This is a genomic window from Dryocola baronae, assembly GCF_051297175.1.
Classification (GTDB): Bacteria; Pseudomonadota; Gammaproteobacteria; order Enterobacterales; family Enterobacteriaceae; genus Dryocola.
In genome coordinates, this window is the sequence record NZ_JBINNY010000002.1 from 57,672 (window position 1) to 106,934 (window position 49,263).

Annotated in this window: 46 protein-coding genes and 6 pseudogenes (1 of these 52 cut by a window edge); 25 read left to right on the forward strand and 27 right to left on the reverse strand. The window is 52.2% G+C overall.

Annotated features, from left to right (window positions below; translation table 11 throughout):
* The 7 genes from ACSPHG_RS24010 to ACSPHG_RS24040 form a co-directional block, all read left to right on the forward strand.
* Positions 1-1,132, forward strand: the 3' portion of a protein-coding gene (locus tag ACSPHG_RS24010; RefSeq protein ID WP_435956133.1) for a DotA/TraY family protein. 1,010 nt of this gene lie to the left of the window's left edge; the window shows 1,132 of its 2,142 coding nt (coding positions 1,011-2,142); its start codon lies beyond the left edge, outside the window; the stop codon is at positions 1,130-1,132.
* 65 nt (positions 1,133-1,197) lie between these two features.
* Positions 1,198-1,869, forward strand: coding sequence for a hypothetical protein (locus ACSPHG_RS24015; RefSeq protein ID WP_435956134.1), 672 nt, complete (start codon positions 1,198-1,200; stop codon positions 1,867-1,869).
* 95 nt (positions 1,870-1,964) lie between these two features.
* Positions 1,965-3,224: a secretion/conjugation apparatus DotM-related subunit gene (locus tag ACSPHG_RS24020; RefSeq protein ID WP_435956135.1), complete on the forward strand. Its 1,260-nt coding sequence runs from the start codon at positions 1,965-1,967 to the stop codon at positions 3,222-3,224.
* Between the two features lie 2 nt (positions 3,225-3,226).
* The gene (locus ACSPHG_RS24025; RefSeq protein ID WP_435956136.1) at positions 3,227-4,225 is read left to right on the forward strand and encodes a thioredoxin domain-containing protein; all 999 of its coding nucleotides are present in this window, start codon (positions 3,227-3,229) and stop codon (positions 4,223-4,225) included.
* A 12-nt stretch (positions 4,226-4,237) separates the two neighbouring features.
* Positions 4,238-6,574 (forward strand): F-type conjugative transfer protein TrbC, encoded by a 2,337-nt coding sequence (gene trbC, locus ACSPHG_RS24030; RefSeq protein WP_435956137.1) that lies wholly within the window; start codon positions 4,238-4,240, stop codon positions 6,572-6,574.
* Positions 6,507-7,034: a phospholipase D family nuclease gene (locus ACSPHG_RS24035; protein ID WP_435956138.1), complete on the forward strand. Its 528-nt coding sequence runs from the start codon at positions 6,507-6,509 to the stop codon at positions 7,032-7,034. Before trbC ends, ACSPHG_RS24035 begins: the two co-directional genes overlap by 68 nt.
* 193 nt (positions 7,035-7,227) lie before the next feature.
* Positions 7,228-7,422: a hypothetical protein gene (locus tag ACSPHG_RS24040; protein ID WP_435956139.1), complete on the forward strand. Its 195-nt coding sequence runs from the start codon at positions 7,228-7,230 to the stop codon at positions 7,420-7,422.
* A gap of 133 nt (positions 7,423-7,555) precedes the next feature.
* On the opposite strand, the gene traI is transcribed toward ACSPHG_RS24040, so the two are convergent.
* Both traI and mobA read right to left on the reverse strand, forming a co-directional pair.
* Positions 7,556-9,472 carry a TraI/MobA(P) family conjugative relaxase gene (gene traI / locus ACSPHG_RS24045; RefSeq protein ID WP_435956140.1) on the reverse strand — a complete coding sequence of 639 codons (1,917 nt, stop codon included), beginning with the start codon at positions 9,470-9,472 and terminating at the stop codon, positions 7,556-7,558.
* 1 nt (position 9,473) lies between these two features.
* Positions 9,474-9,818, reverse strand: coding sequence for a plasmid mobilization protein MobA (mobA, locus tag ACSPHG_RS24050; protein WP_435956141.1), 345 nt, complete (start codon positions 9,816-9,818; stop codon positions 9,474-9,476).
* Between the two features lie 280 nt (positions 9,819-10,098).
* Here mobA and ACSPHG_RS24055 point away from each other — a divergent pair, with 280 nt between their 5' ends.
* Positions 10,099-10,437 carry a molybdopterin-guanine dinucleotide biosynthesis protein MobC gene (locus tag ACSPHG_RS24055; protein WP_435956142.1) on the forward strand — a complete coding sequence of 113 codons (339 nt, stop codon included), beginning with the start codon at positions 10,099-10,101 and terminating at the stop codon, positions 10,435-10,437.
* A gap of 89 nt (positions 10,438-10,526) precedes the next feature.
* Here ACSPHG_RS24055 and ACSPHG_RS24060 read toward each other — a convergent pair whose 3' ends face one another.
* The 4 genes from ACSPHG_RS24060 to ACSPHG_RS24075 all read right to left on the reverse strand — a co-directional run bounded on the left by ACSPHG_RS24060 (position 10,527) and on the right by ACSPHG_RS24075 (position 13,236).
* The gene (locus ACSPHG_RS24060; protein ID WP_435956143.1) at positions 10,527-11,360 is read right to left on the reverse strand and encodes a DUF932 domain-containing protein; all 834 of its coding nucleotides are present in this window, start codon (positions 11,358-11,360) and stop codon (positions 10,527-10,529) included.
* 443 nt (positions 11,361-11,803) lie between these two features.
* Positions 11,804-12,367: a DUF5983 family protein gene (locus ACSPHG_RS24065; protein WP_435956144.1), complete on the reverse strand. Its 564-nt coding sequence runs from the start codon at positions 12,365-12,367 to the stop codon at positions 11,804-11,806.
* A 110-nt stretch (positions 12,368-12,477) separates the two neighbouring features.
* The gene (locus tag ACSPHG_RS24070; RefSeq protein WP_256451268.1) at positions 12,478-12,723 is read right to left on the reverse strand and encodes a hypothetical protein; all 246 of its coding nucleotides are present in this window, start codon (positions 12,721-12,723) and stop codon (positions 12,478-12,480) included.
* Positions 12,724-12,807: 84 nt separating this feature from the next.
* A complete protein-coding gene (locus ACSPHG_RS24075; protein ID WP_435956145.1) occupies positions 12,808-13,236 on the reverse strand; it encodes a hypothetical protein in 429 nt (142 codons plus the stop codon).
* A 733-nt stretch (positions 13,237-13,969) separates the two neighbouring features.
* Between ACSPHG_RS24075 and ACSPHG_RS24080 the strand changes: the two genes are divergently transcribed.
* Complete coding sequence (locus ACSPHG_RS24080) at positions 13,970-14,239, forward strand: helix-turn-helix domain-containing protein (protein WP_435956146.1); 270 nt, start codon at positions 13,970-13,972, stop codon at positions 14,237-14,239.
* Between the two features lie 44 nt (positions 14,240-14,283).
* Here the strand turns inward: ACSPHG_RS24080 and ACSPHG_RS24085 are convergent, their stop codons facing one another.
* The 14 genes and pseudogenes from ACSPHG_RS24085 to ACSPHG_RS24150 form a co-directional block, all read right to left on the reverse strand.
* A complete protein-coding gene (locus ACSPHG_RS24085) occupies positions 14,284-14,586 on the reverse strand; it encodes a hypothetical protein (RefSeq protein ID WP_435956147.1) in 303 nt (100 codons plus the stop codon).
* A gap of 82 nt (positions 14,587-14,668) precedes the next feature.
* Entirely contained in the window at positions 14,669-15,175 is a 507-nt protein-coding gene (locus ACSPHG_RS24090) for an antirestriction protein (protein WP_435956148.1), read from the reverse strand.
* A 495-nt stretch (positions 15,176-15,670) separates the two neighbouring features.
* Positions 15,671-15,790, reverse strand: a complete 120-nt coding sequence (locus tag ACSPHG_RS24095) for a type I toxin-antitoxin system Hok family toxin (RefSeq protein ID WP_435956178.1) — start codon at positions 15,788-15,790, stop codon at positions 15,671-15,673.
* Positions 15,738-15,959, reverse strand: a pseudogene (locus ACSPHG_RS24100) (DUF5431 family protein); the annotation flags it as partial. The pseudogene ACSPHG_RS24100 and the gene ACSPHG_RS24095, both read right to left, overlap by 53 nt.
* A gap of 101 nt (positions 15,960-16,060) precedes the next feature.
* On the reverse strand, positions 16,061-16,870 hold the full coding sequence (locus ACSPHG_RS24105) for a plasmid SOS inhibition protein A (protein ID WP_435956149.1): 810 nt from the start codon (positions 16,868-16,870) through the stop codon (positions 16,061-16,063).
* Positions 16,831-18,147, reverse strand: a pseudogene (locus ACSPHG_RS24110) (DGQHR domain-containing protein). The gene ACSPHG_RS24105 and the pseudogene ACSPHG_RS24110 overlap by 40 nt, the downstream one beginning before the upstream one ends.
* A 761-nt stretch (positions 18,148-18,908) precedes the next feature.
* Positions 18,909-19,415: an antirestriction protein ArdA gene (locus tag ACSPHG_RS24115; protein WP_435956150.1), complete on the reverse strand. Its 507-nt coding sequence runs from the start codon at positions 19,413-19,415 to the stop codon at positions 18,909-18,911.
* A gap of 441 nt (positions 19,416-19,856) precedes the next feature.
* Positions 19,857-20,771 carry a DUF1281 domain-containing protein gene (locus tag ACSPHG_RS24120; RefSeq protein WP_435956151.1) on the reverse strand — a complete coding sequence of 305 codons (915 nt, stop codon included), beginning with the start codon at positions 20,769-20,771 and terminating at the stop codon, positions 19,857-19,859.
* Positions 20,772-21,157: 386 nt separating this feature from the next.
* Entirely contained in the window at positions 21,158-21,931 is a 774-nt protein-coding gene (locus ACSPHG_RS24125; protein ID WP_435956152.1) for a hypothetical protein, read from the reverse strand.
* Between the two features lie 316 nt (positions 21,932-22,247).
* Positions 22,248-22,697, reverse strand: coding sequence for a YubG family protein (locus tag ACSPHG_RS24130; RefSeq protein WP_435956153.1), 450 nt, complete (start codon positions 22,695-22,697; stop codon positions 22,248-22,250).
* Between the two features lie 61 nt (positions 22,698-22,758).
* Positions 22,759-23,526, reverse strand: a complete 768-nt coding sequence (locus ACSPHG_RS24135) for an N-6 DNA methylase (protein ID WP_435956154.1) — start codon at positions 23,524-23,526, stop codon at positions 22,759-22,761.
* Positions 23,527-23,799: 273 nt separating this feature from the next.
* Entirely contained in the window at positions 23,800-24,141 is a 342-nt protein-coding gene (locus tag ACSPHG_RS24140; protein ID WP_435956155.1) for a hypothetical protein, read from the reverse strand.
* Entirely contained in the window at positions 24,134-24,529 is a 396-nt protein-coding gene (locus tag ACSPHG_RS24145) for a plasmid partitioning/stability family protein (RefSeq protein ID WP_435956156.1), read from the reverse strand. Before ACSPHG_RS24145 ends, ACSPHG_RS24140 begins: the two co-directional genes overlap by 8 nt.
* 5 nt (positions 24,530-24,534) lie before the next feature.
* Positions 24,535-25,491, reverse strand: coding sequence for a plasmid segregation protein ParM (locus tag ACSPHG_RS24150; RefSeq protein ID WP_435956157.1), 957 nt, complete (start codon positions 25,489-25,491; stop codon positions 24,535-24,537).
* A 297-nt stretch (positions 25,492-25,788) separates the two neighbouring features.
* Between ACSPHG_RS24150 and umuD the strand changes: the two are divergent.
* Both umuD and ACSPHG_RS24160 read left to right on the forward strand, forming a co-directional pair.
* Positions 25,789-26,222 (forward strand): annotated as a pseudogene (gene umuD / locus ACSPHG_RS24155) (translesion error-prone DNA polymerase V autoproteolytic subunit).
* On the forward strand, positions 26,222-27,496 hold the full coding sequence (locus ACSPHG_RS24160; protein ID WP_435956158.1) for a Y-family DNA polymerase: 1,275 nt from the start codon (positions 26,222-26,224) through the stop codon (positions 27,494-27,496). The pseudogene umuD and the gene ACSPHG_RS24160 overlap by 1 nt, the downstream one beginning before the upstream one ends.
* A gap of 292 nt (positions 27,497-27,788) precedes the next feature.
* Here ACSPHG_RS24160 and ACSPHG_RS24165 read toward each other — a convergent pair whose 3' ends face one another.
* Together ACSPHG_RS24165 and sopA are read right to left on the reverse strand one after the other, a co-directional pair.
* Positions 27,789-28,754 carry a ParB/RepB/Spo0J family plasmid partition protein gene (locus ACSPHG_RS24165; RefSeq protein WP_435956159.1) on the reverse strand — a complete coding sequence of 322 codons (966 nt, stop codon included), beginning with the start codon at positions 28,752-28,754 and terminating at the stop codon, positions 27,789-27,791.
* Complete coding sequence (sopA, locus tag ACSPHG_RS24170) at positions 28,754-29,920, reverse strand: plasmid-partitioning protein SopA (RefSeq protein WP_435956160.1); 1,167 nt, start codon at positions 29,918-29,920, stop codon at positions 28,754-28,756. The genes ACSPHG_RS24165 and sopA overlap by 1 nt, the downstream gene beginning before the upstream one ends.
* Positions 29,921-30,674: 754 nt before the next feature.
* On the opposite strand from sopA, the gene ACSPHG_RS24175 reads away from it, so the two are divergent.
* Both ACSPHG_RS24175 and ACSPHG_RS24180 read left to right on the forward strand, forming a co-directional pair.
* Positions 30,675-31,388: a replication initiation protein gene (locus ACSPHG_RS24175; protein ID WP_435956161.1), complete on the forward strand. Its 714-nt coding sequence runs from the start codon at positions 30,675-30,677 to the stop codon at positions 31,386-31,388.
* Between the two features lie 221 nt (positions 31,389-31,609).
* Complete coding sequence (locus tag ACSPHG_RS24180) at positions 31,610-31,765, forward strand: hypothetical protein (RefSeq protein WP_435956162.1); 156 nt, start codon at positions 31,610-31,612, stop codon at positions 31,763-31,765.
* Between the two features lie 337 nt (positions 31,766-32,102).
* Here ACSPHG_RS24180 and ACSPHG_RS24185 read toward each other — a convergent pair whose 3' ends face one another.
* From ACSPHG_RS24185 to ACSPHG_RS24195, 3 genes are all read right to left on the reverse strand, one after another.
* Positions 32,103-32,882, reverse strand: coding sequence for a site-specific integrase (locus ACSPHG_RS24185; RefSeq protein WP_435956163.1), 780 nt, complete (start codon positions 32,880-32,882; stop codon positions 32,103-32,105).
* 4 nt (positions 32,883-32,886) lie between these two features.
* Positions 32,887-33,441, reverse strand: coding sequence for a hypothetical protein (locus ACSPHG_RS24190; protein ID WP_435956164.1), 555 nt, complete (start codon positions 33,439-33,441; stop codon positions 32,887-32,889).
* A 64-nt stretch (positions 33,442-33,505) separates the two neighbouring features.
* Entirely contained in the window at positions 33,506-33,829 is a 324-nt protein-coding gene (locus tag ACSPHG_RS24195; RefSeq protein WP_435956165.1) for a hypothetical protein, read from the reverse strand.
* Between the two features lie 610 nt (positions 33,830-34,439).
* Here ACSPHG_RS24195 and vapB point away from each other — a divergent pair.
* From vapB to ACSPHG_RS24230, 7 genes are all read left to right on the forward strand, one after another.
* Positions 34,440-34,670, forward strand: a complete 231-nt coding sequence (gene vapB / locus ACSPHG_RS24200) for a type II toxin-antitoxin system VapB family antitoxin (RefSeq protein WP_435956166.1) — start codon at positions 34,440-34,442, stop codon at positions 34,668-34,670.
* On the forward strand, positions 34,667-35,083 hold the full coding sequence (locus ACSPHG_RS24205; protein ID WP_435956167.1) for a type II toxin-antitoxin system VapC family toxin: 417 nt from the start codon (positions 34,667-34,669) through the stop codon (positions 35,081-35,083). The genes vapB and ACSPHG_RS24205 overlap by 4 nt, the downstream gene beginning before the upstream one ends.
* 1,029 nt (positions 35,084-36,112) lie before the next feature.
* Positions 36,113-37,372, forward strand: coding sequence for a class-III pyridoxal-phosphate-dependent aminotransferase (locus tag ACSPHG_RS24210; protein WP_435956168.1), 1,260 nt, complete (start codon positions 36,113-36,115; stop codon positions 37,370-37,372).
* Complete coding sequence (locus ACSPHG_RS24215) at positions 37,372-38,445, forward strand: zinc-dependent alcohol dehydrogenase (protein ID WP_435956169.1); 1,074 nt, start codon at positions 37,372-37,374, stop codon at positions 38,443-38,445. The genes ACSPHG_RS24210 and ACSPHG_RS24215 overlap by 1 nt, the downstream gene beginning before the upstream one ends.
* Positions 38,442-39,080: an HAD family hydrolase gene (locus ACSPHG_RS24220; protein ID WP_279052192.1), complete on the forward strand. Its 639-nt coding sequence runs from the start codon at positions 38,442-38,444 to the stop codon at positions 39,078-39,080. Before ACSPHG_RS24215 ends, ACSPHG_RS24220 begins: the two co-directional genes overlap by 4 nt.
* A 62-nt stretch (positions 39,081-39,142) precedes the next feature.
* Entirely contained in the window at positions 39,143-40,288 is a 1,146-nt protein-coding gene (locus tag ACSPHG_RS24225; protein ID WP_435956170.1) for an MFS transporter, read from the forward strand.
* Positions 40,289-40,333: 45 nt separating this feature from the next.
* Positions 40,334-40,912: a DUF1349 domain-containing protein gene (locus ACSPHG_RS24230; protein WP_435956171.1), complete on the forward strand. Its 579-nt coding sequence runs from the start codon at positions 40,334-40,336 to the stop codon at positions 40,910-40,912.
* A gap of 106 nt (positions 40,913-41,018) precedes the next feature.
* On the opposite strand, the pseudogene ACSPHG_RS24235 reads toward ACSPHG_RS24230, so the two are convergent.
* Positions 41,019-41,182, reverse strand: a pseudogene (locus ACSPHG_RS24235) (DDE-type integrase/transposase/recombinase); the annotation flags it as partial.
* A 592-nt stretch (positions 41,183-41,774) separates the two neighbouring features.
* Here ACSPHG_RS24235 and ACSPHG_RS24245 point away from each other — a divergent pair.
* From ACSPHG_RS24245 to ACSPHG_RS24265, 5 genes and pseudogenes are all read left to right on the forward strand, one after another.
* Positions 41,775-42,734: a ChuX/HutX family heme-like substrate-binding protein gene (locus tag ACSPHG_RS24245; protein WP_435956172.1), complete on the forward strand. Its 960-nt coding sequence runs from the start codon at positions 41,775-41,777 to the stop codon at positions 42,732-42,734.
* A gap of 247 nt (positions 42,735-42,981) precedes the next feature.
* The gene (locus ACSPHG_RS24250; protein ID WP_025380205.1) at positions 42,982-43,542 is read left to right on the forward strand and encodes a recombinase family protein; all 561 of its coding nucleotides are present in this window, start codon (positions 42,982-42,984) and stop codon (positions 43,540-43,542) included.
* A pseudogene (locus ACSPHG_RS24255) lies at positions 43,526-44,953 on the forward strand (transposase family protein); the annotation flags it as partial. The gene ACSPHG_RS24250 and the pseudogene ACSPHG_RS24255, both read left to right, overlap by 17 nt.
* A 71-nt stretch (positions 44,954-45,024) precedes the next feature.
* Positions 45,025-46,192: pseudogene (locus ACSPHG_RS24260) on the forward strand (IS3 family transposase).
* A 201-nt stretch (positions 46,193-46,393) separates the two neighbouring features.
* Positions 46,394-46,888, forward strand: coding sequence for a 2-thiouracil desulfurase family protein (locus ACSPHG_RS24265; protein ID WP_435956173.1), 495 nt, complete (start codon positions 46,394-46,396; stop codon positions 46,886-46,888).
* 1,488 nt (positions 46,889-48,376) lie between these two features.
* Here ACSPHG_RS24265 and ACSPHG_RS24270 read toward each other — a convergent pair.
* Positions 48,377-49,165, reverse strand: a complete 789-nt coding sequence (locus ACSPHG_RS24270) for an arylamine N-acetyltransferase family protein (RefSeq protein WP_435956174.1) — start codon at positions 49,163-49,165, stop codon at positions 48,377-48,379.
* Positions 49,166-49,263: the final 98 nt, after the last annotated feature.

Below are 49,263 nucleotides of genomic sequence, written 5' to 3' on the forward strand. Positions count from 1 at the left end.
CCTGGGCGCCTGGTATCAGTCATTTGCCACAGCAAATAATAAAGTTAATGATGTAGCAAAGAAAAGCCCCCTTGTCTCCGGGATGTCTAATATCGGGGAAATTGGTGTGACGGGATTGAATAAAGAAATAAACATGGTTGTCGCGGCGCAGCGACAAAACTCAACCTATACCCCTCCTCTCGGTTCAGCTAACCACAGATTTAATGATTCGGCTGGAGAAACAAACTCAGCAAATTCCGCTTTAATAGAACTAATGCCATTTGGACAAAAAGCGACAAACTATGTCATACAATCCATTATGACTGACAGTGGTAATCCTTTTGGACAGCAAGTAAATCCGTTATTAAAAATGAAAGCTGTCGGTGATTACACATTAACTTCTGCCGAAGTGGTATTTGCAACATTTACGGCAGCCAAAGCGCTGGCAAGTGGAGCTACAGGTAAAAATGCTGCCGCCATTGTAATTAATTCTTTAACGGGTGCTGGCGATATAGCAAATGGCATTTTGTCTGCGATTGCACCGGTTGTGTATTTCATTCTTTTTTTACTAATAAGTATTGGGTTTTCACTGTCCATTTTCCTGCCATTTATTCCACTGATTTACTGGATTACAGCCTGCACCTCCTGGCTAGCAACGGTATTGATAGGAACGACCGCAGGAACGTTGTGGGCCTGGACACACATTGGAACGGAGTCGGACAAAGGTAGCAGAGCCACCTATGGATATATCTTCCTTATCGATGCCGCGATTCGTCCGGGCCTGATGGTGTTTGGTTTTTTCTTTGCCAGCCTCGTTGTTGTGGCTATTGGAACCTTACTGAATATCCTTATTGTTCCGGCGATGGCCAACGTACAGGTGGACTCACTAACAGGGTTAGCGAGCTTTATGGGGATCCTTATGATCTACGCACGAATTTGTACCACAGTGGTCACGTCTGCATTTAGTTTGCAAGTTTATATGCCGGATTATGTCATTGCCTGGTTGGGTGGAAGAGAAGCGGCGCAAATAATGAAAGGTGCGGTAGAATCCACGCGAAATATGTTTGTGGGCTTTGGTGGAAAAATGGGCTCTGCGCCTGGAATTAAGAAAATTGGAGATGGGTCATCAAACTCAGAAAATGGTTTTAAATAGCACGATGAAATGTTTATTTATTCCTCGCAAAGTTATATAATCGGGGTATATATAAGGAGATTTGCATGACTATAAAAAACATCAATCCCTACTCAGGTTCTTTTGCTTTCAGGCTATCAAGAGTATTAATTGGAATGCATATGGTTTTCGGTATTCCATATTTATTATTTTGCTCTTATTTTTTGTATATCTTTAGCAATGAAGGTCACAAGGATTCTGTGTTTTGGTTCCCCATATACTTCAGTGCGTTATTAGTCAGTGTATTAACTATATTGTTTGTAACCTTTAAGCAAAGGAAACATATAGCTCTTTTCCTGAATCACTTTAAAAAGGTTGAGGCGTTCTCACCTTTAAAGAGCTGCGAATGTAATACGCTGTTTGGAACAAACTATGCCGGTCTGGATATCGATAAAGGCGTTTTATTAATTATCGCGCATACAGAGTCTGGACTGAGAAACCTGCTGGCACCAAAAGATATCGTGGTCATGGGTTTTGATGTCAACAGTTTCAAGTCAGCCGAACTGTCTGGCCAGAAGCTGACAATTTATACCGGCAAGCCTGATATCCCGTTCCTGGTCATCAGTCACCGTAAGATGCCGGCTCTGTTTGAAAGCCTGTCAGCCATGCGTAACCGTTCATATGCCTACGACAACAGCTTCCCGGGCTATGTGAATCTCTGCGCTAAACGTATCGCAGAAGAAAATAACCTGAATCTGGTCATGTCACGCTTTAACTAACGCCTGACAACGCTTTCCCGACAATCTCCTGAATACAGGGCGCCTCTTCGCAGGTGCCCTTTCTTTTGCCTTCAATTCATTCACTGGAACCTCTTATGGCGCCCCCTAACCGTGACGTCCAGTCCTCTAACGACTGGTCGCTGGCCGCTGTCGGCCTGATTGTTGTACTGATTGTTCTCGCCATCTTCTTCCGGGAAACCGTGGTCGAGTACACCTCCTTGTTTCTTTACTTTCTCTGGAGTCTGGCTGACATCCCGCAGACTCACCACCTTGCCGCCTGGCGTATCAACCTTCTGGTCAATACGCACAATAATGCGCAGAACGTATCCTGGTCTGAGTTCTTCTCAGTCATGGACCTGACCGCCAGTATTCTTTTGTTGTTCCTGGTGCCGGTAGTCGTGTTCGGTGTACTCGCCGTGCGTGGCCATCAGGCCAGCAGAACGCGGCGCGATATTTCCATCCGGACACTCCCGCGCATTATGTCTGTCTTTTCACCCGCCATTATTCCTGCACTGAACTACGGCGACAAAAAGACTCAGTTACTCAATGTGGATCCGGAGGAGCACCGCAGCGCGGCCTCACCGGAGGAGTTTGCAAAAGAAAACAGACTGGTTGTGAACCGCCAGCTGCGCCACGACCTGGCAGAAGCCTGTTTTTTTGCCCAGCTGGGGAAGGCCTTTACATCAGGTAGCACGCCGGCACAAAGGTTTGAACAGTTCTCCGATCAGGAACGAGCCATGTTCGCCATCTTTGGCCTGCAGCATTTCCTGGACAAGCGCAAAGAGGCAGAAGACCTCCTCGATACACTCAACCGATCCACCCTGAAAAGGGACCGCAAGTACCGTAACAAGATCGGCTACCCCAACCTGTCTCTGGCAAATGCCGCCTTCCGGCGCGTCACCTCCATGCCAGACGCTATCGAGTGGATCCGGCGCTATCGCTATGCCCGGACCGCAATACAGGCGCTGCACGACAACGACCTGCACCTGCCCATCCGGCGTTATCGCTGGCTGAAGGGCCTCGACCGGACACTCTGGTACGCCTTGGCGTCTACGGGTCGCCCGTGGCCCTTTATTGAAGGAACGGCGGTGGTCAGTCAGGCCCACTGGGAAACCGTGGCCGCACAGTACGGCATCCACCTGGACCGCCCCATCATGCGATTGGCCATTGAAGGACTGGAAGCCGATCTGCGCAATCTCGGTGCCGTCGCAGAAGAAATGAATACATCGCCGGTCACCCCACAAGACAGCGGTGAAGAAGATGAGGACGACGACGAGGAAGACACCTCCGCAGCCGCTGAGCAGGAGCCTCACGTTCACCGCCACGTACACACTTTCAAACCAAAAATGAGATAACCATGACCGATTTAATTGAAACCTGGACCACCCACACATCTGGCCGCCAGGTGCGTGTACTGAAAAACAATACCGAACTGTTCACTGTCTCCCGCCGCCGTAAAGCGCCTTACCATCTGGTCATTGAAGAGCAAGAAGGCAAATACGGGCTGTGGTTGATGGAAGAATATGCCCACACCCGTCTCTTTTTGGCCACCAGTGAAAGTGAAGCCCGCCAGGCGCTGACCAGCACGGCTGATGCCTTTGGCAAGATGGATACTTCCAGCCAGTTGCGCCGCAAATTGGTGCCCGCAGCGGTACTGACCCTCACCCTGCTGGCCGGCTTTATTGCCGGGCACTTAAACAGTGGTACCCCGACTGAGAGGCTGATGCCGACTGACATTTCGACCGGGCGACTTATGCAACAAACGCCGACACCACCGGTTATTGCACAGGCGCCAGCAGCACCGTCCGCACCTGAGTCTTCCATAAACGAGCCTGGTCGCCTGTCTGAGGAGGAAATGGCCGAAGCCCGTCAGTTACTGGCACAGCGCCTGAGTACCGCAGCCGCGAACGGCAGCTACACCGTTTCACTGTCTACCGGCCATGCCCGGACGTTGTATCTGTTCTCCGATCCGGAGTGTGGAAACTGCCGTATTTTCGAACCGACGGTCCAGACCATTGCACAGCAGTACAACGTGGTCATATTCCCGGTAACGATGGTGGGTAAAGCCACGACGGCTGAACGTGTGGTGCCCGTCTTGTGCGCGCCAGCAGACAAACGCGCCGGCTTGTGGCATGACCTGTTTGATATCGGTGCTGGAATGCTCAACCCGGGACAGAACGTGGCCCCGGCGAGCTGCGACGCCGGCTTTGATGCACTGGCCCGCAATGACATGGCACTGGATATGTTCCAGCTTCCCGGGACACCGACGGTTATCAGTGACGATGGCCGGATGATCCCGTTACAGGCCATGACCAGTGATGATGCCATTAAGGCGTTTCTCGACAGCCACCCGTAAGGATGACACCAGATGGAAACTCGTAAACGTAAAACGCAGGTAAAAGACAGCCTGATCAGCCGGCAGGTGAGAACAGAAATGGTTGAACAGCTTATGCTGGCCCCGTTCACCGTCCAGTTCTTCCTCGTTATTGCCTTAACGTTGGGTGTGCTGTGGCCCGCCACGCTGCTGGTATCCCTGCCGGTGTGTATTGTGCTCCTGGTCGGCTTCAGCGATCAGCTCTTCCGCCTCCCCCTGCGCATACCGATGGATGTCGGCGGTCTGGATTTATCCACTGAGCGCGAACTGAGCCGCAATATTCCATGGCTGAACCTGAACCTGCCAAAGCTGATACGCCGGAAAGCATCCGGGGTGTTATGCCTCGGCACCGGGCGCGGGCGCGACCGTGGCCGTGAACTGTGGCTGGAGTCAGATGATGCGCTGCGTCATATGCAAATAATGGCCACGACCGGCGGCGGTAAAACGGAAACCCTGTACTCGCTGTACCTGAACTCCCTGTGCTGGGCACGGGGTTGCTGCATATCGGACGGTAAGGCGCAGATTGACCTGGCGGTTGCCACCTGGTCAATGGCCCGACGGTTTGGACAGGAAGATGACTGGCATGTGCTCAACTTCATCACCGGCAACGATGACAAATTCAGGAAACTGCTGGCCGGAGACAAATCCCGCCCGCAGACCAACTCCACCAACCCGTTTGCCCACGGCAGTCCGACGTTCATCACGCAGCTGATGGAATCCCTGATGCCGAGCAGCAATGGCAGTGACGAGGGCTGGAAGGATAAAGCCCGCGCCATGCGAAACGCCCTTATCTATGCCCTGTGTTACAAACGTGCCCGCGACAATATCGCGCTGACTCAGGACGTCATCCAGTCCTACTTCCCCCTGGTGAAGTTCGTGGGCCTGTACCGGGAAGCGCTCGAGCAGAACTGGCATGAAGAAGGCTACAAGCCGATGGAAAACTACCTGTCGAACCTGGCAGGTTTTGACATGCGACTGGTCAACCGCCCGGCAGAATGGTCACAGGGTGCGCTGGACCAGCACGGATTTCTTATCCAGCAGTTCACCCGAATGCTCGGCATGTTTAACGACACCTATGGCCATATCTTCCCAAAAACCGGTGGCGACATCGATATGCAGGATATTCTGCATAACGACCGTACCCTGGTGGTGCTGATCCCCGCACTGGAGTTGTCCGATAACGAGGCGTCCACGCTCGGTAAGCTTTTTATCTCAGACATCCAGATGAACATCGCCAAAGACCTGGGGAACCATATCGAGGGCTCGCCGGAACACACGCTGACGGTGAAGAAGTTCGCCAGCAAGTTCCCGTTCATGGTGCTCTGTGATGAAGTTGGTTACTACTTTGCCCCCGGACTTGCCAAACTTGCCGCCCAGATGCGCAGCCTGAAATACATGCTGGTTATTCTCGCCCAGGATATTCAGGCGATGCTGCGACACGGCAAGGAAGTCTATTCCGTCAACGCCAACCTCGGCACCAAACAGTTCATGAAGACGGAAGATACGGAAGACACCCTGAAGATGATCCGTGCGGTAGGTGGCACCGGTCACTATGCCGAACAGGTCCGTATGGATAAGAATAATATGGGGGGTTATGAGGATGCCAGTACCGTCGAGTTTCGCGAGCGGGACAACATCCAGCTGTCCGAGTTAAAGGCACTGGCCGCAGGGGAAGGCATTATCGTTTTTGAAGACCGGCAGGTGCGCAGCAACTCCATCCACATCCCGGATGAGGACAAAATATCAAAGCTGAAGGTCCGGATTAACCGCTATGTACCGCTCCGCCGCCCTGACTTTAACGATTTGTGCAAGGAAGTCCCGGCAGCGGAACGACGTCGACCGGTATCCCAGCAAAATATTCGCGCCATCCTCGATGTCTGCCTGATGACGTCACCGGAAGCATGGAACAGCAGACCAGGCGCACGGATCAAAGATAAAACCCTCAGTGCGCTGGCCACACTGGCCACCGATCTGGATAACCGTGATGACTTTACCTGCACCCCGGAAGAAAGAGCGGCCCTGCTCTTTGAAACAGCCACTCAGGTGCTGGAAAAAACACAGGGTCGTTACGGGTGTGTCAGCGAAGTGTCGCGCGTGCGCATCTCGAAAAAACGCGTAGAACAGGCACACCAGAACAACAACAGCATCAAGACCACAACAGGCCATGCGGAAACCTTACCCCCTCCCGCCGAACCCACGCCTGCCTCATCTCATCCTTTCACACCGGCACAGGCTGGCGATGACAATATTCAGGACAGCTATTATGAAAATCTGGCGCAACACGCTTTTACTGACGATTTTAATCACTCCCCTGACTTCAACCGCTACTGAAACGCGCATTACCGTCGGATTTTCCCCCGGAAACAGCGCGACACTGAACGTCCTTAACGTGGCCAGTAGTGCGCGTAGTTCGCTCGATGTCGCAGCCTATGGGTTTACCAGCCGACAGGTTGCAGAAGCTCTGCTGCCGGCACAACAGCGGGGCGTAAAAGTCAGGGTGCTGGCAGATGCGAAAGACAACGGCGGGAAGTATTCCGCCGTGACCTGGCTTCAAAGGCAGGGAGTCCCCGTCCGACTTAACGGGAAATATGCTATTCAGCATAATAAATTCATGGTGGCAGATGGTATGACAACGCAAACCGGCTCGTTTAATTACACCTCCAGTGCCAGCCGGAGGAATGCAGAAAACACCCTGGTTGTCTGGGATCATCGTGCCACCGCCGCAGCCTATCAGCAGGAATTTAATCGCCTCTGGGGAGAATCATCTGAGCCAGAAAATTCCATGAAATAGCCAGAAGTTTCCGGTAATGATCACCATGTGTGACAATAATTGGGACGGAGCTTTCTTGTGGAAAGTATTAGGAATTTTCCCGTTTTTCTTGATGTGACACGAAATTTGTAACAGAACTGTTTGCAGCGAATTTTAACTCGCATATGCTTGATGCAATATCCCGCTAATCCGCCCCCTGAAAGCATAAAATCTTATGAAAGATCCTGATGAACTCATCCCGATGGAAAGTCCGATGTTTAATATGACGGACTATCTGGCCGCTATCCTCGACCGTTATAAAGCCGATGCCATCACTCGCCCACAGGCGGTCACGCTGCTTCTGGATTTTATGGCCGATATGGCGGCTGCTGAAGAAGGCAGGTTTAGCGGAGATGATGACATCCACTAAGGTGGAAAATTCATTATGTAGCGAGTCCTGCTGTGTAACAGGGAAATGCCAGGGTCAGTATCAAGCCACACTGCCCTGGCATCCGGAAGGTATGCAAGCCCCCGTACTCCCTGATTCGGTTATTACCACCCCGTTATTGCGGTTTCGGTGGTGTGTAGCGCGGCGCAGCATTTTGCGGCGCGACCTGTTTCTCTTCAGCCGGTTTCGGCACATCATAGCCCGCCCACTGACGTTGTACTGGATGGGTCAACGGCACAGTCTTACCTGAGGATGCATTAAAGTGCGGTATGCGCCCAATGGCATCCCGGACAAAGGCTGTTTCCCCACGAATTTCCGACCTCTCACCACTCTTCTGCGCAGTAATATGCATCGCCATGGCCAGATTTTTTCCACTCTCTTCGGGAGCATCAGCCACTTCAATCAGCACACCTCTGTCCATCAGTACAGGTTTACCCCCGGACGAATAGACCACTGCACCGTCACGTTTAACCGTTGTTTCGTAGCCACGAATAGTGGCAGGTTTCACATCATCCGCGACAGCATTAAGAATCACATTTCCTGAAATCGGCGCGGTTCTGTTCTTACGTTGTTGTCTGTAAGCCCAGCCACGCAACTGGGACACTGCTGCGGCATCCAGCTGGCACGCCTGCACTTCAACCCATGCCCGGTACGATAACGGTCGGGCATCAGGCGAGGCCTTCATGGCATCGCGTTCTGTCCGGATTTGGATCTTCAGCGCAGCCATAGCCTTCATCTTATCGACTTCAAGCGCACGATACATCAGCTTGCGAAGCAACGGATCACGTTGTACCAGGCGAACGTGATTTTTCCTGATACGGTACTCTGCTGCAACCTCACGGAAACGCGTGCGCATGTCATCTTTTGAGAGGGTCTGGCGCACAAAACCATTCTTATAAGCCTTGTAACGACCAATCAAATCTTCTCGCGCTTCAGCACGTGCAATGCGGCGTTCTGCACGCGCACCACGATCACGACAATGAAGAAGGCTGTCATACAGGGATTCAACAGGGACGCAGTTTTGCACCAGTCGATCAGGTGCATCATCCCTTTTGGGTGCCAGTTCAAAGGCGCCAATTTGCTCCTGCTGATCGGAAAGTGTCAGCTCCGGATGCAGACGACTGGCACGCAATGGAATGTGTGAATCATCATTGAGGTCATAGATGGCAAGGCCTGTCCCTTTCTGCCGTAACTCCAGTCCCGCCGCATGAAACACATCATGGATATCATCCCAGTGATACTGCTGGCCTGACATAAGCAGCGTTTCAATTTTGTCACGACAATGGTCAACGGCGTAGGTATGCAAGCTTTCTTTATCGCTGAAAAACTCCAGACGACGGGCCGCAGCCGGTGCCGGTTTATAGAAGTTTTTATTGCGAACAACCATACCCTGGTTATTGACACGATACGGTCCGTTGTCATGTTTCCACTGGTGCTTCAGCTCCAGCTCACGACAACAACGGTCCAGCACAAAGTGGTCGTTATATAACGAGGCCGCTTTATAGGTCACCGGATTCACACGGTTAACCGACAGATGAACATGCAGGTTATCGGTGTCATCGTGAATGGCAAAAACATATTGATGGTCAGTCATACCCAGTCCTTTCAGACAATGTCGGGCAGACTCAAAAATCTGGTCATGTGTCGGACGCTCACCTTCAGGCCACGACAGAATAGTGTGGTAAACCGGGTCCTTACAGCGGGCATTTTGCATCGCGACCATATTCATTTCTGAGGCGGCAGACGCCAGAGAAAAACAATTGGTTTCACACACGACCTTGTCGAATTTCACCTGCTGGCGACCATCAGGGAACATCGCGATCACATCATCAGAATCCGGCAATGCGTTACGGGTGGCATAACTGACAAGATTGTTAAAGATAGCTTCTTCAGAGCGCGGGCGACGGAAAGTCGGGTTATCCGGAGACAGCGTTTCGCTCAGGTTCACATCCTCACGACAAACGGTATACGACACCAGCTTCACAAAGCTGGAGTTACCGTCACGACGTTTAGGTGGAACCACTGCAAGCATATCAGTCCTCAGTATTATTCAGGCTTTTCGCATCAAACTTCATCAGGGCAATCTGCAGGGCGGTCAGTGTTTCTGCAAAGTGCTTGCTCAGCTCGGTGGTCATCATCCCCTGCTTTTGCATCTCCAGATACAGATGCTTTTGCAGGCCACCGAGTTTCATAATTTCTTTCATCTGGCGTGTATCCCCTTTGGCCACAATGCGACGACCGAGGGCACAACGCCGGAGATATTCTCCTGCACTCAGACCTGCTGAGCGCGCACTTTCCACTACCTGTTCTTTCTCTTCGGGATACCAGCGTATTCCCAGAAATAACACCCCACGCTGGCGTTTTTCACTCTTACTCATAATCTACTCCACCACCACTTCTGAGGTGGGCACGATTCATAGGGTGTCGGGACGGAGTCCTGACCAGGCCGTTTTGGGGGGCCGTCTGCGTGCAGGCGGTTCAACAAAACATACCCTGTCCCACGTTTTACATACGATATCGATTCTTGCTCAGAAGTATATGTGATTTTTTCTTCGCCGTCACCGGCTTACGCCAGAAAAGCGGGGGTTTGGCTTGCATCCCCAGTTAGGTTTATAATCCTGCTGAAATGATGACCCTCTGAGTAGCAGGAAACGGAAAATGATGGACACAAAAACAGACAAGAAATGGTTTACCGCTGATGATGTGGAACTGGCAAAGTCGGCGCTGGATGATTTACCCGATCTGACAGAAAAACGACTGACAAAGTCGAGCGTGCTCGAACAGCTCATGCCGCAAATTATTTTGCTTTCAGAATCGAAGGGATATAGCGCGGAAGATATCAAAGCGGCACTGGAATCAGTGGGGATCACTGTCGGTATTAAAGCCGTTCGCGATATCCTGAACAGCAAAAATAAAACCGGTAAGAAAGTGCGACAGACCAGAACCGTTACTACCACGGCAGAGAAACCGGAAGCAAACGGTCAGCAGACTAACTGAAACGGTAAAGTGTGACATGCAGGTTCAATACCTGTATGTCACACTCCTGCACATAAAAAAAGGCAGGGATTATCCCTGCCAGATTCACATCATGATTTCAGTTGTTTCATTCTTTCGGCCATTTCCCACAGCACCCGATTCAGTTTGACATCACCATCAATGCCGGTTACCGCACGGGTTCTCTGACGTTTACCCTGCGCACTGCGCCCCGTGATACCACCTTTGATCATGTTTTCCTGCACACGCTGGTACGTTGTCCACAAATCATCTGATTTATCTTCATGACGACGCACATTTAGCACGGCATCGGGTGTCACAGGAATATGCTTACCGTCACCTTTCCCGTCATATTTCCAGTCAAGCGCCAGCTCCGCAAAAAGTCTCTGCTCATCCGGCTTTAGCGTGATAGAGCGCATTTCCTCCCGCGACTCCGTGACACCGTCAAAAATCCCCAACACCTCACAAGCCCCCTCAATGACCTTTCCGACAACGTCCCCTTTGTGTGGCACACGAATTTCCCCAAAGCTCTGACCACATACCATGCCATTCGCACAGACAAAACGAAACATACCTGGGATCATCTGATAACTGCTGCTGCCATCATGACTATTCAGAAGAATAATTTCCGGCACTTCTTTTCCCATGATCTGACCCTCACGACGCAGGCGAAGCATATGCTTGGTGTGCTCTCGTTTTCCGGTATCGCGCGCGCGAGTCTGACAGGCGAAAAAGGGCTGGAACCCCTCGCGACGGAGATTATCCAGCAGGGTGATCGTTGGAATGTAGGTATAACGGTCACTGCGGGATTCGTGTTTCTCTTCTGAAAACACACTTGGAACGTGTCTCATCAGCTCTTCATTGGTCAGGGCGCGTTCTTTACGGATCACATTCATGGCACGGAAACTGGATGCTAAACGGGTCATTTTTTTCTCCTTTGGGGTTTCGGGTTTCTTCTGGCGTGGGCTGCTTCAGTGTGTCTGTTGCTGTGGCCGCCTGCCGTGACACAAGAACATCCCGGGCCTTCAGGGAATGACGCAAGGGCGATGGCGAGGCCGCAGCGCAAGCGAACGACTGGAGGGAGAAAGTGCGAACGGGGGAGGCATCGGGCGCAAGCCTTCACCCTTGTGGCATTCCCGGTTCGGGATACGTTCTGTCACGAAGCAGGCAGGCGCCACGTCGACAGATGAAAAGGAATACGCCGGAAGGAAATTACCGGGGTGGCATCACCCCGGCCTTACACTGACGTGGCAGCGGCAGTGCCGTGGCGGCGCAGGCCTGTGGCCTGCTGCAAGCCCGTTCGGAGGTGATAGTGAATACTGGAGCGGTGATCGGGCAACAAAACAGCCCGGCTATTGCCGGGCCAGTGTTACCAGTCAAAGGTGGCAAACGGCTCAAGTTCATCGCCCGTCTGAGAGAAATGGATCATGCTGATATCTGCGTGTTTCATACACCAGGCAATCAGCCAGCGCGCCTCGCGGGATAACCCGAAGCGCTTGAGATGCATCAGGGGATACATCCGCGCATCCAGGCGAATGAGATACCCGACACCTGTATCCATGATCCACTCCCCTTCAAATTTTTCACGGCACAGCTCCATCAGAAGCGTGTTGTCATCAGCAGTGATATGCGAGATACAGCACTCCAGAACCGGACGCATCACCATGCGGTCAAGTTTCACGGTTTTACCCCAACCGAGCGCCTCCACCACCTCATTCCAGCACCACTCTTCATTCTCCGGCTCTGGCAGCGTCAGCAGCGTGAACGGCACACCCAACACCTCAGCCATGCGCTCACCGGTTGCCGTCACAGAATCATCCCGCTGATGAAAATCGGCAAGGGCAAGGCACTCGCCGTGCAGATAAAGAGCTTCATCACCGTTGTCCAGTTCAATGGCGGTGACACCATAAGGGGCATTTAATGTGTATTTCATCATCGTTCTCCGGTCTGTCAGTGTCGACTTTCTGTTTCCGTCCGGCTCAATGCCGGTCGGAAACAGCAGCACTTAAAAAACCGCCCCCCCCTACGGGGGGCGGCAACCTGTCAGGCATACGCCCGTTTCAGTTCCAGCGTTCGGAGTACCTGCCCCCACTCAGCCCCATTCAGTGCCGGTATCCGCACCGGTTGATGACGGCGCTCACAGCGGGCAATAATTTTGGCCAGGATGCGCAGACGTCGCGTGATGGCATCTTCTGGCAGGGTTTCGCGGATCTGACGCCGCTGCGCCCTTCTCTCTCCCTTCTGCTTTACAAAATATTCCTGACATGCGACGATGAATTTGTCTTTCATGATTTGTCCTCATAACTGACATCTGAATTATCCGACCTGCTCGAACAGGCCGGAGTGATTAAGCAGAGCGCCCGCTCTGCTTTTTTATTGCCCTTTCTCTTCGGTTTTCAGCACCTCCTCAGTGATCCGGTTGATGATCTGCTCATGGCTCAGGCTGCTTTTATCCGCCAGCGTGAAAAAGCGCCCGTCCACTTCTGCAAAAATATCGGTGACGTCCTGGCAAATCATTTCCATGAATTTGAATGACTGCGAGCTGACACCGGCGCACCAGTTCATCGGCGGGAGCATGTAGAGTTTTTCGGTAAACTCGGCTTCGGTAATTTCGCGAACCGGTTTGCGGGCAGCGGCACGGATACGTTCACGTGCTTCATTCAGGGAGATCAGAACGTAATTCCCGCCAAAGGAGTTCAGTGTCTCCAGCGTCTGACCCCAGCCGTTTTTGTAGACGTCGCCATCGAGGTACGCGTCTTCATAGTGAAAACCGCCTACAGGATAAAAAACCAGTTCGCTCATAACGTTATCTCCGACAGTGTGTTGAATTTTCCCCGGCTTCTTTCTGGCGTTTCCCTTTTCTTTCCTTTTTCGGAAGCGGGGGAGCCTGGGGCCGTGACTCAAGACCGCCCCGTCCCATCAGTGACAGGCACAAGGGCGTGTCCGAGGCCGCAGCGCAAGCAACTGACCATCGGGAAGGCGCGCGAACGGGGGAGGAAACGGGCGTCAGCCTTTACCCTTGTGAATGGCACGGGCCGGGGCAGCGTCTGTCACGGCCACAGGTACACCGCAACACAGGAATAAAAGGGAGCGACAGAAGCGGGCTGCAGGCCCGTTATCCTTAGCGGCCGCCACGGCGGCCAGTCGAAAGCGGCTGCTGCCCGTGGGCAGCTGCAAGCGGGCAGTTCAGGCATCGCTTGCTATCCGCAAGGACAGAGACACCCCGGTGGCTCTGCGGAAGTTGGCGGGGCTGCGCGCCGCCCACTGAAGTGCAGGCGACGACCCGGCCTCCGGACGGGGAGCCGAAGGGGCCACGGGGTGGCATGAATTTTTTTCAGGTCCTTATTGCTGTCCGTCCAGCCAGGTTTTACGAATTAATACAGTGAAAATAAAGTGCAGTTTCTTCCCCTTTTCCGAAAAAGTAACACTCATATCAGATATATAATTAAGTGCAATTACTGCCCCTTTTTACATTGAATCCACCTCCTTTTTTCTTTAAATTAAGTGCAATATCCGCACTATTTTGGACATGAAAATGACCGGTTATGATTTGCGATTATGGCGAAAAAGTTTCGGCTGGAGCCGTGATAAAGCGGCGGCAGAACTGGGGGTCAGCCTGCGAACCTACAAGGATTATGAAACCTGCGATCAGGTAAAACGCGTGGTGGAGCTGGCCGCCCTTGCACTGAGTAGCGAAAATCTGCTGGCAACCATGGTGCAGAAGAAGCATCAGGATCAGCTGCTCACCCTCCTGCGGACGATGCACAACGCAAACCGGGCTCCGGGGTCACAGGCCAGGCACTGAAGATCCCGCGCTCGATGCGCGGGGTCTTCAGCAGGGCGGCCAAATCAACCCGGGTCCCTGACCTCATCGTCGTGATGCATGGCGGCCACATTCAGCAGACAGGCAACACCCTGTGTCTCCAGACGGTCACTCAGATGCATCAGATTGGCCAGTAAATCGACTAACATTGTCTCGGCGGATTCGCCGCTCTTATCCAGGCCGCTTGCGTGCGCAAACTGACAGAGTACCTGCGCAGCAATAGCGGCACGATCCGCGTTGTCCGGGTCACACCCCGGCTGATAGCCTCCCTCACCTGCAATTCTCACCAGTTCATCCATGCCAGCCATCGTGTTTTCAGGGGTCATCACGTTCTCATCCTGTGTTTAATGGCCACGGCGTGGCCATTATCATGTTTTTCTTTTAGCCGGGCGGGTGGCGTCCGGCGGCGGGTCAGTCGATTGCGCGGAAAATCAGGCTGCTTTCCGGGTGCTTAATGATGCTGACATAGTCCTTCAGCGCATCCTGGCGATCGATAAGCCCCTGGCAGGTCTGCGCGTACTGGCTCCCCATATCTGACACTTTCCAGCACAGCTGGTTAAGCACAAACAACGTGGCGATAATCCCGGCCGCATCGGCTGAAACCTCTGCATCAAAATAATTTCCCGGGATTGTCAGCCGGTATGTGCCGTCTGGCGGGGCGATGTAACCGGTCGGGCAAGTGGTGGCTATATCGGTCCACGCGGCAATTTGCCCACTGATACCGCGTGGGACTTCATAGAAATGCCACATCCCACCGTCGTAATCGCTGTGTTGACGCAGGAAGGTCGCGGCCATGCTTTCACCCAGTGCGGTCGCAAACAACCGGGGCACAAAGGCCAGGCGACGGCGGGGATCGGTAATTTCAGTACGGGTCGCCTGGGCGGTATCAGTCTGAGTGGTCTGAGCTGGGGTAGTCATTTTTTCTCCTTCGGCTTCTTTCTGGTGTCTCCCTTTCCGTTTTACAGGAGGCGGGGAGCACGTTGCGGTGACACTCAGCCGCCCCGTTCCATCAGTGACAGGCACAAGGGCGTGGCCGAGGCCGCAGCGCAAGCAACTGACCATCGGGAAGGTGCGCGAACGGGGGAGGACACGGGCGCAAGCCTTTACCCTTGTGAATGACACGGGTCGGGGCAGCGTCTGTCACCGCAAAAGTGAACACCGCAGAGCACGGCGTAAGGGATACGCCGGAAAGAGCCGTTGACCGGCTTTCCTTAGCGGTCGCCAGCGGCGGCCGGTTGAAGCGGCGCTGCCGTCAGGCAGCTGCAAGCGCACGCAACGCCGGGGCGCAAGGGGTACCAGAACGGAAAAAGGGCCGCCCGGTGACCCGGACAGCCCTTCATAAAGGCGCTTGCTGGCAGACCTTCAACACTATCAGCCTCCTGAAAAGCGGGGGTTTCCCCCCGCTACAGGTTGCTACTTATCGGATTCGTAAGCCATAAAAGCCGCCACCTCCCGCGTTCCGTCCTTGTAACGAATTTCGCACAGCGATTTCCGGGTCAGGAATGTGAATATTAACAGCGTTAAACACACGATTAATACGCACCAGATCAGGGCGTTTCGCGGCAGTTTCATAGCTGACTTCTCCTTGCCTTTCGGCGGATAAGCGGCTAATCTGATGGTGTCTAAGCATACAGATTGAGCCTCGGGTTAATTGAAAAATTACTCGGGGCTTTTCTCTTTCTGCCTCACTACCTTCCAACATTTCTGCCAGTCGCAGGAGGCAAAAAGCCTCAAGCGCCACGGGTATTATACTGCTAACCGCCTCATACTGACCAGGAATACACGCTAAAAACTGTCGAAAAGTCAGACACTTTTTGACGATAACACCGTCAGTTTATTCGGGACATACAACCGTTCCTGCGCCCGGACGACCGCCGGGGTGTCCTGCACCAGTACCTGCAAACTCACGGCAATCCCATGCGGCTGATCGCGGCTGTACTGAAACCATGCCAGTGACCGCAGCGACGGGAACCGGCGCTGCCAGCGCCAGAACATGGCCAGCCAGTCCTGTTCTTTCAGTTGCGGATGGCGGTCATGCCACTGCATAAAGGTATCCGGACTCTGGAAATTCAGCTCGATGCGCGCCCGCTCAGCATAACGCTGATACTGCAATGCCTCCTGCGCATGACGCCGCGCGTCCTGGCGGCTCCAGGTCGAATGGTATTTATGCGCGGCCAGTCTCACCCGGTGTTTGTTACGTTCCCGGCGGCGAAATGCCGTTTCCGGGAACAACCAGTCGCCATCAGAGGTGGAAAGGGGTGACGGACAGTATTCGCCACGGGTACGGATCAGTGTGTTAAATGCCATGTCATAATCACTCAGCGTGGCCAGTCGTTCCGCCGGGTTCCACCGGATGCCGGGGATAAGTCGCAGTCCCCTGCCCGACGCTTTCCCGCGCCCGGTCAGCCTGCGAAAGAATGCCGCCGCATACGGGTAAAACTCAGAACCGGAACGACGTGGAGATTCTTCAACGTCGATAATGGCGCCAGTTGCTGCCTGCTGCTCAGGTCGTAAGCACACCAGGGCAAGATGGGCCGGTAGGGTCTGGCCGCCCAGACGGGCGGCCTTGTCCGTTACGCCTGCATGTCCTCCGGATACTGCTCCTTTGCCCACTGACGCAGCCTGCGCATATGGTTGAGCGTCTGCAAAAATTCCCCTTCGCTGCGGGCTATCATCAGCGGGATGTCGGCCTTCAGACTGTCCATGGACAGGCTTTTTTCGGCGGCCACTTTCTCCACCTTGCCGATCATTTCTGCGATGGCGTCATCACTGACTGACTCGTCACAGACTTCACGCAGCCACGCGTGGGGATTGGCCGGATCCAGACCGAACAGCGACAGCAGGTGCATGGCAGCCCGGCTCTGTGCCGCCGCATCACATTTCACCGTACCGTTTTGCGCATCAACACAGACACCGTGCCAGCGTTCGTGACGGAAAGTCTGAGAGCGATCCTCACAGGTCGTATCCTGCTGACGGTGCGCACGCAGCTGCTGCGCAATACCCTCCGCATTATGGTGTTCAAGCATCATGGCCGTGGCCAGACCAATGGCATTGACCATCACCCCATGCGTGCCGATGGCCATCGTGCGGTAGGTGGAAGCTCCGAGCATCCCCGCCACCCATTCCCAGTGCATCGCGTCCGCCCAGGGACTCCACAACGTCACCGCCTCATGGCGCAGCGCGGCCGGAACCTCATCACCGGCACGCAGGCCAAACATTTTCCGGGTCGCATCATCCAGCGCCTTAAAGCTGACAAGCAGGTCACTTTTTCCCGGCACCACGTTGTGTTCGTAATCCACCCGCATCACCAGGGCGCTGACGCTGGACGCAATGTGACGCACCAGGTCGTTGACCGGATCTTTATGGTTGTACGCCATTGAAATGGCCGTCGCCGGTTTGCTGGCATTGTTGTTGATGTCAGAGAAAAACTGCTGGCGGGTTTCAAGCGGCAGGCCCACGGTCAGCAGCAGGGTGATCATGTCATTCGCATCAGGGCGGGCATCGATATAACCATAAATGCCCCCGCTGCGGTGCTGGCCATCGAACAGCTTGATATCCGCATCCATCGGAATGGACAACATGCCCACGTCGCCTTTTGTGCCTTCGGCGGCGTTAAAGATGACCGCTTTATCGATATTTCCGGTCAGCGTACCCAGGATCCAGTCACTCTTTGTGTCATGCCCCCCGGTCAGATAGTTCGTGATTTAGCGTGAACGGACCTGGTTATGTTCGCGCTGCGAACGGGACATCACATCCCCGCTGTTATCACTGGCCAGAATGCGTTTGAGCATATTCATCGGCACAAACAGCACATACTGCTCGCGACCTGCCTGACGGCCACGAATGGCGGGAAATTCAAAAAAGTACTCATGGGTCTGGGTGGTCATCATTAGTCTCCTCCGGCTTCATTCTGGCGTACTCCTTTCCGGTTTATGTCCGGTTGCGGAACGCCCCTCATTGCGCAGACTTTTTGACGGCGAAACGACGAAAAGCAGGGGGGGAGGGCTGATTTTCTGAAGCTGGCGAAGGAAAATCTGACCGGAAAGCGCGAGCGGCCCTTGCTGCCCGGAGCGCGCGCTGTCAGTCTGCATCAGCAATGAGAGGGGTTGCGCAGGAACACACAGGGTAAGGTGGCAGACAATGAAGCCGGTTCACCGGCTGACACCTTAGCGGCCGCCAGGGCGGCCAGTGAGAGCGGCTGCTGTCCGTGGGCAGCTGCAAGCGTGGTGTTCAGGCATCGCTTGCTATCCGCAAGGACAGAGACACCGGGGTGTCTCTGCGGAGGTGGGCGGGGCTGCGCGCCGCCCACTGGAGTGCAGGCGACGACCCGGCCTCCGGACGGGAAGCCGAAGGGGCCACCGTGTTTTCATGCCCTTCTGTTTTGTCCACGACCAGAAACAACACCAGTAAAAACAGCGACACCGGCAACACCCGACCGACAGGAACAGGAACAGGAACAGGAACAGATAACATCATCGGGATCAGCTTATGGCCTGACAGGCACAGCATCCGGGACCCGGCACACCCGCCGCAGGCGGGGAGTGGCCGGTTCCGGCAGGCGGAACGCCTGCCAGGAGGTTTTCGCGGGCTGACCGTCGGGAACTCAGCCGACCGGGAAAAAGTCAGGCGGGCGGACCCGCATTGTCGTTCATCAGCACGAATAAAACACATGACCATTGCTGAAAAAGCGGTCTGAGCTGAACAGGTCACTGGCAAACCGTTCAAAGTCGAAATAATCCCGCAGACTTTGCGGCACCTCACTCAGCATCCCGGTGCTGTCCGCGTATTCGCGCGCGTAATCCTCTTCATCTTCAGCCTCGCCACAGTACGCCGCCTCAAACCGGTCAAACTCACACTCGCCGGTATAGTCCACCCACGCCAGCCAGGCGGCAGCCTGGTGGTTTTCCTCTGCGGTTTTAAACGCCTCCACAAACGCCCAGTTGATGTGACATTCCGATGCCATATTGGAAGGAAAACCCTCATTGTCCTGAAACATCAGCTCCGGATCAGCCTCGTCAGCGTGAAGCGCACGACAGGCGGCATAGAACTCCGCCTCATCATCAAAATCCGTCACATCCAGCCACTGACCGGCCAGGCAGCCGCAGTTGTATTTATGGTATGTGCCAACGTAAACCGCAGGGGTGGTAACTGTGTGCATAAAATCCTCCGTCGTGAATGTTATCTCAGCGCCGGCTTTCGCCGTGCCGGCACGACAGACGGGCGAAAAGTGGAGAATGCAGGGGCGGGACCGCAGGCCGCATGCGCAAACGACGAAGTGCAGCCGGGCCGGACGGTGAGCGCGTGAAGACTGAACGCGCGAACGACGGGAGGAGCGGCAAACGCAGACGTGCGAACGGGTGAGGATACCGGCGAAGCGTACCCTTGCAGGCGCAGCGGCCCGGCTACCGTAACGGCACGGCGTAAGCCGTCACGACGCGGAAACACCTTCCCCGGCGCAACGCGCCGCAAAAACGTGGAGCTCCGCGACATCCTTTGTGATAACGGTTGTCCACAATCCGGGTGAACATCCACCCGCGCAACCTGTGGATACTTTGCTGCAGGGCACGGAGCGAACCCCATGCCCTGCCATGCTCAATCTTTAACCACCATAATGAGGGACATTATCAATCAGCCAGTCTGGACTTATCACCTCACTCCAGCCGTGCTCGTCTTCATCACCAAATTCCAGCGTGGCATCTTCACCATCGGTCAGCTCGCCCTTGCTGAACACCCGGAATCCACAGTAATCACTGCCCGCCTCGCTGAACCAGTGTGTCACCTCACATGACCAGCGGGTGGTTAACGCCAGCATCACCTCCTCTGCCGGCGGTGACCAGGCGGTATCAAAATCGATAATCAGCACGCCACCTTCCCGACGAACGTCTGCCTGATTATCCGATGGCCATTTTGTCCCGTAGCAATCCACATACAGATCATAGGAACGGGTCACGCCGGTCAGCAATCCTCCGTTGAATCCATTAATTTCCGTCGCCATCCGGGTGGGTATAAGCAGGCGAAGATCCATCTTCTGCCCTTCCCGCGCCACGTCCAGACCGTCATACAGCTCAGCAAGACTCACCGGATTCCCCCTTTCGCTGCTCCAGTCATGGCTTTTCTGTCTCAACAGTTCGCCGGCAATCGCCTGCTCTGAACCGGTCAATTGCCCCCATTTCAGCCCTGCCAGATCACAGGCCACATAACACCGTTCAATGGCTTCACAGCAGGATTCATCCAGCCCGGCATTGTCCTGCAGCATTGACAGCCAGTCGGAATAAGCACGGGATACCGGATTATCCTCGCCTGTACCGTGGCGGGTCAGCGCCCGATAAGGCGCATAATGCCACGCCACGTGCGGCCTGAGACGGCCTGTCACCCCGGCAATAAACAGCCGGATACTCTGACGGACAGCTTTCTCATAATGCGGAAAGATCCCGCCGAGACTCCAGGTTTCGATCGCTGACAGAACATCAGCAGGGGCAGTAATTTCAATGCGGTTAGCACACCAGTTTGGCATGAGTATTCCTCCGTTAAGGTTGTCGCGGTTCCGGCTGTCGCCGTGACCGGGAAACAACCCGGGAGGAAAGCGGGGAAGACAAGGCACCTCCGCAAGCCGCATGCGCAAAGCGGTTCCGGGCTGAATGCACCGGAAACGCTGCGAACGGGTGAGGAAGGTAACAACGTGGGCCTTGTGGGCCTCGCGGCCCGGGTTAGTGTACAGGGCACGGCGAAAGCCGTCGCAGGCAGGGAATGAACGTCAGGCCTGTAAGGCCGGGTTTCCGTCGCCCTTCAGGCGACAAAACAGCGTGGCCATCAGGCCACGTCCTTTACCCTTTCCGGGAAGCGGTCGCTCAATGCGACCGGTAACCGGAACGGGCACCCGGCCCGGGTGCCCGGAGATAATCAGGCGGCTTTGATAAAGGTGCGGAAGGCCGTCATCCTGGCCTCAATCGCATCACGGGCCTCGCTGGCGACATAGCGGACTTCATCGCGCGACAACCATTTTCTGACGGGGCCGTGCGGATCAATCACCGTTCCTGTCGTCCAGCTTTCCGCCATTTTTTCTCCATCACAGAACACCTCATAACGCAGACACAGCACCCGACGACCACAACGCAGGATCAGGTCGATATAGTCATACAGCAGCCCGTCGTCGGCATCACAATAGCCGCACTCTTCCGGGTAAACCGCGACCACACGAAAGACAATATTTTCGGTACCACGACACAGCAGAACCTCATCCATTTCTGCCGGAAAGGTGCCGTCAGTCAGCCGGTAGCCCAGCGTCTCCACTGTGCGGCAGATAGTCTCATACTGGCTTTGCAGCGCGTTCAGCAGATGATCTTCTGCCTGGCCTGTTTCTTCAGGAAAACCCTGCGCGGTTAACGTGACACAACCTGAATGGCTGTAACGGTGGGTGTTACGCGTGAGACGAACAGTCACGCCACATTTACTGACCCGTTGCAACAGTTCACGGGACATCGATGCGGTTAGGGTGTGCAGGCGGGGAATGATGCGCAGCAGATCAGCCGTCGCCAGCTCACCGGTGAACAGCACCCCGTCGCCCTGACAGCATTGCAGGGAATACGCCGCCTGCAGGCTGTCAGGCCACAGATACTGTGTCAGGATGGATCTTGCCTGGGTATGGATAAGCGCGTCAGTGAATGAGTGATACATGAGGGTGCCCCTTCTGGTGTCGCCTCCCCTTCTCATCGGCCGGGGAGTGTTGGCCGTGCAGACTTTCGGGTCCGCGGCACCAGGTGCGGGGTCAACAACCGGAAGGAGGCCGCAGCGCCGCGTGCCTGGACGCGGTGACCGGGGGAGTAACGGGCTGTTGATGCCGCACCGCAGCGGGCCAGTCTGTAACACGGCCATCAGAACCGGCCTACCGAAGGAGGCACGCCAGGGGGGGAAGTCTTCCGCCTGAAAGGCGGCAAAGAGCGCGCCGGCATGGCGCGTCCTTCAGAGCCTCCCGGCCGGCCGGGAGGCTTACTCAGTCCCGGGCCCGGGAAAAACTAGCCGTAAGACTGCGCTGCAGGTGGATCTGGCGGCGGATGTCCGCCGCCAGCGTTTTCAGGGTGTCGCGAGCCAGCCAGCGGCGCGCGGGCGCTCCGGGAGGAATGATGCAGATATCCGGCACCGCCCGCTCCGCCAGACGCTGCAGACCAAAGTCCTGCCACACCACCAGACCCACCTGCAGGACGTCCGCGCCAACTTCAAAAATGGCGTGTAACCAGGCGTTTATCTGCGCCTCTGAAGCACTGAAGTCTGCCGGTAACGCATCCCACGGCTCCGCCGACACGATATAATTCGCCGTCACCCGCTCAAAAAGGGGAAAACCGTTCCAGCGTTCTCCAGTGTGAAGGGCGACCGTCTGCTCCTTTTCCTCCAGTGCCGGGATCAGATCGGCAAGCCCTGCCAGCAGGGCCGCTCCGGCGGGCATCCTTTACGGCCAGACCGTCAGTCTGGCCAGATTAAGACCGGAGCCAGCGCCCCGGTCCTTCTTAGTCCCCGAGCAACGCTCGCATGTTGTTTAAGGTTGACCAGAGTTCAAGCCGATCACGCCAGCCGCCCAGATACCACAAGGGGGTTCGGTAAGTTCTCTGCGTTTTAAGGGTCAGCGTATTTGCAATGCTTACTTCCGCAGGGATACCCAGGTAGGAGAGCTGCAGATAGCACATGTGCACCGCGACGGGGGAAATATCGTTGCAGCTGACAAATAGTTGTTTCTGAGGATTAAGGCCTTTTTCAAACATTGCTTCAGCAAAGGCGATGACCATGCTGCCGGCGCCAACCGCTGGCTCATGAAACGTAATGAACGGCGCACTATCCAGCTGGCCGAACAGTTCATCCGTCGTCAGGCGTGCCATCAGGCTGGATAAGTAGTACGGGGTAAAAAACTGGCCCATTTCCGCCGAAGCTATCTCGAGTTCGGAGAAGATCTGCCCCAGAAAGTCCCCAGGCTGGCAATCCAGGGCTGCCGCCATACACCCCAGCAATCGGGACATGTTAAGGAGATCATCTTTTTTATAGCGGCGCGCCAGGTTCAGGTATTCCTCTTCCAGAGCCTCAGATCGCAGAAACACGTTCTGTACGGCCAGGGCGCCCATTTCCGCGAAATCGCGGAATGCTTCATAACGGTTGTGATACCGCGCAGTGTCCCGGAAAAGGGTTATAAACTCACGGCGATAATGCTCATAGCCGCTTTTACCGGCGTGCTTTGGATGATGGGAGATATTGTGTGCAGGCAGGTTAAGTGTCAGTTGGCTCATTCTGGCGTTCCTTTTTAGCCGGCGGTCTGCGTTGTGCTTCGGCCATACCGCACACGACGCAACGTGCCTTAAGGAAAAAATCACGCTCCGGCGCAAGGCCGCAGCGCAAATGACTGACCAGAGGGAAGGAATGCGAACGGGCGCCGCGGTCGGTGGCTTGAATTTTTCCGGCACGATGCGACGATTAAGCGGTGTGGGGGGAGCAACTCAGAGACAACTGGTTAAACAGGAAGACGGGTTGAAGCGGCTTATTACGCCGCCAGTGATGGAGACTTAACGGAGATCGTGATCCTTGTCGAGCAAACCAAGGCGAACCATATAGGCAAGAACAGATTCCGGGCGTCGCTGATACTCCCTGGCAAACTCGTCAACATCGAGCATGCCCGCCTCGGCCAGGGCGATCAGGCGTTGTTTCTCCTCCTCGTCCCATTTCGCGCCATGGCGCGGATACTGCTGCTTATAGCCTGCGCCAGGCGAAGAACGATGCGTGAGCTCCTCGCGCAGCTGACCCAGGGTCATGTTTTCCAGGCCATCGACCACATTCAGGGATTCGAGCTCACGAGCCGCTTTGAGGAACTGGCGGACAAGCTTTCCGTGTTCCCGCAGATCAGACATTGTTTCCCGTCCCGCCGAACATGCTCCGGGCATTATTTCGGGTTTCGTCATCAGACGATACCGAATCGCTCATCTGCTCTTGAGACTGAGGGGTTGCGGTTACAGCTTCTCGCGCCCTGCCCTGCAGCAGAGCCTCGGTTTCGCGTGGGTAAACGGCTTTAAGCAGCTGCAGCAGGTCATCAAATGACGTATCGCGGTTAAGTAGCTCGCTGAAGAGGAACGGCAGCCGTTCATCCTGCTTGCCAAATGCAAAGCCGGTAAGCAGCGCGGCGCGCCATAAACGCCCCCTATCCCCCTGAGGCGTTTCGTCCGTTTTCTGGCAGACAAAGCGGTCCGCTTCGTTAGTTTCAGGATTCAGGTAAAACGTAATTTTGCGTCGCGTATCCATGGTTTTTATCCAATAAGGTACATACCGTTAACGAGGTCGAACTGAGACGTACTGGTTTTATAGAAACGCTCTTCCCTGACTGCACAGTGTTTTTTTACTGCCTCTGCAATGAGTTCGGCTCCTCCGCCAATGACCATTACATGCGAGTATCCCTCAAAGCGACTGACAGCTTCAATAACCCTGTTAACAAGCCGGCTGTGAGCTGATGTCATTGCTTCACGAACAAGATCGATGCGTGAGGTATCGTTAATGCGTGACGCCAGGTAGGCCGCATCATTACGGTGAATGATGATATCGTCAGCCAGATAGCTGCTTCCCTTCGTGCGAGCCAGCGAAAGAGCGTCTCTTACGGGACCAGTCATCAGAGACACGCCCAGCGTGGAATCACCGTAAATACGCGATATTCCGCGCATTTTACCCATCACCTGAGAAATATCGAGCGTCGTTCCGCCCAGGTCAACGATCAGCAGTGAATCAAGCTCGTTGAGGTTTTTAACGACTTCGAAACCAGCCGGGATGGATTCTGGCATCACGTCAACATGACGAACAGAGAAGGTTTTCCCCCCATTGAGTTCCACCGGCCGCAGCAGGTTTGTTTTCTTGCGCAGAATATTGTCTTCGTTGGGCTGGTTGTTCTTGTCGTAATACTCCGCCAGCGGAAGTGTGACAACGATATCCACTTCGCAAGGCTCAATACCGCTGTTGAGAAGCGCATGATGAACGGCAACAACGTTCACATCGCTGTATTGCCACGCAACGTTAGTCGTGACAACCGCCTCTGGACTGATCGGGTCGAAAGAATACTGCTCACCGTTCAGTTGATAGTTGAACGCCTGCTGAGAGCCGAACGCCACAGCCCATTCACGTTTAAAGCTGTTAGGGCTGATTGACTGCCTGACCTGTCCGGCTTCGTTCCACTGCAGTTTGATATTGGTAGAGCCGTCATCAATGAAAATTTTCATACCTTTCACCTTGGATTAGTTTGGATTGAAACGAGCACAAACAAAAACAATCTAGAGAACTATTTGAGAACAATATGAGAATTATAAAAGCCATGGTTGCAATAGCAACCTCGCAAGAGAAAAAAATGAGAACTATTAGAGAAAAAAAGGAAAAAAGACAGAGAGGGTAGCTATTCATAAGCCAGATATTTGCGCATAGAAATCAGCTGCTTGAAATAAAGGCGCTGAGAATAGCTTGCTTAATAATGGTTTCATCAAATAATACTGTATATAAACACAGTGATGGAGGGAAAAAAAATGGCAGATATCAGTTTTATCGCACCGGCAGAATCACCTGATTTGATACAGCTGCCGTTATTCGCCGATCGAGCCTCATGTGGTTTCCCTTCGCCTGCAGCCGACTATACGGAGTCCGAGCTGGACCTTAATGAATATTCCATCCAGCGGCGCAGCTCCACCTACTTTGTCCGGGCCATCGGCAACTCGATGCGAGACATTGGCCTGCACAGCGGTGATCTACTCATCGTGGACAAAGCCGAACGGCCTCAGCACGGCGACATCGTCATAGCTGAAATCGACGGCGAGTTCACGGTTAAAAAATTGCTACTGACACCACAGCCGGGGCTGCAGGCAATGAATCCCGCTTACCCTACCCTTTGGCCCGATCCGGATAATCTCAAATTTTTGGGGTCGTGACGACTTTTATCCACAAAACTCGGGGGCGGGACTGATGTTTGCCCTGGCCGATGTGAACAGCTTCTATGCAAGCTGTGAGAAAGTTTTCCGCCCGGAGCTTAGAAATAAACCTATTGTCGTCCTCAGCAACAACGATGGCTGCGTGATCGCACGCTCGAAAGAAGCAAAGCAGCTGGGCATCAAGATGGGTGTCCCATGGTTCCAGCTGAAAGCAATGCAGTTCCCTCAGCCAGTAATCATCTTCTCCAGTAACTACGAGCTTTACGCCAGCATGAGCAACCGGGTCATGGCACATCTGGAAGAGCTGGCGCCACGCGTGGAACAATATTCGATTGACGAAATGTTTCTGGATATCCGCGGCATCGATGGTTGTACGGATTATGAAACGTTCGGCCGGCAGGTGCGTGAACACGTCTTAAGCGGAACCGGTCTAACGATCGGTGTCGGAATGGGCCCAACCAAAACGCTGGCCAAGTCTGCACAATGGGCTTCAAAAGAATGGGCGCAGTTTGGGGGCGTGCTGGCCCTTACTGCAGGCAACCCAAAGCGAACGGAAAAACTTCTCTCGTTGCAACCGGTGGAAGAAATCTGGGGTGTTGGCCGGAGAATTGGTAAAAAGCTGAACACGTATGGGGTAAAAACCGTGCTGCAGCTGGCGCGCATGAACCCTGCCTTTGTACGCAAGAACTTTACCGTGGTGCTGGAGCGAACCGTGCGCGAGCTGAACGGTGAGGCCTGTATATCTCTTGAAGAGGCACCGCCCGCGAAGCAGCAGCTCGTCTGCAGCCGCTCATTCGGGGAGCGCATCACGGCTTACGAATCGCTGCGGCAGGCCATCTGCCAATACGCCGAACGCGCGGCCGCAAAGCTGCGGGGGGAGAAACAGTTCTGCCGGCACATATCGGTCTTTATCAAAACCTCCCCTTTCGCCGTCAACCAAGCGTATTACGGCAACGTGGCCAGTGAAAAGCTTCTCCTGCCTACCCGCGATACCCGGGACATCATTAACGTCGCAGTGAAGGCCCTGGACCGTATCTGGATGGATGGGCATCGATATGCAAAAGCTGGCGTGATGTTGAACGACTTCACTCCAAGTGGGGTATCCCAGTTGAATCTTTTTGACGAGGTCCAGCCACGTGAGCACAGCAACGCGCTGATGAAGGTTCTGGATGGGATCAATCATTCAGGTCTGGGAAAAGTATGGTTTGCGGGAAGGGGTATCGCACCTGAGTGGCAGATGAAACGAGATATGTTGTCACCATCATATACTACACGCTGGAGCGACCTTCCAGTAGCTACGATACGATGATCTGCAACCAAAAGATTTCGCATGCGGAATGTCATAGGTCCCAGTCGGGAATGTTGGGACCGTGCTCCCAGTCGGGCTTGTTGGGACCGTGGTCCCAGTCGGGGTGTTGGGACCGTGGTCCCAGTCGGGGTGTTGGGACCGTGGTCCCAGTCGGAGTGTTGGGACCGTGGTCCCAGTCGGAGTGTTGGGACCGTGGTCCCAGTCGGGGTGTTGGGACCGAGGTCCCAGTCAGATGTTGGGACCGTGGTTCCAGTTTGGATATTAGGGCTGTGAGCCCAATCTGTACGAGGTGCTATTCGGATGCGTTTTCAAGTGAGGCAAGAATCGCCTCAATTTTTTTTACAACATCTTCAGGAATTTGAGATGTATCGATATTAACAATGAATTTTTCCCCTCTATACTGAGATGTTGCACCTGCAGCGTATTTACGTTTTACAGAGGTAAGACGAGATGACGACAGCGGGGCTTCAATAGCATTTTTGAATGCTTTTAGAATTGTCTCAGCCTCGAGTTTCTCTCCTGCTATCTTACGTTTTGTCATAACGTCAGTCTGCTTAAGAATGACAGCATTATGGGCTTTAAATGTTTTCGCCAGTGTATCGCCTGCACGCGCTGATAACTCGCCGGGATGGGAGAAGAGGGCAATGACCTCATGTGGCAAACTGGCAGTATTTATGCATCGAGTAATAACCTTCCTTGAAATATTCTCTGCCTCTGCAAGTGAAGAAATATTGCCATTGAATTCCTTATCCAGTCTGTTGCTATAACGTTTTCCTCGTTCAAAAGCACTGGTTGGGCGGTAATCATTCCCGATCTTGCATAACGCATCCATCTGTTCATCATCGAGATCGCCGACTAGGATCCTATATTCACTGGCGGTCAGGATTGCCGTCATTCGGCGGCGACTACCATCAGCAACTTCTACAATACCCGAAGCCTTTCGTCCATAGGCTGGGTTTTGCTGTCCTGATACGAGGAACGAAGGAATTAAATCATCCAGAGCATCCTCAGTGAGTAAGGATTGGTCACGTTCATTACCCATCCAGACCTGAGTTGCTTTCTCTATCTGTTCTGCAGCAATAATCTCCAGGGTAAATCGTACATCACGACCGCAAACTGGCAAGGTGATGGTATTGCCTTTTGCCATCGCGCTGACGCGAGCAATTAAGCTATCGACCATTGGAGCAGCCGGTGTATCAGAAGGAGGTTGCTGGATTGGAGCTGGGACAGTCTTAGGAATAATAGGTGCACGCTTCATTACCGAATCTCCCAACGCGGTTTAATTAGGCGATCAAAAATCTCGGCACAAACGGGTTCCCAGATTGCTAATGCATTTCGCCATGCCCCTGTCGAAGAACGCTGATCAATTGCCTGCTCAAACACAGTACGCATACGTATTTGTCCTTTACCAACTTCATCCGTTTCACGAACAACATTTTTTAGAACCATGCTGCCCCAAGCGTCTCTAATCTGTTCTTCCATCCATGGAGATTGTGAGCCGTTATTATTACTGTACTTAGTCAACAAAATACGGACTGCGGGTTCGAAGCCTTTTAGATCTACATTTTTCAAAAGATCACGCAGCATGTCGAAAAATTGAAGGGCGGAGGTGTAATCGAACAGCTCAGCTGGGGTTGGAACAATTAACACATCTGCGGCGCAGACAACATTAATGGTTCCTATACCCAGATTAGGCGCACTATCTATCACTACGACGTCATAATCATGAGCCACAGTTTCAATAGCCAGCCTTAACATCATGTGGGGTTCGGTAGGTAGTTTTCCCTCGTCATAACGCCCCATGAGTTCAGTTTCAATTCTATGAAGAGCCAGGCATGAAGGGATGATATCCAGGCCAGGCCAGCAGGTTGGCTTAATTGCATAACTGGCATCATCTCGCTCCCCCAAGTAGAAAGGCAAAAGGGTGTCATCTGCATGGATATGTAGATCTGGAACCCATCCATGATACATAGATGCAGTACCTTGAGGATCGTTACCTTCAACAAGAAGAACACGCAAACCTTTCAAAGCAAGGTGCTGGGCAAGATGTACAGAAACTGAGGTCTTATAAACGCCACCTTTGTGTGCAGCAACACCAACAACGGGAGGAATAGTATTTTCTGGTCGACGGATGCGAGTATTAAATACATCACGCATGTGATTGATTTGATCAATAGTGTAGCCAACACGTTGTTCCACACGCCCACGCAGTTCCATATCCGGATGAGGTAAACGGCCGCTTTTCTCTGCATCACGAATCGCCTGAGAGGATACTCCCACGAGATCTGAAGCCTCTCCGATACGCCAGCGGCGAGTAATTCTTCGTGCTTCCGGGCTATCGTCATTGAATTGTGCAACTGCGATAGCTTTTGTCATTTCATGACCAGCAAAAATACACTGATCTAAGGTATCCATTAATCCCATACTCAAACTCCCTTAAAGTAACTTTGCATATATTTATTAAATCTTGAACTTTAATGCAAAGCAACAAAAATAGTGCAAAGTTATTAATATTTTGCAAAGTTGCTCACTTATTGTCATGGCTCAATAGGGGCAAAAGAAAAATGCAGCGCTCGCCGCAGACTTTGACTAGCGAAGTCTGTCAAAGCGAGGAAGCGCAATATCCACGTTCTGACATAGTGCACGGTCACCCTTTAGCCTCGCCGGTAACCTCACTTCAGGTATTTCCCATAGCATGTCGTTATGTCTTTACAGGTCGTGCAAACTTAAGGTGTTTCCCACAATGCATAAAACTGACTTAAAAGTATCTTCTTTAGGTATTTCCCATAATCGCGCATCTTTTACACGGATGGTTAAGGGAAAACTTTAGCTATTTCCCATAGTTATCCTCTTATCCACCGGACATTTTTAATAAGGTTTTATACCTTTTATCTCTTTTTAAAGCTTTTTAGTAAGCCTTCAGGCCAGTCGTGGCGCGCCCTGGCGGGATGTAAGTATGGGTAACAGCCAGGGTTAATATGGGGAGGACATGAAGTTACTGTGGGAAACCCCACATGTTCGTATGGGAAACAGCTAAAGAAGCTATGGGAAACAGCTAAAGTTTACTCTGCCTTCACAGATTTGTGGGAAATGCCTGAAGAACGCCTTGACGAAGCATATATATATGCCACTATGGGTAGAGGAAAAACCTCCCATAAATCACAGGGAACCCTGATAGATGACTGTGGTTACAGAGAACAAGCCTCATAATGCTTTAAAAATATCTCAGTCCAACGAACTCACCGAAGCGGCATATTATTTGCCTCTGCAGGCAAAACGTGTCCTGTGGTTGTGTCTGATGCAGACCTATTATCAACAGGAGCATCCGGGCACATTTGTGGTTAAGGTCGCTGACTATCAACGCTACTTTAAAGTCAGCCAGGCCACTGCCAGTACCGATGTCCGGAAGGGTATTGATGAGCTTGGAAACCGTCAGGTAACCTTTTTCCCGTCCGAGGGCGAATATGAGGAAGTGCGTCGTCCGTGGCTTGCTGAGGCGGGGCTGAAACGGGGCAGGGGGCAGTGGAATATTGAAATTAATCCCAAGGTGATGCCTTATCTTACGGGGCTGACTAGCCAGTTCACTACATATACTCTGCTTGACTGCGGACGTATCAACTCGGTACGTGTAATACGCCTTTATGAAAGCCTGTGTCAGTATCGTTCAACGGGGATCTGGATCACTTCTGCTGGCTGGCTCGCTGACCGGTACGAGCTACCCGACTCACAGCGTGCAAACTTCGCTGAAATGAAGCGTACCTTCCTTCTGCCGGCAATTGAGAAAATCAATGCGCTAACTCCGCTAAAAGTGTCGATGAAAGAGGAAGATAACGGCAAACTTATTTTTTCCATCCTTGCCCGACCGCTGCAGCTACCTCCCCTGGAATCCTGATTAACTTCAGCTCTTTCCCATAGCCTGCCCGACAGTTAAACACTGACGTTCAGGCTTGAGTGTCTGTACATCAATATCAGGTCCGCAAGGGGCAGCCTGAGACATCTTATTCCCTGCAGAGTATACGGATACGACGTGAACCGCCGGACAGGCTGTTATTTGCTGGGGACCGCGGTGGTTTACACGTCGGAGGCTGCTTCCCTGACCATGCTTGAAACCCGGTGCATCTGCATGCTGCAAATCTGCTTGATACCTTTGCGCTGCTAATGATTGACGTGCCCGACATGCTGATCTTAAGGCTCGATGCTGAACAATTACCGGCTGACTGGGCGGATTCTGAAGCACTGACGGTACTGGCACAAACTGGGGATGAGTAGGTCGTGCGAACACCTTCGTGAACGATATACCTCGATTTAATGATGCTCTACGTAAAATCTGCAGTGATGCCCCCCGAGAAATCCGATAGAATTTACGTAGCGCAATCTGATTTCGTTCCCTTCTAGCAGTGGGAATGCTCCGGCACTAGCACTTACTTATAATGATAGCGGTAACGGTAATGGCTATCTCCAGACTCACGGCAAGATGGTCTTTCACACTGGGTTGGACAAGCCCTGCGGGCGCGTCAGGCTGCAACTGCAATTTCTCGCGCTGTCGGAAGGCATGCGACATATATGACAAGCGACCGCTTTTAACTTCCATTCGTCACGTAAAACACTAGCTCCTGCCCTTTATCATTGCCACTGCCTCGGCTTCCGGCATCTGAAATTGTACCCGGTGTCGTGCAGCAACATCGAGCGCAAACACCTTCGTGTACACTTCCGTTGAGCTGATCGACTTGTGTCCCATCATGCTCTGCAGCACCTTCAGCGGTATACCGGCGTACAGCATGTGCATGGCGTATGAGTGGCGTAAAGTATGCGGTGTCACCGGCACCGAGAACCTCACCCCGTCGGCAGCGGCGGCCTCCACTGCTTCGCCAAGCCAGGTCCGGACTGTCCGGTCGGTGATCTCCCAGAGGCGCGCTTTTTCGGTTCTACTGGTGCGCCTATTGCGCCGCTCCAGCGGAATTTTCAGCGTGGCCACCATCATCTCCAGCTGGCTGACGTACAGGTGGTCGGAAAGCGGCACCAGGCGATGTGCCTGGCTACCGGCAGGCGCACGACCAGCCGTTCTCGCCGCTTTCTCCGTTCGCTGCTTGAGGGTGGCCAGCTGCACGAACGGGTAGGGCGGCGCCAGCGAGAAATCACTCCGGGTCAGGGCCAGGGCTTCGTTAATGCGCGCGCCCGTGTTCCATAGTGTTGCCAGCAGCATCTTGCGGTGCAGATCGGGCACGTAGTGGAGGAGGGCGCTGACTTCCGGCGCAAGCAGATATTTCGGCAGTTCATCCTGAACGAGGGCCATCTGACGTAATGCCAGCGCGGCGGGATAGTCGATGGCCACCGGCAGCTGCGTGGCGATGGCCTGAGGATAATGTGCAGGAAGATGCTGGGTCATGTTGTTATCCGTGAGTAAGATTTTCCTGGTGGCAGTAAACCGGAGCCTCGCCCGGGTTGCGGGTGATGTAGTCCGGAAAATCAGTGATCTCAGTCTGACTGTAGGGGGCAAAGCTTTCACCGGTCGCAAACCGGCTCCGGAATCCCTCAAGAATAGCCTTTTCCACTTCGGGGCTTCCCCCCGGCAACGAGGCGCTCAGGCTGGCCGGATCGATACGGGAATACAGACCGTTCTTGTTGCTGCGCTGACTCATGCTGTATCTCAGCATCATCCCACTGCTGCTGCTGCCTTCGGGGAGCCAGGTGACGGTGATGTCATAAGTTGTGAGTCCTTTCGTCTGGCTGATGATCGTTCCACGGGCAGTCATGGCCGTGCGGGGCTGACCGTTTGCGTCCCCCGGCGTATCAGATCTGCAGACAACCACGCTGCCCGGTGGATAGGCTGCATCCAGGCGCTGCATTTCTTCATAGGTGGCGGCACTGACCGCGGTGGCCGTGAGGGCCGTGAGGGCCGTAATCAAGCAGAGCCTCTTTACTGCGCTCTGGAAAAGCGTGTTCATTACTATGATCCCTGTGCTGGCCTGAGCTTTGGCGCTACGGAAATGTGAAATCCCGCCTTCATTTCTATGAGATGAAATAATCAAGACCACGAATAACATCTTCATCCAGATAAGTACCGGAAGGATTTGTACTGGCCGAATCAATGCTCGGATCGAAGGTAAGTGGATAGTTCCCTGAACCGTAACACCACATAGCGCTGGCAGGACAGTAGTAAGCAAGCGGTCTGTTCGATTTCGAAACCACCACCCATTGTTCTTTCGTGCCGGAAGATATCGTTGCAGATTTCATGTGAGCAGGCCATGGTCGAGTGCTCAGCCACAAATCAGTATGTCCCACATATTTTCCGGTCAGGAATGCCCAGACCTGACTCAAAAGTTTATTGCTCATGTGTGTTCAATCCTATCTAACAAAATAGTCACTCAGAGTAATTATGACGCGCAGCATAACCGGCTGCGCACAACCCTGCGTCTGTCACCCGGATGATTTTCCCCTGCCGCCATCATTACCAGCCTGATAATAAGCAGACATATAACCACTTAGTTAAATTACCGGAGGCCTGTTTCCGGGTGATCCGATTTCCTGCGTATTAACAACTTTCCGGAAGTGTACCACGGCGAGGAAATAAGCAAAGCGGTCTTTAACGCCGCTGGGCGACAGGCCACGGGGTAAGGCCGTAACACAACATATAGCGCCACTTGCAGCTGACCACACCGCTACATCTTGTGTCAGAAGGCCGCTTCGCGCCGGGGCGGGTGAAGAAGATCCGGAACTACCTTTTTTCGGATCTGACGTGAAAAAGAGAGAAGAAGGCATAGGCTGGGCATATCCATATGCCGGGCATCTGCATATGTTCTGCATACGCATATTTACAGCATCTGCATATGTCGCAGCTATACATATGCTAAACATCTGCATATACTTAACCTATGCTCGCGCACGGCGTGCAACCTTTTCCGGGTATGCTCCACATATCCGCCTTAATTCGGGAGAAAACATCATGAGAACCGTATCCATTTTTAAAAACGGCAATAACCGCGCTATCCGCCTGCCCCGCGATCTGGATTTTGACGGAGTGAGTGAACTCGAGATCGTCCGGGAAGGGGACAGCATCATCCTGCGTCCCGTCCGCCCGACCTGGGGCTCGTTCGCCAGCCTGGAAAAAGCCGATCCGGACTTTATGTCGGAACGAGAGGACGTTGTCAGCGATGAAGGACGCTTTGAGTTATGAACAAGATTTATATGCTCGACACCTGTATCTGCTCATTCATCATGCGTGAGCAGCCGGAAGCCGTGCTGAAGCGCCTGGAGCAGGCGGTTCTGCGCAACCACCGCATCGTGGTCTCGGCCATCACTTATGCCGAGATGCGTTTCGGCGCCACCGGCCCGAAAGCCTCACCGCGTCATATTGCGCTGGTTGACGCGTTCTGCGCCCGCCTCGATGCTATCCTGCCCTGGGATCGGGCCGCGGTGGATGCCACCACGGATATTAAAGTCGCTCTGCGCCTCGCCGGCACGCCGATCGGCCCTAACGACACGGCGATTGCCGGGCACGCCATCGCCGCCGGTGCCGTGCTGGTGACGAATAATGTGAGAGAGTTTGAGCGGGTGCCGGGTCTGAAACTGGAAGACTGGGTAAATTAGCTGCTATCTGAATGCTAAGCCGGATGGCCAGCTGCTGCAGGAGTTCATGCAGCAGCTGTGAGATCCGCGACTGGATCTTATTACTGTTCAGAAACGACAGAATCGTCATTATCGGATTCATACCCGCTGCGTAATACACGGATACGAATCTGGAGATATTGCACTTCGCCGTTAGCCAGCCGGGTAGGGGTGGTAATACTAACCAGCTCATTTGCAAATATCAATTCCTTCTCTGGCATTGAATTTACACGCCATATGATGGAACTGCTTTTGAACAATGTATAAAGGTATTCCAGGTCGCTGTTAGCAACAGCAATTCTCCAGAGTAGCAATGAAATTATTGATCTGGATGCGCTGGTTGCCGGGCTGAAATTGGGATAACAGAAAAATATGGGCTACCGGCGTAGAACCCATGATGTGGCATTGCGCTTCGAGGGATCCTCAAGGTTCATATCGGCCACAATGTTAGACACGATATCTCTCCGTCCTTCAACGAAAAATCAACAAAAACCCTAAAGTGTTAATATTTATTAATGTTAAAAATATCGTACAAATAAAGCCAAAAACCATTTTAAATGTGTGATTGATCACATATACTGATAAAAAATCGTGGTTTATGTGAATGAAATTGTGAAGGGAGAGGTTGCGATGAAAAAAAGACCATGCGCCAAGTAAAGAAAATTTAATCAATGACACTGATTTATCTTCACTGTCTACTCTCTTTTCACGTCAGAAAGCGTGACTGCAGATCGCAACGCACAGACCGTGCGATCTGGGCGTTTTTAACGCTACCAACGCGGCGTCGAGCTTGAGTACAGTCTTCAGGAAGAATGTGGCTCTAACATCAAGATTTTCTGCCGCATTAATTCAGGCTTCAGGGCAATTGCGTTTGATCATAAATATAAGTCTCTAAAGTTCAACAAATAATATAGATTTAAAAATAATAACAATGCGCTAATACGGCGCCTTCCGTATCTCTTATCCTACAGGTGAACAATGTTAATAATATAATCATATGGGATGGTTAATATGAGCAGTAATCGTGATAATTTTGATGCAATGATCGGCCGTTTTAAGGGGGAGGGCCCCTATTTACATGATGGTGAAACTACTTTAATTGATGCGGCTTCAGGAACGTTCAACCTGCCCTTTGGATACACACACCCGCGATTGGTTAATAAGTTACAAGAGCAAATAGAACGCTGCGCGCATTTAAGTTCAGCCTATACCAGACCGATGGCTGAAAATATTCTTACGCGATTAAAACCCTATTTGCCAGCCGAAATAAATCGTATTTGGCTGAGGGATGTATCGGGCTCGGGGGCGGTAGAGGGAGCCATCCGCATGGCACAAAAGTATACCGGCCGCTCAGGCGTAATCTCCCTGTTCGCCTCACATCACGGCCAGTCGCTGGCTACGGCAAGCATCTCCGGAAATGCTTTTCGCCTGGAACATTTTGCTAACCATATCGAAGGGTCATTTAAAATCCCGACGCCTGATAGCGTGCTGGCCGACGCGGCCGATGCCAAAAGCGCGAGTGCAGAATTTATTACTAAGCTGGAGGATTCTTTCTGCTACGGCTCGAGTGGGAAAGTGGCATGTCTGATCATGGAGCCCGTACTGGGCAATGGCGGTAATATCGTCCTGCCGGTAACGTTCTATCGCCAGATCCGCAAGTTTTGTACTCAACATGACATTGTCCTGATTGCAGATGAAGTTCAGACCGGATTTGGTCGCACGGGAACATTCTTTGCCAGCACAGGCTACGCCAACGCGCTTCAGCCCGACATAATTGTTTTTGCCAAGGGCGCCGGCGGAATCGGTATTCCGACGGGGGGCATCCTGATGAAAGAGAAGCTCGACGTCCTGGCCGCTTATGAGCACTCTAATACCTCCGGGGCAAACCCGCTGTCGCTGACGGCGCTACATGAAACCATTGCGATCATTGAAGACGAACAGCTGTTAGACAATGTGCAGCGTAACGAAGCCTATCTGCGCAATGCTCTGCTTGATTTGCAGAAAAAGCATACTTTAATCAGCCGCGTGCGGGGATTGGGGTACATGTTTGGTTTTGATACTCCCAGCCCGGAAATCGCCGCCCAGGCGATTGAGCTGGCAGCCAGCCAGGGGTTGATCATTCGGGGATCGCGCTACGGTAAAGGCAGCGCCATTAAGATTCGCCCGCCGCTTGTCTGCGAACGCCGTCATCTTAACGAAATTATTCAAAAACTTGACCTCGCTTTCACCGCATTGGAAAGCGCGGATCGCGCTATACAGGAGACCATTTAATGAAAGCCCTGAAATTTAACGCCGTGTGGGATATTACTCCCGTTGAAGTACCCTCACTTTCATGCATTGATGGTGATGACGTCATCGTCGCGATTGAAGTCTGTGGTATATGCGGTACCGACGTTGGTATCATCACCGGTGACTACCCGGTTGCCGTACCCGGCACCACACTGGGGCACGAATCAACCGGCACAGTCCTGGCGATCGGACCCGATGTCAGCCGTTTCAAACCCGGTGATCGGGTGGTGATCAATCCGACCTACTCCTGCGGTACCTGCCGCATGTGCCAGATTGGCAATATGAACCACTGTGAGCAAAAACACGGCACAGAAGCCGGTGTGTCTTACGATGGTACGTTTGCCGACCAGTATCGCACCAAAGAGAGCGCCTTGCTGGCGCTGGATGAAAACGTCAGCTTTGAGGCGGGCGCACTGACTGAACCTCTGAGCTGTACCCTGACCGGCGTGGATAAATTAAATATCAAGCACAGCGCCCTGCGCGCCGCCGTCATCGGTGCCGGCCCAATGGGGCTGCTATATCTCTGGAGTCTGCACTTGCGCGGCGTCACTGCATTTATGGTGGAAAAAAACCCTCATCGCCTCGCGTTTGCTAGCGGCGTTTTACCCGATGGATGCCGCCTGTACACGGACTTTGCCGAAGCAATGACCTGCGAATATGGCAACGACGCGCTACTGGATCTCTGCGTCGATACTACGGGTTATCTCGCCGAAACCGTTTTTGCCCGACTGGCTCCGGGAGGAAAACTGTTGAATGTTGCGCTGAAAGACGCGACGGCAAACCTGGATGTTTTGAAAATCGCCGATAAAAGCCTCTCGATAATCGGATCGATCGACTCGCTAAATAACAGCTTTGAACGCGCCTATGCGTTAATCCGAGATGGCAAAATTCCGGCTGAGAGGCTGGTCAGCCACCTCTTTGCTTTTGATGACTATCAAAAGGCATTTGCCACCGTCGGATGCGATATCGACGGAAAAACGCCACGATCGATTACCGAACCAGGCTGCAAAGTGATGTTGCGCATTCGTTCCCAGGCAAAGGAGGAACAGGTATGAGCACCCTGAGTGTTATTTTCGATATCGACGGCGTTGTGGTCGACAGCGAACAGCTGCACTTTGACGTCCTCTCCGAACTGCTTCCTGACCACACCTGCGGGGTAACGGCAGAGCAGCTGATCGGTCTTAGTCTGGAAGAGACACTATTGCAGATCGGAATTGATGCCTCACAGCATGGCAATCTGACACGCCGTATTGTCGCGGCATATAAGGTCTTGCTGGAGCCTCGCTATCTGCGACCTGGGATTCTCGAACTCGTTCATGGACTGAGTGTACGAGGTATTCCGTTCGGCTTTGTCTCTACCGCGCCGCGGGATATTTGCCTGGCTAACCTGGCTACACTGGCGCTGCCACAGGAGCCACCGCTGGTTGCTGGCGACGATATCACCCGCACCAAACCCTGGCCCGATCCCTATCTGTCCATGCTGGCGCAGCTTGATGTTATCGCCGCACAGACAATCGTGGTGGAGGATACTGACTTAGGAATTCAGTCCGCTACGGCAGCCGGCATCAGGCAAGTCTATGCCTGGCCACACGCATTGTCCGGTAGCGAGCGCTACCAGCAAGCACACGCCGTAATCCGCACGCTGAACGATATCGCCCCCTTCGGGGCAATGCTGAAGGCATCCGACTAACCCTCATTATTATCCGGCGCACTGAACGCCGGATACCTATCTTTTCAGAGCGCGTAGCTATCATGATGAAAGAACTAATATCCCATTCACTTACACAGGCCATTGGGGCAACGCGAAAGGCTTTTTTTATCGCCGGCTTAACGCTGGCCGCCTGGGCTCCTTTAATTCCGTTGGCCAGAGACCGAATGATGGCAGACAATGGCACGATGGGACTGGTGCTGCTGGCCTTTGGCCTCGGTTCCCTGCTGATGATGCCTTTATCCGGTATTCTGGCAGCGCGTTTTGGCTGCCGCCTGATTTTTACTGTCGCTACGGGATTGGTGCTGGTAACGCTTCCGGCGCTGGTACTCGCTGATACCCCCTTCTCTCTGGCCACATTCCTGTTTATTTTTGGAGCCGGTATCGGTGCCATGGACGTGGTCGTCAACATTCACGCCGTGCAGGTTGAAAAACTGGCTGAACGCCCGATCATGTCCGGATTCCACGCGCTGTTTAGCATCGGCGCTATCGTCGGCTCAAGCATTGTCAGCCTGCTATTAAGCTACGGGCTTACGCCGCTACTCACGGTCAGTCTGCTGATAGCCGGCGTCTTGCTGCTGCTGCTGCGTACTGCCTGCCGCCTGCTTCGGGAGCCGGAATCTGCCGACGCTCCGCTGTTTGTGCTTCCAAAAGGGATCGTTATTCTTCTTGGCTTCCTGTGCTTCATTGCCTACCTTATGGAAGGCGCGATGCTGGACTGGAGCGGTATTCTGCTGACCAGCGAAAATCACCTCGCCGCCCAACATGCGGGGATTGGCTATATTCTCTTTGCCTGCGCTATGACGGCAGGCAGACTGTCCGGAGATCGCTTGATTAAGGTCTTTGGCCGTTTTCGGGTTTTTCTTTTCAGTTCACTGATTGCAACGTTGGGCTATGGCTGCGCTATCGTCGGCGGACACCTGATGATTATGCTGGCTGGTTTTTTCCTGATCGGCTGTGGGTTATCCAACCTGGTCCCAATCCTCTTTACTGCTGCGGGCAGGCAGCAGGTGATGCCCGGCGCGTTGGCCGTTGCAGCGATCTCCAGCATTGGCTACTCCGGTATTTTGCTGGGACCAGCGCTGATTGGGGGCGTGGCTCATCTGTACAGCCTCGTCGACGCGTTCACTCTGGTCACGATACTGTCACTCTGTCTGCCACTGTACAGTCACATTATACGGCAGAGATAGCAGGCTAATCTCTGCCGTATAGTATTATTTTAAAAAGGAAACTACATGCATCTTCAACAGGGCCAGTGGACCAATGAACCGCCTGCATGGTCGCTGGACAGCGGCGTCCTGCAGGTATCCACCGGGCTGAATACCGATTTCTGGCGGGAAACGCACTACGGCTTTATCCGCCACAGCGGCCATTTTTTTGCTTGCGAAGTCGAAGGTGATTTCACCTTTCAGCTGTGCATTGAAGCGCAGTTTGACCAGCTCTACGACCAGGCCGGTTTGATGATTGAACAGAACACCGAGCATTGGTGCAAAGCCGGCATTGAGTACGCTGACGATCGCTGCCTGATGAGCAGCGTATTGACCAATCCGCTGTCAGACTGGGCTACCGGCGTTTTCCACGGTAATCTCCACCGATTCTGGATGCGGGCCACGCTGGAAAACGGAGTGTTGCGGCTACAATATTCCACAGATGGTCAGGAGTGGCCGCTGCTGCGACTCTGTCCTTTTCCCGTCAGCGCGCGCCTGAGGGTCGGCGCGATGTGCTGCACGCCGCAGCGAGCAGGTTTGCAGGTCCGCTTCAGCGAATTTTCTCTCACCGCTCCGCTGGGCAAAGCGTTACACGATCTCAGCTAGCGACACGGTAAGCGCTACCCATGTTCGCCGCTGAGCTACGCCGATTTTTTGCTACCGTTCATGGTTAGGAGATTGGATCGTATCTATTGAGAGCGACTGGCCATAAATTGCACTCAATCTCGTTATTCCGGTACCTAATTTGCCGGTGTTCAATGTCAGGCGGACACCGACCTTCGCGTTTGAGCAGAGCGAGCGCCGGCCATAGGCTGGTGCTTTATCCGGGTTGATAAACCGCGGGATCTGCCACCTCTTCACGTTGTTGAATATTTTGGGGTTCTACGCCGGAACCCCTGATTTTTCCGTTATCCCAGCTTCAGCCCGGCAACCAGTGTATCCAGGTCAATAGCCCTGGATCATCTCCGGGAACAGGGTGAAACCGTGAATGATGAAGATATCGCACGCCTCTTCCCACTTTGCCACGGACATATCAATATACTCGGCCATTATTCCTTCACTCTGGCAGAGCTTGTGACGAAAGGGCATCTGCGGCCATTAAAAGAGGCGTCCGGGGAAGAAAATATTGCTTAACGTGAATTTTCGTTCCACTGAGCGTCAGACCCCTTAATTGTAGCGGCTCGCAATCGGAATCCTTCTGACTCGCAATCAGCGCATATTTCGGCTCACATTAGTTGCAAATGAAAAACACCACCGACTCACATTAAGTGACAATGGGCTCGCATTTATCCTGCCCGGCTCGCAATCCAGCCCAACTGGCCCACAATAACTGAAAATCAAATGTTAACTATATATAATCGTTTTATTATATCCATCACAGGTTTATTGTTGTATGAAATATAACTATGCGAATGTATGGTGCTCATAGCACGTTACAACTAAGAAAGCTAACCAATGGAGATATTAAATGCTTACCATTTCAGAAAAACAATTTATAAACACAACTGGACAGGCTCTGGGGGTAAATCAAAAAAACGATGATATCACTAATAACCTATCCAGTATTCATAAAATGATTAAAAATATATCAAATGTCGTTGAAACAATGACATTTAACAATGGGGCATCTCTAAGTGTTACTGGTAAATACAAAAATTCATATTCAAATGGTCACTTAATTTTAAATCCAAAAGGGATTGATCTAAGGTTTTTACCTGGAAAAATAAAGTCTGTAGATATAAAAACAACTAAAGGCACAGATGATAATTACCGTCACAACATAACATTTAAAAATAAAGAAAGGCCTGTACAGAAGACAACTTTTTTCTCTGATAAAATGATCCAGAATAATGATGTCAAAAATTACCCTATTAACCAGCAACCAGGTAAATTAATGGATATTGACACCACAAAATCCACTGAAGAGCTATGGCGTAGTTTGACCGATGTCCACCATTTTTATCCTATGCTCGAACAGAAAGGAATAAGCAAAATAGACGCATTAAGATCTGTTCCTGAGGATTTAGCATTCCAGGTTAAAAAGGAAAGTGTATCTGAACTTCTTAATCACATATCTTCAAAAAATGAAAAATTCATGATTTTTGTAGGTAACGACTCAGCCATTCAGATTTATACTGGTAAAATTGACAAAATAATACAACCAGGAAAGTATACCAATCTAAATAAAATTATTATTCATGGTACAACAGAAGAAAATGAAAAGGCTGTATGTAAAATATCACCTGACTCTATTGCTCAGGTTTGGGTGGTAAATAAATTTTCTGAGGGGAAGACAGTAACCAGTCTTGAGGTTTTTGATAAAGATGATAATCATATCATTCAGTTCTATGGATGGAGAAAGAGAGGGGAAGAACAAAGTAATGATTGGCAAGGCATTATTAATAAGCTACCAAAAGATAATGGATGATGATGTTGAAAAAAGGATAGTATGCCAAATGTTTTCTTAATTATTGCCGTGTACAGGATAACGGACTATACCTTGCATGGTGTCAGTAGTTAGTTTGGGATATCTGTAAAAATGAATTTGCCTCATTAGAGTAAACCCAAAACAGGCAACCAGTGAGACAGTTTTTCTGTCTCATTTGGGTTGTTTTTGTCTCATTCTGGTGTTACGTTTTCATCATCTAGAGTTAAACGAGACAGTTTTCATTATTATGGCACTTTACGGCTACGCCCGTGTTTCAACCAGCGACCAGGATCTGACTCTGCAGACACAAATTCTCCGCGCTGCCGGTTGTGAAATCATTCGTGCAGAAAAAGCCAGCGGAAACAGCCGGACTGGAAGGAGCGAGTTGCAGCTATTACTGGAGTTCCTGCGCCCCGGAGATACGTTGATGGTGACCCGCGTGGATCGCCTGGCCCGCAGCATTAAGGACCTGCAGGATATCGTGTATGCCCTGAATCAGCAGGGCGTAACGCTCAGGGCAACGGAACAACCCGTGGACACGCGCTCGGCAGCAGGTAAAGCCTTCCTCGATATGCTGGGTGTTTTCGCTGAATTTGAAACCAACCTGCGACGTGAACGCCAGATGGAAGGGATTGCTGCGGCGAAAGCGCGGGGTGTGTACCGGGGAAGGAAACCTTCCATAGATCCTGCTGAGGTCTGGCGTCTGTATACCACGGAGAAGATGGGGGCTACGGCCATCGCCCGTCAGCTCGGGATCGGAAGAGCGTCAGTGTACCGGGCGCTGGAAAATTATGAGCAGCCGGCGTAGCGCTATTCCGGCTGATTCTCTGTTGCAGCTGCGGCAACGTCTCGATCGCCTGCCGCCAAAAAGCCCTGAACGGGCCACCCAGATTGCCGCTGCCGCTCAGTTGTATGGTGTTTCAGTCACGACGGTCTATCGCGCTCTTCGTCTGGTTCTCAGACCACGCACAGCTCACCGCCGCGATCATGGCCAGCCACGGATACTCCCCCCATCTGAACTGGAACATTACTGTGAACTGATTGCCGCGTTAAAACTGCGAACGACGAATAAATCCGGTCGCCATCTGTCAACCGGGCGGGCAATACAGTTGCTGGAAGAGCACGGTGTAGAGACCGCTCAGGGATTGATAAAAAGTCCCAGAGGCTTGCTTAGCAAGCAGACCATTAATCGCTGGCTTTCCCGCTGGCGTCTCGACCAGCCCCGCCTGCTACGGGAGCCTCCTGCGGTGAGGTTTCAGGCTGAAAACAGCAATGACTGCTGGCAGTTTGATATGTCACCGTCCGATCTCAAACATATTGAACGGCCTGACTGGGTTGACCCTGCCCGGGGCGAACCCACGCTGATGTTGTTCAGCGTGGTGGATGATCGGAGCGGTGTCGCTTATCAGGAATACCGGTGTGTGTACGGTGAGGATGCAGAATCAGCGCTGCGTTTTCTCTTTAACGCCATGGCACCAAAAGCCAGGTCTGATTTTCCTTTCCAGGGCCGCCCGAAAATGCTGTACCTCGATAATGGACCGGTGGCCAAAAGCCATGTCTTCCAGAATGTGATGCAGTCCCTGAAAGTTGACTGGATGACGCATACACCGGCAGGCAAGGATGGCACCCGGACGACAGCTCGGTCCAAAGGCAAAGTAGAGCGCCCTTTCAGAACCGTCAAAGAGGCGCATGAAACCCTGTACCATTTCCATAAACCGGAAACGGAGCTGCAGGCCAACGAATGGCTCTGGAACTATCTGAGTCGTTACAATGCGCAGCGTCACCGCAGTGAGAAACACTCCAGACTGGAGGACTGGCTGGTAAATATCCCCCGGGACGGTGTGAGAGATATGTGCAGTTGGGAACAATACTGTCGGTTCGCCAGGGAACCTGAGTCCCGCAAGGTGGGTGTTGATGCGCGGGTAACGATAGACGGCACCGCATGGGAAGTTGAACCGGATATGGCGGGTGAAACCGTCATTCTGTTGTGGGGGTTGTTTGACGAAGAGATGTATGTGGAGTTTACCGGTGAAACATGGGGGCCTTATCATCCGCTGTCGGGGCCTGTGCCGCTGCACCGTTACCGGACGTTCAGGCGTGGCAAAGCGGCTGAACGGGCTGATCGTATTCATGCTCTGGCCAGACAGCTGAACATCCCCATCAGCGCGTTGTCCGGAAGCGATCTCCGCGTGGTCAGTGATGACAGCCAGCAGCGCATTGTAGTGGTTTACTGAATTTGGCCACCTGAACAGAGGTGATATGCTCATCTCAGAACAATACAGGTGCCCCAATGAAAAAAAGAAATTTCAGCGCAGAGTTTAAACGCGAATCCGCTCAACTGGTCCTTGATCAGAACTACACCGTTGCAGCTGCGGCAAGTGCTATGGACGTGGGGCTTTCTACCATGACGCGATGGGTAAAGCAGTAGCGGGATGAACGACAGGGCAAAATACCTAAAGCCTCCCCTATAACCCCGGAACAGATTGAAATACGTGAGCTAAAGAAAAAGCTGCAACGCATTGAAATGGATAACGACATATTAAAAAAGGCTACCGCGCTCTTGATGTCAGACTCCCTGAACAGTTCTCGTTAATCGGGAAACTCAGAGCGCAGTAACCTGTGGTCACACTCTGCCACGTGTTCGGGGTTCATCGCAGTAGCTACAAATACTGGGAAAAAAGCTCCGTAAAACCAGACGGCTGGCGAGCAGTGTTACGCAGTCAGGTTCGGGAGTTGCATAACATCAGCCATGGCTCTGCTGGCGCAAGAAGTATCGCCATTATGGCAACCCTGAGAGGCTTCAGAATGGGGTGCTGGCTTGCTGGCAGGCTAATGAAAGAACTGGGGCTGGTGAGTTGTCAGCAACCTACCCACCGGTATAAACGTGGTGGTCATGAACACATCGCTATCCCGAATCGCCTTGAGCGACAGTTCGCAGTGACAGAACCTAACCAGGTGTGGTGCGGCGATGTGACGTATATCTGGACAGGCAAGCGTTGGGCCTACCTTGCTGTTGTTCTCGATCTGTTCGCAAGAAAACCTGTGGGCTGGGCAATGTCATTCTCGCCGGACAGCAAGCTGACCATCAAATCGCTGGAAATGGCGTGGGAAGCTCGCGGTAAACCAGCCGGAGTGATGTTCCATAGTGACCAGGGTAGCCACTATACAAGCAGGCATTTCCGGCAGTTACTGTGGCGATGCCGGATCAGGCAGAGTATGATTCGACGCGGAAACTGTTGGGACAACAGCCCGATGGAACGTATCTTCAGAAGTCTTAAAACGAGTGGGTGCCAGTGACAGGTTATATAAACTTTAGCGAAGCTGCTCATGCGATCACAGACTATATCGTCGGGTATTACAGCTCGATAAGGCCGCATGACTATAACGGTGGGTTACCCCCAAACGAATCGGAAAACCGATACTGGAAAAAATCTAAAGTGGTGGCCAGTTTTAGTTGACCACTACAGTTGAACTCACAGCAAGAAGCGGACGTATTGCTAATCAACAGGGACCAGGTCACATGGTTATATTTTCTCTTCGGTTGCAACTGTCAATTATAGAACTTCATAAACGCCCCCCTTATTGGTGAATTAGTGGGGTAAGTATAAATTTGAAGTGTTATAATACAAGCCATCTGTTGCCTGAATATCTATAACAAAATGATAAACAAAATTCTAGTAAGTGCCTGCCTGATGGGTTTCAAAATTCGCTATAACGGAAGTGAGAAAGCGCAGGTTAATGCTCAACTGACTCGGTGGCAAAAAGAGGCTCGTCTGGTAATACACTGTCCTGAACTTGCCGCAGGATTACCAACACCACGCCCCCCCGCAGAAATTATTGCTGCTAACGGTAAAGACGTAATGCATGGGGATGCAAGAATATTTGAAAATACAGGTCGTGATGTTACTGAGCATTATCAGCTTGCAGCGTGGCTAGCCTTGCGTACCGCTCAGGAATCTGGTTGTACCGCTGCATTGTTAACTGACGGCAGCCCAACATGTGGCAGTCAGTTCATCTATGACGGCACTTTTAGCGGCCAGCATAAATCAGGTATGGGTGTCGCGGCATCGCTACTCTCTGAGCATGGTATAGCGGTATTTTCAGAGACTCAGTTAGCAGAGCTTGTTAACTGGATTGAGGAAAGAGAAGGCTAAGAATCCAATGAAAGGGCTTGGGGGCCACATGACCGAGACTGCATGTTAATTGAGTAACTATCTCGATGGTTTAATAGATAATGAAAAATGCTCCACCTTACACTACACCTATACTGCATTATCACCGCAAATATTTTTCGATTAAGCAGGTGCTGGAATTCATTTTTTTCGCAAGGTGCCGTAATTTTCAGGAGAAACGACATTTTACTCATGGGAGAATGTGATGAATGAAATAAAACAGCCCCTTCATTGACACTACTCGAGGCGGGGATGACTATTTAATAAAATCGTGTATATAGATGGATCCATCAAATTAGAAATAAAAAACCACTGAGTGAAAATGTCTTTTCACAGAGTCACTAATTGGAAAGTAAATGACTTTTTTAAATCATAGCTTAGGCTTTTTTGTAACACACTTCAAAATTATTTCTTAAAGAAGGTATTTATCAGGCGTTGCGGATAAATACCTTTGCGAAAAATCCCTAGTGTGGCCATGAGCATTTGTCAATCGTTCCTTCTTAAATTTGGAATGCCTAATGCTACGTAAAGGATTGAATATCCTAAACCTGATGGGCATTCAGCGCGAAAATTTTTTGAGGCTATATTATTAAACCTCATAATTTTACTTGCCAGACGGGAAAAATCCTCCCCTACAGGGGCAGTTTGGATATCTAAGATTGTTGTACTTTACTGAGATTTTTTTACCTCTGAGCCGTTGTAGAGCTTAACCCCGTTGACAGGCAACTTTGGGAGAGGAGTGGACATCGGTGACATGTTTTTTGAATAAATCCCAGTGTCGCAGGCGAGAGATTCTTTAAAAAAGGACTCTTACTGAACAACAAATAATTGTATAAACCCGTCTGGATTACGTACGGCAATGAAGAAAGGATGATTCCTAATAAAAAGAAGAATAAAGAAGTACAACGATTTCTCATATCGGAAGGAAAATAAAGATGTTTGTATCTCAACAGGCTACAACCACACAAAAGGTCTGCGCATCTATTGCATGGTTAATGGCATTCTTACTGCTGATAGTCTTGGCTGTATTCTTCTTCGCTACCACTGGTGGAGGTTCAGTGTGGGTTGGTGGGGGTATGAGTAAGGTCTTTGCATTTGGTTCACCCAGATGTGATGGCGGAAAGTAACAGCTGATCGCAATTTTTTAAAAGAGGCGGAGGTGCTCCCGCTTTTTTATTGAGTTCGAAAGAACGAAGCTTTACCGAACTCCCCGAGAAGAACATTGCGCTAATTTGGTAATCAGTTAAAATATTTGATGTCCGCTTCTGTCACACAGGAGACAAACACCTGACGCTGAAGATCTCCTGAGAGCGAGAAGAGGACATTGATTGCCTGCTCAATGAAGGAGCTATTAGCATCAGTGTTGCAACTGAATTAAAACTAAATCTATGCCAATGGTTTTCTATATGTAGGCCAGCCAGCCCTCTGTATATTTCATTAGGATAAATAGAGGGAAGGCTGTGCTCAGGATTAAACTGTCTTCCCGATGTATTGTGGTACAGGCAGAGCAAAGCGTTCTTTCAGGACATGAGCAATATCGTCTTCCGTCAGTTGCCGCTTTTCTACGCCATCTGCGGTAATCGTCTTTAGCATATTACCTAGCAAAATCAGGCGACCCTCGGGGACGTGCTGCACGATCAGTAACTTCTGTACAAAGATGGCATCAGGATGGGTGGAGTTGAGGTAGTTAGCCGGGACGAAATCAATCCACTCCTGGGGTGACAGATCAAAACTGTATTGATTGGCCCATTTGCCCTCAACCTTCGCTTGTAGCAGGTACTCGCTATTAACGTCACGCATAAGTCGGAAAGTGTCGAAATCCTGTTCAATGTTGGTATCTGGCATGTCTATGGCGATCGGTGCGCGAATACCATAGCTGCCGAACCCTAGATCGCAAAGCCACAGGCGGTTATCGACTTCAACAATTAATGCCATATGCGTTTTCGGTCGGCGTGCTGGGTAGAACATCGGACGAGCTGCAACGAAACGGTAGATAATACCTAAAGCGCCCAACGCCATTGCAAATAGCCCATTGACCTCATAGCAGTATCCACCACGACCTCGTTGTAGCAGCTTGTCTGCAATGTCTTCGGGTACTAGGGAGACGACTTTGCCAGCCTGTACATCCAGATTCTCGAAGGGCACCGAAAAGAGTTGATGACGCATGAGTGCGTGCAGCGTGGCGGTATCGGCGGCTGCATGCCCGGTGTAGTTTATACGACGGAAATAAGTCGAAAGGTCGAAGTTGTCGCTATGCATAATGCCTCATTGATTGAGCGGGTTCGGCACTACTATAGAAGGGACGCATCATTGTCTGTATAGTCAGATCTATCGATAATCAGCCTCTACAGTTCGCA

Coding starts and splice junctions, on each gene's coding strand:
- ACSPHG_RS24015 (WP_435956134.1), top strand. CDS start 1,198: ATGACTATAAAAAACATCAATCCCTACTCAGGTTCTTTTGCTTTCAGG.
- ACSPHG_RS24020 (WP_435956135.1), top strand. CDS start 1,965: ATGGCGCCCCCTAACCGTGACGTCCAGTCCTCTAACGACTGGTCGCTG.
- ACSPHG_RS24025 (WP_435956136.1), top strand. CDS start 3,227: ATGACCGATTTAATTGAAACCTGGACCACCCACACATCTGGCCGCCAG.
- trbC (WP_435956137.1), top strand. CDS start 4,238: ATGGAAACTCGTAAACGTAAAACGCAGGTAAAAGACAGCCTGATCAGC.
- ACSPHG_RS24035 (WP_435956138.1), top strand. CDS start 6,507: ATGAAAATCTGGCGCAACACGCTTTTACTGACGATTTTAATCACTCCC.
- ACSPHG_RS24040 (WP_435956139.1), top strand. CDS start 7,228: ATGAAAGATCCTGATGAACTCATCCCGATGGAAAGTCCGATGTTTAAT.
- traI (WP_435956140.1), bottom strand. CDS start 9,472: ATGCTTGCAGTGGTTCCACCTAAACGTCGTGACGGTAACTCCAGCTTT.
- mobA (WP_435956141.1), bottom strand. CDS start 9,818: ATGAGTAAGAGTGAAAAACGCCAGCGTGGGGTGTTATTTCTGGGAATA.
- ACSPHG_RS24055 (WP_435956142.1), top strand. CDS start 10,099: ATGATGGACACAAAAACAGACAAGAAATGGTTTACCGCTGATGATGTG.
- ACSPHG_RS24060 (WP_435956143.1), bottom strand. CDS start 11,360: ATGACCCGTTTAGCATCCAGTTTCCGTGCCATGAATGTGATCCGTAAA.
- ACSPHG_RS24065 (WP_435956144.1), bottom strand. CDS start 12,367: ATGAAATACACATTAAATGCCCCTTATGGTGTCACCGCCATTGAACTG.
- ACSPHG_RS24070 (WP_256451268.1), bottom strand. CDS start 12,723: ATGAAAGACAAATTCATCGTCGCATGTCAGGAATATTTTGTAAAGCAG.
- ACSPHG_RS24075 (WP_435956145.1), bottom strand. CDS start 13,236: ATGAGCGAACTGGTTTTTTATCCTGTAGGCGGTTTTCACTATGAAGAC.
- ACSPHG_RS24080 (WP_435956146.1), top strand. CDS start 13,970: ATGACCGGTTATGATTTGCGATTATGGCGAAAAAGTTTCGGCTGGAGC.
- ACSPHG_RS24090 (WP_435956148.1), bottom strand. CDS start 15,175: ATGACTACCCCAGCTCAGACCACTCAGACTGATACCGCCCAGGCGACC.
- ACSPHG_RS24115 (WP_435956150.1), bottom strand. CDS start 19,415: ATGCACACAGTTACCACCCCTGCGGTTTACGTTGGCACATACCATAAA.
- ACSPHG_RS24120 (WP_435956151.1), bottom strand. CDS start 20,771: ATGCCAAACTGGTGTGCTAACCGCATTGAAATTACTGCCCCTGCTGAT.
- ACSPHG_RS24125 (WP_435956152.1), bottom strand. CDS start 21,931: ATGTATCACTCATTCACTGACGCGCTTATCCATACCCAGGCAAGATCC.
- ACSPHG_RS24130 (WP_435956153.1), bottom strand. CDS start 22,697: ATGCCCGCCGGAGCGGCCCTGCTGGCAGGGCTTGCCGATCTGATCCCG.
- ACSPHG_RS24135 (WP_435956154.1), bottom strand. CDS start 23,526: ATGAGCCAACTGACACTTAACCTGCCTGCACACAATATCTCCCATCAT.
- ACSPHG_RS24140 (WP_435956155.1), bottom strand. CDS start 24,141: ATGTCTGATCTGCGGGAACACGGAAAGCTTGTCCGCCAGTTCCTCAAA.
- ACSPHG_RS24145 (WP_435956156.1), bottom strand. CDS start 24,529: ATGGATACGCGACGCAAAATTACGTTTTACCTGAATCCTGAAACTAAC.
- ACSPHG_RS24150 (WP_435956157.1), bottom strand. CDS start 25,491: ATGAAAATTTTCATTGATGACGGCTCTACCAATATCAAACTGCAGTGG.
- ACSPHG_RS24160 (WP_435956158.1), top strand. CDS start 26,222: ATGTTTGCCCTGGCCGATGTGAACAGCTTCTATGCAAGCTGTGAGAAA.
- ACSPHG_RS24165 (WP_435956159.1), bottom strand. CDS start 28,754: ATGAAGCGTGCACCTATTATTCCTAAGACTGTCCCAGCTCCAATCCAG.
- sopA (WP_435956160.1), bottom strand. CDS start 29,920: ATGGGATTAATGGATACCTTAGATCAGTGTATTTTTGCTGGTCATGAA.
- ACSPHG_RS24175 (WP_435956161.1), top strand. CDS start 30,675: ATGACTGTGGTTACAGAGAACAAGCCTCATAATGCTTTAAAAATATCT.
- ACSPHG_RS24185 (WP_435956163.1), bottom strand. CDS start 32,882: ATGACCCAGCATCTTCCTGCACATTATCCTCAGGCCATCGCCACGCAG.
- ACSPHG_RS24190 (WP_435956164.1), bottom strand. CDS start 33,441: ATGAACACGCTTTTCCAGAGCGCAGTAAAGAGGCTCTGCTTGATTACG.
- ACSPHG_RS24195 (WP_435956165.1), bottom strand. CDS start 33,829: ATGAGCAATAAACTTTTGAGTCAGGTCTGGGCATTCCTGACCGGAAAA.
- vapB (WP_435956166.1), top strand. CDS start 34,440: ATGAGAACCGTATCCATTTTTAAAAACGGCAATAACCGCGCTATCCGC.
- ACSPHG_RS24205 (WP_435956167.1), top strand. CDS start 34,667: ATGAACAAGATTTATATGCTCGACACCTGTATCTGCTCATTCATCATG.
- ACSPHG_RS24210 (WP_435956168.1), top strand. CDS start 36,113: ATGAGCAGTAATCGTGATAATTTTGATGCAATGATCGGCCGTTTTAAG.
- ACSPHG_RS24215 (WP_435956169.1), top strand. CDS start 37,372: ATGAAAGCCCTGAAATTTAACGCCGTGTGGGATATTACTCCCGTTGAA.
- ACSPHG_RS24220 (WP_279052192.1), top strand. CDS start 38,442: ATGAGCACCCTGAGTGTTATTTTCGATATCGACGGCGTTGTGGTCGAC.
- ACSPHG_RS24225 (WP_435956170.1), top strand. CDS start 39,143: ATGATGAAAGAACTAATATCCCATTCACTTACACAGGCCATTGGGGCA.
- ACSPHG_RS24230 (WP_435956171.1), top strand. CDS start 40,334: ATGCATCTTCAACAGGGCCAGTGGACCAATGAACCGCCTGCATGGTCG.
- ACSPHG_RS24245 (WP_435956172.1), top strand. CDS start 41,775: ATGCTTACCATTTCAGAAAAACAATTTATAAACACAACTGGACAGGCT.
- ACSPHG_RS24250 (WP_025380205.1), top strand. CDS start 42,982: ATGGCACTTTACGGCTACGCCCGTGTTTCAACCAGCGACCAGGATCTG.
- ACSPHG_RS24265 (WP_435956173.1), top strand. CDS start 46,394: ATGATAAACAAAATTCTAGTAAGTGCCTGCCTGATGGGTTTCAAAATT.
- ACSPHG_RS24270 (WP_435956174.1), bottom strand. CDS start 49,165: ATGCATAGCGACAACTTCGACCTTTCGACTTATTTCCGTCGTATAAAC.